This is a genomic window from Rhodoferax sp. RT5P35 (assembly GCF_056521385.1).
In genome coordinates this window covers 111,903-167,335 of record NZ_JBWMAX010000004.1, presented here as the reverse complement: position 1 = coordinate 167,335, position 55,433 = coordinate 111,903, and the positions used below count along the sequence as shown (strand labels likewise).

The window sequence follows — 55,433 nt, the reverse complement described above, 5'->3', positions numbered from 1 at the left end:
CCCCCGCCAGCACGACTATCTGGCCACCATCCACCAGTCGGGCCAGCACCTGCTGGGCCTGGTCAACGACATCCTGGACTTCTCCGAGATCGAGGCGGGCAAGCTCTCCATCGAAAACCGGCCCTTCGCACTGGACCCGCTGCTGCACAACGTGGCCAGCGTGGTGTGGGAGAAAGCTGCCGCCAAGGGCCTGGAGCTGGTCTGCGACGTGGCACCCGAGGTGCCGCAAAGTCTGTGCGGCGATGCGCTGCGGCTGGGCCAGGTACTGATCCACTTGGCCGACAACGCCGTCAAGTTCACCGAGCGCGGCGAAATCAGCATGGCAGTGCGACTCCAGGCTGGGGCGGACGGCCAGGCCTGGCTGCGCTTTGAAGTGCGCGATACCGGCATTGGCCTGACCGGGGCGCAAATGGGCCGCCTATTCCAGAGCTTCAGCCAGGCCGACAGCTCCACCACCCGCAAATTTGGCGGCACCGGCTTGGGCTTGGCCATCAGCAAGGCGCTGGCCGAAGCCATGGGCGGCACGGTGGGGGTGGACAGCACGTTTGGCCAGGGCTCCACTTTCTGGTTCACCGCACGGCTGGTGGAAGACAACCCGCTGAACCCGCAGGCCGTCAGCGCCCCGCACGCCGAGGCCCCCATGGACGGCCTGGGCCGCATCCCCGGCCTGGACGTGGCCCAGGGCCTGCGCCGCACCATGGGCAAGCCGCCGCTGTACCAAAACATGCTGCGCAAGTTTGCCGCCGGGCAGGCCCATGCCATCACCGGGCTGCGGCACAGCCTGGACAGCGGCGACCCGGCCACCGCCGAGCGCATGGCCCATACCCTCAAGGGCGCGGCGGGCAACATCGGTGCCAGCCTGCTGCAGGCCAGCGCTGCCCGCTTGGAGCGCGCCATCCGCCTGCAAGATCCGTTGGCCAGTGTCCACACCCTGGCCGAGCAAACGGCCCAGCTGCTGGACCCGCTGGTGGCCGCCATTCGGCTGCAACTGCCCGCGCCCGTTGCCGATGTGCCGGGCACCGTTACCGCCTTGGATGCCGTCCAGGCAGAGGCCGTTTGCACCCGCCTGGCCGCCCTGCTAGGCGAAGACGATGCCGAATCCATTGAGCTGCTGCACGAACATGCAGCGCTGCTCCAGCGGCTGCTACAAGGCACCTACACCGAGATGGCGGCGGCCGTGGCCCGCTACGACTTTGAAGCTGCGCTGGCGCTGCTGACGCAGGCCCGGTAGACCGGTTCGGCGGCTGCGGATGGTACCCCTGCCCATGTCCATTCACGGTTTAGACTTGCTACTAAATAGATAGCTGTATGTGTAATAAAAATATGCGCTAGATGCCGATTTAACCCATTTTTTTCAGATTAGCTTCCAGAATTCAGCTTGTCATTGCTTCACGTACCCCGTACAACACAATCCACCGCACAAAGGAGACCCCCACCATGTCCGCTTTCCGATCCCATCTCTCTATCGCCCAGCGCCTCAGTGTGGGCTTTGCGCTGATCCTGCTGCTGTTGCTGGTATCCGTCCTGGTGGGTATTTCCAAGCTCAACAGCTCGGCACAAGCCACCCAGTACATCATCAGCGACCCGATCCAGACCGAGCGCCTGGTCAGTGACTGGTACCGCGACATCCACACCAGCGTGCGCCGCACCACCGCCATCGCCAAAAGCAGCGACCCCTCGCTGGCCAGCTACTTCGCGCAGGAAGCGGCCACCTCCAGCGAGCGCTCCAGCAAAGCCCAAAAAACCCTGGAGCCGCTGATGCAGTCGGACGTGGAGAAAGCCTTGTTTGCCGCCATCGGCGAAACCCGCAAAAGCTATATCGCCGCCCGCGATGCTGTGTCGGCGCTGAAGAAGGAGGACAAATCCGACGAGGCCAACCAGATGCTGGAGCAAAAATTCGCTCCTGCGGGCAAGGCCTACCTGGATGCCCTGGAGGCTTTGATGCTGGCCCAGCGCCAAGAAATTGACCAACAGGCCAAAAGCATGGCCGACAGCACCACCCATGGCCGCAACCTGTTGATTGCCGTGGGCACCCTCAGTTTGTTGGTCGGCATGGGTAGCGCGTGGTGGCTGGCAGGCTCCATCACGCGGCCCCTGGCCGAAGCCAACCGGGCGGCCCGCCAAGTGGCCGCAGGCGACCTGACCGGCCGTATTGAAATCCGCAGCAACGACGAGGTGGGCCAATTGCTCACCAGCCTGCAAGACATGCAGGCCAACCTGGTGCGGGTGGTTAGCAGCGTGCGCCAGGGCTCGGAGAGCGTTTCCACCGCCAGCGCCGAAATCGCCGAGGGCAACCACGACCTGAGTTCGCGCACCGAAAACCAGGCTGCCGCACTGCAGGAAACCGCGGCCTCGATGCAGGAGCTGAGCAGTACCGTGCGGCAAAACGCCGACAACGCCCGCCAGGCCAACCAGCTCGCCATGCGCGCCTCTACGGTGGCGGTGGAGGGCGGAACCGTGGTCAGCCAGGTGGTGCAAACCATGAAGGGCATCAACGACAGTTCGCAAAAAATCTCCGACATCATCGGCGTGATCGACGGCATCGCCTTCCAGACCAATATCCTGGCGCTGAATGCCGCCGTGGAAGCCGCCCGCGCCGGCGAGCAGGGCCGGGGCTTTGCGGTGGTGGCCAGTGAAGTGCGCTCCCTGGCCGGGCGCAGCGCCGAGGCCGCCAAGGAGATCAAAGTGCTGATCAGTGCCAGCGTGGAGCGCGTGGCCCAGGGCACCACCCTGGTGGACCAGGCGGGCACCACCATGGCCGAAGTGGTCGGCGCCATCCGCCGCGTCACCGACATCGTGGGCGAGATCAGCGCCGCCAGCACCGAGCAAAGCACCGGTGTCTCGCAAGTGGGCGAGGCCGTCACCCAGATGGACCAGGCCACCCAGCAAAACGCCGCGCTGGTCGAAGAAATGGCCGCCGCCGCTAGCAGCCTGCAAGGCCAGGCCAGCGACCTGGTGCAGGTGGTGGCGCAATTCAAATTGGAGTAGGTACACCCCCAGGCTACACACTGCGTGTTTCCGCCACCCCCCTTGCAGGGGGGCAACAGCAGCGGCCTGGCGGAGCCAGTTCCGCGCTGTTAGCGAGGGGGCTTCGCTGCGCTTGCCCTGGGGCGGGCCGGGGGCCGGGGTGTTTATTTGTGCACTCGCCCTCGTTAGTTACCCGATTTGCTATTGAAAAAAGAGCTTTTTGCGCAGATGGAGTCTGCGCTGGAGGCTTATTTCGTACCTAAATCTATTCCAATCACCCCGCCGCCCAGGCACACCTCGCCGTCGTACACCACGGCCGATTGCCCCGGGGTCACGGCCCACTGCGCTTCCGGAAAGTCCAGGCGGAAGCTGCTTTCTGTTGCTGCCAGCGTGCAGGCGGCATCCGCTTGCCGGTAGCGGCTTTTGGCGGCGTAGGTGCCTGGCGCAGGCGCGTGGCCTGCCACCCAGCTTACGTCGTCGGCCACCAGGGTGTGCGACTGCAGCCAGGGGTGGTCGTGGCCTTGCACCACCCACAGGGTGTTGCGTTCCATGTCTTTGCGGGCCACGAACCAGGGGGCGTGCTCGCCGCCGCCGCGCTGCGCGCCTTTTTCCTTGATGCCGCCGATGCCCAGGCCCTGGCGCTGGCCCAGGGTGTAGAAGCTCAGGCCCACGTGTTGGCCCAGCACCCGGCCTTTTTCGTCCTTGATGGGGCCGGGCTCCTTGGCGATGTAGCGGTTCAGAAAGTCGCGGAAGGGGCGCTCGCCGATGAAGCAAATGCCGGTGGAGTCCTTCTTGGCGGCGTTGGGCAGCGCCATCTCGGACGCGATGCGGCGCACCTCGGTCTTGTGCAGTTCGCCCACCGGGAACAGGGTTTTGCCAAGCTGCGCCTGGTTCAGGCGGTGCAGAAAATAGCTTTGGTCCTTGCTCGGATCCAGGCCTTTGAGCAACTGGAACTGGCCGCCCACCTCCCGCACGCGGGCGTAGTGGCCGGTGGCGATTTTCTCGGCACCCAGGCGGATGGCGTGGTCCAGAAAGGCCTTGAACTTGATCTCGGCGTTGCACAGTATGTCGGGGTTGGGCGTGCGGCCCGCCTGGTATTCGCGCAGAAACTCGGCAAACACCCGGTCTTTGTACTCGGCGGCGAAGTTGACGTGCTCAATCTCGATGCCGATCACGTCGGCCACGGCGGCGGCATCCACGAAGTCGATGTTGCTGGAGCAGTATTCGCTGTCGTCATCGTCCTCCCAGTTTTTCATGAAGATGCCGATGACTTCATAGCCCTGTTGCTTCAGTAGATAGGCGCTGACGGCCGAATCCACCCCGCCGCTCAAGCCGACCACGACCCGTTGTTTGCTGTGTGTTCCCATGGCTTGATTGTAAAAACATGGGCTTGGCCCTGGTTTTATGGGGCTGTGTAGATGAGGTCCATCGGAAACCGCCGCCCGGCCAGGTAGTCCTCCACGCAGCGCAGCAGCAGGGGACTGCGGTGCCGGGGGGTGCTGGCGCGGATCTCTGCGGGGGTCATCCACAGGGTGCGTTGGATGCCGTGGTCCAGTCTGCGCTCGGGGTGGAATTCGCCCAGCGTGCCGCAAAAGGCAAAGCGCAAGTAGGTGGTGTCGCCCAGCGCCGCTTGGTACACGCCGACCAGCGCAGTGGGGGTGAAGGCATACGCGGCTTCTTCCAGGGTTTCGCGGGTGCAGGCCTGAGCCAGGGATTCGCCGGGCTCCAGGTGCCCGGCCGGGTTGTTCAGCCGCAGGCCCTCGGGCGTGTGTTCTTCGACCAGCAGGAACCGGCCTTCGTGCTCTACCACGGCGGCCACCGTGACGCTGGGTTTCCATCGATGCTTCATCTGCACATTATGGATACACCGTGTCGCCCAGGCGTGCGCAGGCGGCAGTGGCTTGGATAAAGTCAGTTAAGCTTGCAAGGCAAAGATGCCGACTTTTGCTGCAAATCAAGCCAAAAGCCGCACATTTTCAAGAATATTTAAAACCACTGAGGAGACCTCATGCTGATTGGTGTGCCGCTAGAGACGGCGACCGGTGAAACCCGCGTCGCAGTCACCCCCGAAACCGCCAAAAAGCTGGCTGCCCAGGGCCATACGGTCCGCGTGCAGTCGGGTGCGGGCATTGCCGCCAGCGTGACCGACGCGGCCTACACGGCAGCCGGTGCCGAAATCACCGATGCCGCAGGCGCACTGGGTTGCGACCTGGTGCTCAAGGTGCGCAGCCCGTCCGATACGGAGGCCGCGCAGATGCGCCCCGGCACCACCCTGGTGGGCATGCTCAACCCCTTCGATGCCGAGGGCCTGCAACGCTTGGCCACGGCGGGCCTGACCAGTTTTGCACTGGAAGCCGCCCCGCGCACCAGCCGCGCCCAGAGCATGGACGTGCTCTCTAGCCAGGCCAACATCGCCGGGTACAAGGCCGTGATGATGGCCGCCGACAAGTACCAGCGCTTCTTCCCCATGCTGATGACTGCCGCCGGTACCGTCAAGGCCGCCCGCGTGGTGATTCTGGGAGTGGGTGTGGCCGGCCTGCAGGCCATTGCCACCGCCAAGCGCTTGGGCGCGGTGATCGAGGCATCCGACGTGCGCCCCAGCGTGAAGGAACAGGTCGAATCGCTGGGCGGCAAGTTCATCGAAGTGTCTTACGACACGCCCGAAGAAAAAGAAGCGGCTGTGGGCGTGGGCGGCTACGCCAAACCCATGCCGCCCAGCTGGCTGGCGCGCCAGCAGGTCGAAGTGGCCAAGCGCGTGGCCCAGGCTGATGTGGTGATCTCCACCGCACTGATTCCTGGCCGCGCTGCGCCCACGCTGATTTCTGAGGACATGGTGAAAAGCATGAAGCCCGGCTCGGTGATCGTGGACATCGCCGCAGGCAAGGGTTTGAGCGGTGGTGGCAACTGCCCACTGTCCGAGGCCGACAAGACGGTCGTCAAGCATGGCGTAACGCTGATCGGTGAAACCAACCTGCCCGCGCTGGTGGCCGCAGATGCGTCCGCCCTGTACGCCCGCAACATCCTCGACTTTTTGAAGCTGGTGCTGACCAAAGAAGGCACGCTGAACGTGGACCTGGCCGACGACATCGTGGCCGCCTGCCTCGTCACCCAGGCCGGTGCCGTCACGCGTAAATAAGGAGCACACACCATGGACATTCTTTCCCCCACGGTCACCAACCTGATCATCTTTGTGCTGGCCATCTACGTGGGTTACCACGTGGTCTGGACCGTCACGCCCGCACTGCATACGCCGCTGATGGCCGTCACCAACGCCATCTCGGCCATCGTCATCATCGGGGCCATGTTGGCCGCCGCTTTAACCGAAACCAGCCTGGGTAAAACCATGGGCGTGCTGGCCGTGGCGCTGGCCGCGGTGAATGTGTTCGGTGGCTTCATGGTCACCCGGCGCATGCTGGAGATGTTCAAGAAGAAAGAGAAAAAGACCCCCGCCAAGGAGGCCCTGAAATGAGTTTGAATTTAGTCACCCTGTTGTATTTGTTCGCCAGCGTCTGCTTCATCCAGGCGCTCAAGGGCTTGTCGCACCCCACCACCTCAATCCGAGGTAACTTTTTCGGCATGCTGGGTATGGGCGTGGCGGTGGTCACCACCATTGCGCTGATCTTTAAGCTGGCGGGCCAGATGGGGCAGAACGGCATGGAGGGCATGGCCTGGGTGCTGGGCGCGTTGCTGGTCGGCGGCAGTGTCGGCACGCTGATGGCCAAGCGGGTCGAGATGACCAAGATGCCCGAGCTGGTGGCCTTCATGCACAGCATGATCGGCTTGGCCGCGGTGTTCATCGCCGTGGCGGCTGTGGCAGAACCCTGGGCGTTTGCGATTGCCGCCAAGGGCAATTTGATCCCCGGTGGCAATCGCATTGAGTTGGCGCTGGGAGCCTTTATCGGCGCGGTCACGTTCAGCGGCTCGGTGATTGCGTTTGGCAAGCTCAGCGGCAAGTACAAGTTCCGCCTGTTCCAGGGCACGCCGGTGAGCTTTCCCGGCCAGCACAAGCTGAACCTGGTGCTGGGCCTGGCGGCGGTGTTCTTTGTGTTTGGCTTCTGGCATTCGCAAAGCTGGATGGACATGTGCCTGGTGATCGCCCTGGGTTTTGCCCTGGGTGTGCTGCTGATCATCCCGATTGGTGGGGCGGATATGCCGGTGGTGGTGTCCATGCTGAACAGCTATTCCGGCTGGGCGGCGGCGGGCATTGGCTTCAGCCTGAACAACAGCATGCTGATCATCGCCGGGTCGCTGGTGGGCTCTAGCGGTGCCATCCTGAGCTACATCATGTGCAAGGCCATGAACCGCTCGTTCTTCAACGTGATCGGCGGCGGTTTTGGGGGTGATGCCACGGCCGCAGCGGCGGGTTCTGCCGTGCAGCGCGCGGTCAAGAGCGGCAGCGCCGACGACGCAGCCTTCGTGCTGGGCAATGCCGAAACCGTGGTCATCGTGCCCGGCTACGGCCTGGCCGTGGCGCGGGCCCAGCACGCGGTGAAAGAGCTGGCGCAAAAGCTCACCGACAAGGGCATCATTGTCAAATACGCCATCCACCCGGTGGCCGGGCGCATGCCGGGCCACATGAACGTGCTGCTGGCCGAGGCCGAGGTGCCCTACGACCAGGTATTTGAAATGGAAGATATCAATGGCGAATTCGGCCAGGTCGATGTGGCCATCATCCTGGGCGCGAACGACGTGGTGAACCCCGCCGCGCACGTCAAGGGCAGCCCCATCTACGGCATGCCGATCCTAGAGGCCTACAAGGCCAAGACCATCATCGTCAACAAACGCAGCATGGCCGCCGGTTATGCTGGGCTGGACAACGAGCTGTTCTACATGGACAAGACCATGATGGTGTTCGGCGATGCCAAGAAAGTGGTTGAGGACATGGGAAAGGCCATTGAATGACCGAGCGCATCTGGCTCAGCAGCTACCCCCCGGGCGTGCCCGCCGACATTGACCCGACCCGCTACGCATCGCTACAGGCCTTGATCGAAGAGGCCTTTCAGAAGTATGCCGACCGCACCGCCTACAGTTTCATGGGCAAGGACCTGACTTATGGTGAAACCGACACCCTGAGCCGCCAGTTTGCCGCCTACCTGCAAAGCCTGGGCCTGGCCAAGGGCGACCGCGTGGCGGTGATGATGCCCAACGTGCCGCAGTACCCGGTTGCCGTGGCCGCCTTGCTGCGTGCCGGGCTGGTGCTGGTCAACGTGAACCCGCTGTACACCCCGCGCGAGCTGGAGCACCAGTTGAAAGACTCGGGGGCCAAGGCCATCGTGATTCTGGAGAACTTTGCCGCCACACTGCAGCAATGCCTGGGCAGTACCCCCATCAAACACGTCGTTCTGTGTGCCATGGGCGACCAGCTTGGGCTGCTCAAGGGCGCGCTGGTCAACTACGTGGTGCGCAAGGCCAAGAAGCTGGTGCCGCCCTTCCAGCTGCCCGGCGCGGTGCGCTTCAACACCGCGCTGGCGCAGGGCCGGCGCGGTGTGTTCACGCCAGTGCCGGTGCAGCCAGACGACATCGCCGTGCTGCAGTACACCGGCGGCACCACCGGCGTGTCCAAAGGGGCCGTGCTGCTACACCGCAACGTGATCGCCAACGTGCTGCAGTCCGAGGCCTGGAACCAACCGGTGATGGACAAGGTGCCCCAAGGAGAGCAGCCCACCAGCGTCTGCGCGCTGCCGCTGTACCACATCTTCGCGTTCACCGTGGGCATGATGCTGTGCATGCGCACCGGCGGCAAGCTGATCCTGATCCCCAATCCACGTGACCTGAAGGCGGTGCTCAAAGAGCTCTCAAAACACCGCATCCACAGCCTGCCTGCGGTCAACACCTTGTTTAACGGCCTGGCCAACCACCCCGACTTTAAAACCGTGGACTGGAGCCATCTGAAGGTGTCCATCGGCGGTGGCATGGCGGTACAGGCCGCCGTGGCCAAGCTGTGGCTGGAGAAGACCGGCTGCCCGATTTGCGAGGGTTACGGCCTGAGCGAAACCTCGCCTACCGCCAGCTGCAACCCGCCCACACGCAGCGACTACACCGGCACCATCGGCGTGCCGCTGCCCAGCACCTATTTCAAGCTGCTGGACGACGCGGGTGCCGAGGTGCCCATGGGCCAGCCTGGCGAAATTGCCATCAAGGGCCCGCAGGTGATGGCGGGCTACTGGCTGCGCCCGGATGAGACGGCCCAGGCCATGACAGCCGACGGCTATTTCAAAACCGGCGACATCGGCACCATGGACGCGCTGGGCTATTTCAAGATCGTGGACCGCAAGAAAGACATGGTGCTGGTCAGCGGCTTCAACGTCTACCCAAACGAGATCGAAGACGTGGTGGCCGCGATGGACGGGGTGTTGGAGTGCGCCTGTGTGGGCGTGCCTGACGAGAAAACTGGCGAAGCGGTGAAGTTAGTGATCGTCAAGAAAAACCCGGCCCTGACCGAAGAGCAGGTGCGCGCCTACTGCAAGGCCAACCTCACCGGCTACAAACAGCCCCGCGTGGTTGAATTTCGTGCCGAGCTGCCCAAAACCCCGGTGGGCAAAATCCTGCGCCGAGAGCTGCGCACTAAAGCATGACCCTGGCGATCTTGAGTGCCCTGGCCGAAGAGCAACAGGGCATCTTCGAGCAACTGGAGCAGCCCCGGCGCTTGCAGCACGCCGGGCGCAGCTTCGGCCTGGGCCTGTGGCACGGCCAGTCGGTGGTGCTGGCGCTGTCGCGTATTGGCAAGGTGGCGGCAGCCACTACGGCCACGGCCTTGATTGAGAAGTTTGGGGCTAGCCGCATCGTGTTCACCGGCGTGGCCGGTGGGCTGGGCGAGGGGGTGCAAGTGGGCGACGTGGTGGTGGCAGCCGACTTCCTGCAGCACGACATGAACGCCGCGCCGCTGTTCCCGTCGTATGAGGTGCCCTTGTACGGCCAGACACGCTTTCGCTGCGATGAAAAGCTGACTACTACACTTTTGATAGCTACTCGCGCAAGTGAAATATGCGCGGGAGGCCGATTTGGCTTAAATCCTGAGCCGCCCCGCATCCACCATGGCTTGGTCGCCAGCGGCGACCGTTTTGTGTCTGCCGCCAGCGAAGTGCAGGCATTGCGAACCGCCTTGCGTGCCCATGGCCATGAGGCTTTGGCCGTGGAAATGGAGGGTGCCGCCGTGGCCCAGGTGTGCCATGACTACGGCGTACCCTTCGCCGCCATGCGCAGCATCTCCGACCGGGCCGACGACACCGCGCACGTTGATTTCCCCGAGTTCATCCGCACCGTGGCCAGCCGCTACGCGCAGACGATTCTGGCGGAATTCATGCAGCGCCTGGGCTAAGTCAACCAGCCCCGTTTGTAGAAGTACCACATTGGTACTAAAGCGCTGGCCACCATCACGCTGACGGTGTATGGGTAGCCAAAGCCGCCCAGAAACTCCAGCTCGGGGAATTTCAGGTTCATGCCGTAGACGCTGGCCACCAGGGTGGGTGGCAGCAAGGCCACGCTGGCCACCGAGAAGATCTTGATGATCTTGTTCTGGTTGATGTTGATGAAACCTACGGTCGCGTCCATCAAAAAGTTGATCTTGTCGAACAAAAACGCCGTGTGCGAGTCCAGCGAATCGATGTCGCGGTGGATCTGCCGGGCTTCTTCGAACTGCTCGGCGTTGAGCATCTTGCTGCGCATCATGAAACTCAGGGCGCGGCGGGTGTCCATCATGTTGCGGCGGATGCGGCCGTTCAAATCCTCGTGGCGGGCGATGGAGCCCAGCACTTCTCCGGCCAGCGCGTCGGTCATGTTGCCCGCCAGCACCCGGCGGCTGACTTTTTCCAGGTCCACGTAGATGTCCTCCAGCGTGTCGGCGGAGTATTCGGCATCGGCATCGAAAAGTTTGAGTAAAACTTCCTTGGCATCTTCGATCAGCCCCGGTGCCCGGCGCGCGCGCATGCGCAGCAGGCGGAACACCGGCACGTCTTCGTCGTGGATGGAGAACAGCACGCCCCGGCTTTTGAGTTCGGCGTTGTGCTGGTTCAAGATGAAGGCGACGCGCACGGTGCGCGGGTCGGACTCGTCGGCCACCAAAAAGTCGCTGCGAATGTGCAACTCGCCGTTGTCCTCTTCGTAAAAACGGGCGGATTCTTCGATGTCTTCGTCCATCGCGTCTTCGGGGATGGACAGGCCGTAATACTGTTTGATCCAGCGCTTTTCTTCCAGCGTGGGGGATTCCAGATCCACCCAGATCGGCTGGAAGCGGGACAGCTCTTCCAGCGACTCGATCTCCTCTTGGAACAACCGGCCGTTGGCGAGCGAAAAAATATTGAGCATGGGGCACTCCCTGGAAAAAATGGGCTGGGACGGGGGCTGGGGCTAGGCTTTCAGCCCCCGTGCGGCGCAGGGAGGTGAAAGCTAGCGACTAGGGGCGCTTTCCATGGAGGTTTCTCGGATGTAACAGACGTACGAATTATGGCACCCCCGCTCCCGATCTATACAGGTGGGGCTCAGGGGTTTGACCGTTAGTTACATGGGGTAACACCCAGTCTAAATGCCCGCCAAAGGGTTGCGCTCAGGGCGTATCGGGCGCATAGTTAAATTGCTTTCAACGGTGAAAGTAATGCCTTAGGAGGAACTACATGAACTTGACGATCAGCGGACACCATCTGGATGTGACCCCCGCCTTGCGTACCTATGTGACCACCAAACTGGACCGAATAACCCGCCATTTCGACCAGTTGGTAGACGTCAAGGTGCTACTGACGATTGAAAAGCAAAAGGAAAAGCAAGGCCGACAACGCGCCGAATGCAACATCCATGTCAAAGGCAATGACCTGTTCGCCGAAAGTTCCCACGCAGACCTGTACGCTGCCGTAGACGAGCTAGTTGACAAGCTGGACCGCCAGGTGGTCCGCCACAAAGACCGGGTGCAAGACCACCACCATGAAGCGCCCAAGCGCCTGATGTAAGCCCCGCGCTACAGCGCCGACTGCAAAAGCCGCCTGCACTACCGGGCGGCTTTTTTGTTGGGGTAAGCCTACAGCCTAGCGCACGTGCATAATTCGCCTCTCTATGAACCGCCTCGCCTCCATCCTGCCCTCCGCTCAAGTGCTCGTGAGCGTCGATGCGTCCAGCAAAAAACGTGCTTTTGAAGAAGCCGGTTTGCTGTTTGAAAACCTGCATGGCCTGAGCCGGGCCCTCATTACCGACAGCCTGTTCGCCCGCGAACGCCTGGGCTCTACCGGCCTGGGGCACGGGGTGGCGATTCCGCATGGCCGCATCAAGGGCCTGAAAGCGCCCATGGCCGCGGTCGTGCAATTGGCCCAGCCGATCGGCTTTGATGCGCCGGATGAGCTGGCCGTGAGCCTGCTGATCTTTTTGCTGGTGCCCGAGGCGGCGACCCAAAAGCACCTGGAAATCTTGTCGGAAATAGCCGAACTGCTCAGCGACGCACCGTTGCGCGAAAAAATCAAAACAGCGGCCGATGCCGAGGCCTTGCACGGCCTGATCTGCGGCTGGCAGTCGGCGCAAGCTGCCTGATTCTTCAGAGTCCAGGCCGTTTTGAAACCCACCGTCGTCAGTGCCGACGTTCTGTTTGAGGCCTTCCGCTCCCTGCTGCGCTGGGAGTGGGTAGCAGGCCTGGGCGCCTCCGAGCGGCGTTTTGACGAAGTAGCGGTGCGGGCCGCCCGCTCGGGTGCCGACCTGGTCGGTTACCTCAATTACATCCACCCCTACCGTGTGCAGATCATGGGTGAGCGCGAAATCGCCTACCTGACCAGTGCCACTGCCGAAGACTGCGCCCGCCGCATCGCCCGCATCGTTACGCTGGAGCCGCCGGTGCTGATCATGGCCGACGGCCAGACGGCCCCTGACGCGCTGTTGTCGATGTGCGAACGGGCGCAGATCCCGATGTTTGCCACGCAGGATTCGTCGGCCTTTGTGATCGATGTGCTGCGCGCCTACCTGTCCAAGCATTTTGCCGACCGCACCTCGATGCACGGCGTGTTCATGGATATTTTGGGCCTGGGCGTGATGATTACCGGCGAATCCGGCCTGGGCAAAAGCGAGCTGGGCCTGGAGTTGATCTCGCGTGGCAACGGCCTGGTAGCCGACGACGCGGTGGACCTGTACCGCATCAACCAGACCACCATCGAAGGCCGCTGCCCCGAGCTGCTGCAAAACCTGCTGGAAGTGCGTGGCATCGGCCTGCTGGACATCCGCGGCATCTTTGGCGAAACCGCCGTGCGGCGCAAGATGCGCTTGAAGCTCATCGTGCACCTGGTGCGCAAGGAAACCATGGAGCGCGAGTACGAGCGCCTGCCCTACGAGCCGCTGACCCAGGACGTGCTGGGCGTGGCGGTGCGCAAAGTGATCATCCAGGTGGTGGCCGGCCGCAACATCGCCGTGCTGGTCGAAGCTGCCGTGCGCAACACGATTCTGCAATTGCGCGGCATCGACACCTACCAAGAATTTGTCGAACGCCACCGCAAGGCCATGGAAGCCGCTGAATAGGGCACACCCCCAGGCTGCAGTGCTTCGCATCTTTCGCCAACACCCTTGCAGGGGGCGATACCAGTGGCCCGGCGGAGCCGGTTCCACGGTATCCCTGGAAGCTGTTTTTTTACGCTGGGGTTAAGCTATTTAGGCTGTCGGCGCTTATTCCATCTGCGTTGGAAGCTATCTAATGAATAGCGCCCTGCGGAGTACTTATTTTGCGGTGCAGTCAGCGCACAGCCCGTAGAGAGACATCGCGTGGTCGTGCACCGTCCAGCCCATGTGCTTGGCGACGATCTGCTGGCGCTGCTCGATCTCGGCATCAAAGAACTCTTCCACCTTGCCGCAGGAGGTGCAGACAAAGTGGTCGTGGTGGCGGCCTTCGTTCAGCTCGTACACCGACTTGCCCGATTCAAAATGGCTGCGCGACAAAATGCCCGCCTGCTCAAACTGTGTCAGCACCCGGTATACCGTTGCCAGGCCGATGTCAGAGTGCTCCAGCAGCAGTACCCGGAACACGTCTTCCGCCGTCATGTGGCGCAGTTCGCCGGTCTGGAAAATCTCCAGGATTTTCAGGCGGGGCAGGGTGGCTTTCAGGCCGGTATTTTTGAGTTCGTCGATATTGGCCATGGCGGCAGGTCTTTCAGGTACAGGCGGATGGCTAGCAGGGCTGCTAAGGGCTGCCGCTACAATTGTGGGATCATATCGCTTGAGTCTCCACCTATGTTTGAACCCTCTTTGCGCGGCACTCTGACCGCCCTGGCCCTGGTGGCCTGCGCGGCTCTTGGGGCCTGCAGCAGCATTGACAACCGCACGCGCAATTTCATGGGTTCGCTGGCCCCGTACAAGATGGAAGTGGTGCAAGGCAACTTCGTCTCCAAAGAGCAGGTGGACGCACTCAAGCCCGGCATGGCCCGCGAGCAAGTGAAGGACATTCTGGGCACGTCGCTGCTGCAAGACGTGTTCCACGCCGACCGTTGGGACTACGTTTTCACCATGCGCCGCCAGGGCACCGAGCCGCAAGCGCGCAAGTTCACCGTGTACTTCAAAGCTGACGTGATGGACCGCGTTGAAGGCGACACCATGCCCAGCGAAAGCGAATTCGTCGGCCTGCTGGCCAAGTCCCACCCCGTCAAATCCGTGCCCCTGCTGGAAGCCAGCGAAGACCGCATGAAGTCGTTTGCCGCCCCAGTGGCCCCGGCTGCCACAGCAGCGGCCGCTGCGGCAGTGCCAGTGGCTGCGTATCCCCCGCTTGAAGCCCCGTCGACCCCCTAAGTGACGGCGATGACAAATACCTCTTCTCCTCTGCCGCACGCGGTTGCCGTAGCCGGTGCATCGGGCCGCATGGGCCACATGCTGATCGAAGCTATCCGCAGTGCCGACGACTGCGTGCTGGCCGGTGCGCTGGACATTGCCAGCAGCCCGCAGATCGGTGCCGATGCTGCCGCCTTCCTGGGCCACAACACCGGGGTCGCCATCACCGCCGATTTGCACGAGGGCCTTCAAGCCGCCCGCGTGCTGATCGACTTCACCCGCCCCGAAGGCACGCTGGCGCACCTGCGCATGTGCCGGAGCCTGGGTGTGAACGCGGTGGTCGGCACGACCGGCTTCAGCGATGACCAGAAGACCGAGATCGCCGAAATCGCCCAACACATCGCCATCATGATGGCCCCCAACATGAGCGTGGGCGTGAACGTCACCCTCAAGCTGCTGGAGATGGCCGCCAAAGCCCTGTCCACCGGTTACGACATCGAAATTGTCGAAGCCCACCACCGCCACAAGATCGACGCGCCCTCGGGCACCGCGCTGAAAATGGGCGAAGTGATCGCCGAGGCCATGGGCCGCGACCTGAAGGAATGCGCTGTCTACGAGCGCTACGGCATCACCGGTGAACGCGACCCGTCCAGCATTGGCTTTGCCACCATCCGCGGTGGCGACATCGTGGGCGACCACACGGTGCTGTTCGCAGGCACCGGCGAGCGCATCGAGATCAGCCACAAATCGTCCAGTCGCGCCACTTATGCCCAGGGCAGCCTGCGCGCCGTGCGCTTTCTGGCCAACAAACGCACAGGTCTGTTCGATATGTTCGACGTTCTCGGGCTCAAGTAGTCCATGGACCTGCAGCAGGTGCTGACCCAGGGCGACTTCGTCAGCCGTGCGGTGGCGCTGGTGTTGCTGGCCATGTCGGTGGGCAGCTGGGCGGTGATTGTCTGGAAGGGCTGGATGCTGCGCCGCGCCCGCACCGACGTGGCCCGCAGCGTGGCCGCTTTCTGGCAGGCGTCTACGGTGGCCGAAGCGCAACAGCGTTTGGTGTCTTTTGACCCTCTGGCGCTTGTTTTACCTTTGGTTTTAGCTACAAAAATAGAAGCAACCGGCACCTTGGCTGCGGCGGGCAACCGTTCCCAGCAGCTCACCCGTATGCTGCGCAACGCCTTGCACGCCGTGCTGCACAAGCTGCAGTTTGGCCAAGTGCTGCTGGCTACCGTCGGCTCCACCGCGCCATTTGTGGGTTTGTTGGGCACCGTATGGGGCATCTACCACGCGCTGGGCGCGATTGCGCTGGCGGGCCAGATGAGCATCGACAAAGTGGCTGGCCCGGTGGGCGAGTCGCTGGTGATGACCGCCGCAGGCCTGGCCGTGGCCATCCCCGCCGTGCTGGCCTACAACGTCTATGGCCGCCTGATCGGCAGCATCGAAGCCGACCTGGAAGGCTTTGCCCGCGACCTGCGCGAACTGTTGTCGGTTCATTAGCATGGCCTTCGGTCGCCTCGAACGCACCAAGGCTTCCGAGCCCATGAGCGATATCAATATGACCCCGCTGGTCGATGTCATGCTGGTGCTGGTGGTGATCTTCATCCTGACCGCGCCGCTCCTGTCCAGCTCCATCCAGCTGGATCTGCCCAAGACCGATGCCGCTAAGTCCCAAAGCGCACCGCAGTTCGTCACCCTGGTGGTGGACAAAGCCGGGCACACCTTCCTGAACGACCAACCGGTGACGGCGGCCGAACTGGCCACCCAGCTCGCCCTGGCCGCCGACCAAAACCCCGACACCGAGGTGCAATTGCGCGCCGACACCACCGTGCCCTATGGCCGCGTGGTCGAGGTGATGGGCGTGGCGCAGAAGGCCGGGCTGAACAAGATCGGCTTTGTGGCCCAGCCGACTACGTTACCTTAAAACGGTATTTTTTGGATATACTTGTAATTATGTATATCCATCCGGAGATCTGCCATGCAAGTCGCAAAATGGGGCAATAGCCTGGGTGTACGTTTGCCCGTGGCGCTGGTGCAGGAGCTAGGTATCAGCGACGGCGACGAGGTGCAGTTGCGTGCGGCAACCCCAGCAGGTAGCGGCTCGCCCACCGTGGCTGTGCAGCGCCAACCCAGCAAACTCGAACGCCTGCAATCCATGCGCCGCCATCGCGCGCCCTGGCCTGCCAACTTTGTGTTTGATCGCGATGAGGCCAATACCCGGTGATGGCGTTTCTCGATACCAACGTGTTGATTTACTGGGTGGATGCCGGGCCGCGCGCCGACACGGTAGAGCAACTGCTGGCCGCAGACTGCGCCATCAGCGTGCAGGTGTTGAACGAATTTGCCAACGTGCTCCTGAAAAAACGCAAGATGCCGTTGGCAGATGTGCAGGAACTGAGCGACACCCTGGTGGACGTTTGCACGGTATTTGATCTGGGCTTGCGCACCCACCAGGCCGCTTTGGCGCTGATGGGCCGCTACAGCCTGTCGCTTTATGATGCCAATATCGTTGCGGCGGCTGGGCTGTCTGGCAGTGCTGTGCTGTACAGCGAAGACATGCAAGACGGCCTCAATGTCAAAATGCCTTCCATGGCCGGGGGCGCGACGCTCTCCATCCGCAACCCTTTCCGCAACGCCTAAGGCGTGCATTCGAATTGTCCCATGCTCGAAAAATACAACCATCTCGAAATCGAAGCCGCCGCCCAAACCCATTGGACCGCCGCCGATGCCTACCGCGTCACCGAAAACTCGCGTGACGCGCGGGGTAACCTGAAGAAGAAGTTCTACGCCTGCTCCATGCTGCCCTACCCCAGCGGCAAGCTGCACATGGGCCACGTGCGCAACTACACCATCAACGACATGCTGGCGCGCCAGTTGCGCATGCAGGGCTACAACGTGCTGATGCCCATGGGCTGGGATGCGTTTGGCCTGCCCGCAGAAAATGCCGCTTTAAAAAACGGCGTGCCACCCGCGCAGTGGACCTTCGACAACATCGCTTACATGAAGCAGCAGATGCAGGCCATGGGCCTGGCCATCGACTGGAGCCGTGAAGTCGCCACCTGCACGCCCGAATACTACAAGTGGAATCAGTGGCTGTTTTTAAAGATGCTGGACAAGGGCATCGCTTACCGCAAGACCCAGGTCGTCAACTGGGACCCGGTGGACATGACCGTGCTGGCCAACGAGCAGGTGATCGACGGCAAGGGTTGGCGCACCGGCGCGGTGGTCGAAAAGCGCGAAATCCCCGGCTATTACCTGAAGATCACCGACTACGCCGAAGAGCTGTTGGGCCAGGTGAAAGATGACTTGCCGGGCTGGCCCGAGCGCGTCAAGCTGATGCAGGAGAACTGGATCGGCAAGAGCGAGGGCGTGCGCTTTGCGTTCCCGCACACCATCAAAAATGCCCAGGGCCAGCTGATTGATGGCGGCAAGATGTATGTCTTCACCACCCGTGCCGACACCATCATGGGCGTGACCTTTTGCGCCGTGGCCCCCGAGCACCCGCTGGCCACGCATGCCGCACAAACCAACCCCCAACTGGCCTCCTTTATAGAAGCCTGCAAACAGGGCGGCACCACCGAGGCCGAGCTGGCGGTGCGCGAAAAAGAAGGCATGCCCACCGGCCTGCAGGTCATCCACCCGCTGAACGGCCACAAGATCGACGTGTGGGTGGGCAACTACGTGCTGATGGGCTATGGCGACGGCGCGGTGATGGGCGTACCGGCCCACGACGAGCGCGACTTTGCCTTCGCCCTGAAATACGACATGCCCATTGTGCAGGTGGTGCATGTAGACCACCTGCACTACGACTACCACCACTGGAACGACTGGTACGGCGACAAACAGCGTGGCGTGACCATCAATTCCGACAGCTTCAGCGGCCTGGCTTTTCAGGAGGCGGTGAACGCAGTGGCCCACGCGCTGCAGGTCAAGGGCCTGGGCGAGAAAAAGACCACCTGGCGCCTGCGCGACTGGGGCGTGAGCCGCCAGCGCTACTGGGGCACGCCCATCCCCATCATCCACTGCGAAGAGCATGGCGCAGTGCCGGTGCCCGAGAAGGATTTGCCCGTGGTGCTGCCGCAAGACTGCATCCCCGACGGCTCGGGCAACCCGCTGCACAAGCACGAAGGCTTCCACGCCGCGAGTCCTGGAAGCGACAAGCGTGTCGCCTGCCCGGTCTGCGGCAAGCCCGCCCGGCGCGAAACCGACACCATGGACACTTTTGTCGATTCCAGCTGGTACTTCATGCGCTACTGCGACCCGCACAAGACCGACGGTATGGTGGGCGAGGGCGCAAATTACTGGATGCCGATGGACCAGTACATCGGCGGCATCGAACACGCCATCCTGCACCTGCTGTACGCCCGCTTCTGGACCAAGGTGATGCGTGACCTGGACCTGGTGCAATGCGACGAGCCGTTCAGTAAGCTGCTGACCCAGGGCATGGTGCTCAACGGCGCGTTCTCGCACAAGCCTGCGGGCGGCGGCGTGCAGTACCACTGGGAAAGCGAAGTCGATGTGGCCCGTAACGAGCGCGACCAGATCGTCGGCGGCACCCTCAAGACCGACGGCACGGTGCTGAACTACGAGCTCACGACCATGAGCAAGAGCAAGAGCAACGGTGTCGATCCGCAAGATTTGATCGAAAAATACGGTGCCGACACCGCCCGCCTGTACACCATGTTCACCGCGCCGCCCGAGGCCACGCTGGAGTGGAACGACGCGTCGGTCGAAGGCAGCTACCGCTTCCTGCGCCGGGTGTGGAATTTTGGTGTCAAGCTGGCTGCTACAGATTTCGCAGCTGCCCATGCAAGCGCTATAAGCGCTAGCAGCCTAAAAGATGTTGAATTTGGCAAAGAGGCCAAGGCCTTGCGCCATGAAGTCCACACCGTGCTCAAACAGGTGGACTACGACTACCAGCGCATGCAGTACAACACCGTGGTGTCCGGCGGCATGAAGCTGTTGAATGCATTGGAAGACTTCAAGGCGCTGGACACGCCGGGCGCGCAAGTGGCGCTGATCGAAAGTTTTGGCATCCTGCTGCGCTGCCTGTACCCGGCCACGCCGCACATCACCCACGCGCTGTGGACCGAGCTGGGCTACGCCGACCGCTTTGGCGACCTGCTGGACGCGCCCTGGCCGGTGGTCGACCCGCTGGCCTTGGTGCAGGACGAGATCGAACTGATGCTGCAAGTCAACGGCAAGCTGCGTGGCTCCATTCGGGTGCCCGCTGCCGCCAGCAAGGCCGACATTGAAGCTGCTGCATTGGCCTGCGATGCCTTTACCAAAGCTGCTGCGGGCGCTGCCCCTAAAAAGATCATTGTGGTGCCTGGGCGCCTGGTGAACCTGGTTCTGTGATGTTGCGCCGCACTTTCCTCCTCTGCGTGCCCACCGCATCCGCCCTGGGCTTGAGCGCCTGCGGTTTTGCCTTGCGCCAGGCCCCTACTTACCCGTTCTCTACCATCTTCGTGCGCGTGGCCGAAGCCTCGTCGCTGGGCAACGAGCTCAAGCGCAACCTGGCAGCAGGCGGCAAGCTGGAGGTGGTGACCGATCCTAAACGCCTGGACAGCGTCGAAGTGGTGCTGGAAATCATCACCGACCAGCGTGAAAAAAGCGTGGCCTCGCTCACTTCAGCAGGCCAGGTGCGCGAATTCCAACTGCGCTCGCGGGTCAGATTCCGCCTGCGCACGCCGCAGGGCAAAGAGCTGATTGCCGACACCGAAATTCTGCAGCAGCGCGACATCAGCTACACCGAAACCCAGGCCCTGTCCAAAGAAGCCGAAGAGCAACTGCTGTACCGCAACATGCAGACCGACATCGTGCAGCAAATCATGCGGCGCATCGCGTCGGTTCAAGAACTGTAGATGCAACTCGCCCCCGGTCAGCTCGCCGCGCAGCTCTTCAAAGGCCTGCGCTCGCTCTACACCTTGCACGGCGACGAGCCGCTGCTGGTACAGGAGGCGCTGGATGCCATCCGCGCTACCGCCCGCGGCCAGGGTTTTACCGAGCGCACGGTGCACGTGGCGGCGGGGGCGCATTTCGACTGGAGTGAGGTGCTGGCGGCCGGCGGCTCGCTCAGCCTGTTTGCCGACAAGCAAATTCTGGAAGTGCGCATCCCCTCCGGCAAGCCCGGCAAAGACGGCAGCACGGCTTTGCAGCACCTGGCCCAGCAGGCCGAAGGCAATACCGACACACTGACCCTGGTGGTACTGCCCCGGCTTGACAAGGTGGCCAAATCCGCCGCCTGGTTTGTGGCGCTGGAAAAGTTTGGCACCACTGTCCAGGTCGAACCAGTGGAGCGCGGCGTGCTGCCGCAGTGGATCGCCCAGCGCCTGCAAGCCCAGGGCCAACGGGTGCAGGCCGGGGTCGAGGGCCAGCAAACCCTGCAATTTTTTGCCGACCGGGTCGAAGGCAACCTGCTGGCCGCGCACCAGGAGATCCAGAAGCTGGCCCTGCTGTACCCGGTGGGCGAGCTGCAGTGGGCGCAGGTCGAATCCGCCGTGCTGAATGTGGCCCGCTACGACGTTTTCAAGCTGTCCGAGGCCGTGCTGGGCGGCCAGCGCCTGCGGGTGCAGCGCATGCTTGACGGGCTGCAGGCCGAGGGCGAGGCCGAGGTGCTGGTGCATTGGGCGCTGGCCGAAGACATCCGCGCCCTGCAGCGCGTCAAAACCGCCATGGATGCCGGCAAGCCCTTGCCCATGGCGCTGCGCGAAAACCGCGTCTGGGGGGCCAAGGAGCGTCTGTTTGAACGCGTGCTGCCCCGCATGCCCAGCCCGTTGATCGCCCAACTGCTGCAGTCGGCCCACTTGGTGGACGGCATCGTCAAAGGTTTGAAGCAACCCGACTGGCCCGCCGACCCCTGGCAGGCCCTGCACCGGCTGGCGGGCATGTTGTGTGCGGCGTGTGTTGTGCCGGTGTCTCGTTAAACCGTTTTAGAAAAGTCCACGCCTTTGTACAGCTCGCGCACCGGAATGCTGAGCTCCAGGCAGTCCAGCACCAGGGTGTCGTCCTCCCCCAGCACGGTCAGACCCCAGTGGCGCAGGTTGACGCGTTTATAGACTTCGATCACAGGCTTGTCCTGGGCCAGCAGCAGGTATTCGCGCAGGCTGGGCAGCTTTTGGTAGGCCTGCCATTTCTCGCGCCGGTCGGTGAGCTGGGTGCTGGGCGACAGCACTTCGGCTACCAGGCAGGGGCTGGTTTTGACGTAGTCGTCGTTGTCGCGCGGGTCGCAGACCAGCATCACGTCAGGGTAGTAAAAAAGGTTGCCGCCGTCGAGGCGCAGCTTCATGTCGCTGATAAACGGCTGGCAGTCTGCAGTTTGGGCGTCAAGCATGCGGGCGTACAGACCACCGGCGATACGGTTGTGGTTAGCGCTGCCACCCGCCATGGCATAAATCGCGCCGTGCAAAAACTCGTGCCGCACTGTGGCCTGCAGCTCGGCAGCCAGATATTCGTCTTCTGTCAGAGGTTTGAGCAGAGCGTGTGACATAGACGGACTATAAGCCGTCACAGTGTCAGTGTGGCGTGTTCATGTCCCATGTCCGTCCCGTGTCGCCCCCTTGTCGTGCCGCTGGCGTGGTTTTTTCCAACAAGGTGGGCCACAGTCGCTCCACCGTCGTCATAGGATTTTTCACATGTTGATTCAGAAGCTTCGTCTCCAGCACGGATGGTCGCAGGAACAACTGGCGCAGGCCAGTGGATTGAGTGCGCGCACCATCCAGCGCATCGAGTCAGGTAGTGTGCCCAGCACGGAGTCGCTCAAGTCCTTGGCGGTGGTCTTCAACGTAGATTTTTTAACCCTCAAACCGGAGCCCGCTATGCCCGACACCCCTTTCCCTCCCGTCAACACGGCCGAACGCCAAGAGGCCGAGGCATTTCGTTACGTACGCAAGCTCGCGGGTTTTTACCGCCACCTGCTGACGTACGTACTGGTGCTGGCACTGCTGGTGGGGGTAAATTTAGTGGCCTCGCCGACCCGGCTCTGGGTGCACTGGGTGGCCCTCGGCTGGGGATTGGGTGTGCTGAGCCATGCGGGGCGGATTTTCTGGCCGAACGCGTTTTTGGGTGCGCGATGGGAAAAGGCCCAGGTGGAAAAACGGCTGGGCAGACCGCTCTAGGAGTCTGGGCCGCTATGCGAAAATCCGACGCATGACCGCCCTGAACATTTTCGAATACACCCAGTCGCTAGGTTTACAAGCAAAAGCGGCCTCTGCGCTCATGGCGCGTGCGCCAGCAGCTATTAAAAACAGAGCATTGCGGACGCTGGCCCGTTTGCTGCGCGAAAGCACTGCCGCACTGCAGACCGAGAATGCCAAAGACCTGGACCGCGCCCGCGCCGCCGGGCTGGCTGCGCCTCTGGTGGACCGGCTCAAGCTCAGCCCGCAGACGCTGGAAACCTGCGCCCAGGGCTGCGAACAACTGGCCGCCATGGCCGATTCGATTGGCGAGATCATGGGCCTGCAGCAGCAGCCCAGCGGCATCCGCGTGGGCCAGATGCGCGTGCCGATTGGCGTGTTCGGCATGGTTTTCGAGAGCCGGCCCAACGTGACCATCGAGGCCGCCAGCCTGTCGATCAAGAGCGGAAATGCCTGCATCCTGCGTGGCGGCTCCGAGGCGATTGACTCCAACAAGGCGCTGGCGCTGCTGGTGCAGCAGGCGCTGACCGAGGCCGGTTTGCCGGCCGATGCGGTGCAACTGGTGCAAACCACCGACCGTGAAGTCGTCGGCCAGCTGATCACCATGCCGCAGTATGTGGATGTGATCATTCCCCGCGGCGGCAAGAGCCTGATCGAGCGCATCAGCCGCGACGCCAAGGTGCCGGTGATCAAGCACCTGGACGGCAACTGCCATGTGTACGTGGACGACCCCTGCGACATCGCCATGGCCGTCAAAGTGGCCGACAACGCCAAGACCAGCAAGTACAGCCCCTGCAACGCCCTTGAGAGCCTGCTAGTGGCGCGCGGCGTGGCGGCCGAGTTCTTGCCTTTGATCGGTGAAATTTATGCAAAAAAGGGCGTCGAAATGCGCTGCGATCCGGCTGCAGCCCAGATATTGCTTGCGCATGATGCTATCAAAATAAATTCAAAAATCATAGCGGCCACCGAGCAAGACTGGTACGAGGAATACCTGGCGCCGGTCATCAGCATCAAGATCGTCGAAGGTGTGGACGAGGCCATCGCCCACATCAACAAATATTCATCCCACCACACCGATGCCATCCTCACCCGCGACCATATGCATGCGCAGCAGTTTTTGCGCGAAGTGGATTCGGCCAGTGTGATGGTGAATGCCAGCACCCGCTTTGCCGATGGCTTCGAGTATGGCCTGGGTGCCGAAATCGGCATCAGCACCGACAAGTTCCACGCCCGAGGCCCGGTCGGCTTAGCCGGCCTGACCTCGCTGAAATACGTGGTCCTGGGCCAGGGCGAGGTACGCAGTTAATTCAAGTCGCCGACCTTGTCGCTGGGGTACTTGAACATGTCTTTCAGCATGTGTTGCATAGGCAGCGCCAGGTTGATGCCCTTGGGTGGAATGGGCTGCTGGAACCACTTGGCGTACAGCGGGTAAATCTCGCCGCTGAGGATGGTGCGGCGCATTTCTTGGTCCACCACCTTCTTGAAAGCTGGGTCGTCTTTCGGCAGCATGATGGCGTAGGGCTCGATGGTCAGTGGCTTGCCGATGATGGTGAAGTCTTCTGGCTTGGTGGCATTTGCCCGCAGCCCGAACAGCAGTACGTCGTCCATCGCAAAGGCATCGGCCTGGGCCGATGCCACCATCGCAAACGCCTGCGCGTGGTCTGGCGCTTCGATGATCTTCATCTTCAGTGCGCCGTCGTCGTTGGCGCGGCGCAGCCGTACCAGCGGAGTTGTGCCCTTGGTGGAGACCACGGTGCGTCCAGCCAGCTGGGCCATGCTGTCTACATGCGCGTCGCTGCGTACCAGCAGCCGGGCCATGGACACGAAATGCGGAATCGTGAAGTCCACCACCTTGCGCCGCTCGGCATTGTTGGTGGTGGAGCCACATTCCAGGGAGGCCTGGCCTTCGGAGATGGCGCTGAGCCGCTTGTCGGGCGCGACCATCAGGTATTTCACCGCCAACTGGCCCAGTTTGAGTTCGCGCTTGATGGCGTCGGCAATCTTCAGGCACAGGTCGATCGCATAGCCCATGGGTTTGCCATCGGCATCCAGGTAAGAGAACGGGATGGAGGCGTTGCGGTGCGCCAACGTGATCTCGCCGCTGGCGCGGATTTTGTCCAGCTCGCCTGCCGTGGCCATGTGCGCCATAGCCAGGGCCAGCAAGATACCGGTGGTTGGTTGCAGTCGTTTGGGTTGCATGGTGGGCGCCGTGGAAAGTGTAGATAAGCAAGACCGTGGCAGACAGGCAGATTCCATGCCATTTCAGTGTACGAATAGTGTGTGCAGAACACTTTGGGCTGTATTGTCCTGTAAGTCGTGCATGTTGGGTTTGCATGAACCGCTGCAGGAGCGCTTTGGCCAGTCTCTACAATCGAGGCTTAAACCCTCTTGAGCACCCCATGGTTCCCCATCTCATCACTGCGCTCACTGGCCCGATCAACGAACTGGAACAGCGCATCCTCGACTCCATGCCCGCCATCGAACGCTGGTTCCGGCTGGAGTGGATGGAGCACACGCCGCCGTTTTACAGCGCGGTAGACATCCGCAACGCGGGCTTCAAGCTGGCCCCGGTGGACACCAATCTGTTCCCCCGCGGCTGGAACAACCTGACCCCGCAAATGCTGCCACTGGCCGTGCAATCTGCCATGGCCGCGATTGAGAAGATCTGCCCCGAAGCCAAAAACCTGCTGTTGATCCCCGAGAACGACACCCGCAGCACCTTCTACCTGTCGAACGTGGCGCAGCTGCAGCGCATCTTCCACATGGCCGGGCTGAATGTGCGGGTGGGCTCAATCAACCCCGACATCAAGGAAACCACGGTCATCAACCTGCCCAACGGCGAACAGGTGACGCTGGAGCCGGTGATCCGTACCAAACGCCGCCTGGGGCTGAAAGACTTCGACCCCTGCACCATCCTGCTCAACAACGACCTGACTGCGGGCCCGCCTGGCATCCTGGAAGAGCTGCACGAGCAGTACCTGCTGCCGCCGCTGCACGCCGGAGGGTCGGTGCGACGCAAAAGCAAGCATTTCCGCAGCTACGAAGAGCTGGCCAAGCGACTGGGCAAGCTGCTGGGCATCGACCCCTGGCTGATCAACCCGATGTTCAACCAGTGCGGCGCGGTCGATATGGCGCAGGGCCAGGGCATGGACTGCCTGACTACCAATGTGGATGCGCTTTTGGGCAAGATCCGCCGCAAGTACAAGGAATACGGCATCAACGAAAAGCCGTTTGTGATTGTCAAGTCTGACAGTGGTGCACCCGGCATGGGCATCATGACGGTGCGCGACGTGAAAGACCTGGCGGTGCTGCACCACCGGGCCAAAACCACGTCGGGCAAGGGAGCACCCCAGGTGGTGGATGCCATCATCCAGGAAGGCGTGTTGACCAACGAGCGCATCAACGACGCGGTGGCCGAGCCGGTGGTCTACATGATGGACCGCTACGTGGTGGGCGGCTTCTACCGCATCCACGCCGAGCGCGGGGTGGACGAGAACCTCAATGCCCCCGGCTCCAGCTACGTGCCACTGGCTTTTGCCGACAACGCGCATTTGCCGCAGGTGGGCATGCGCCCCGGTGCTAGCGCGCCGAACCGCTTCTATATGTATGGTGTAGTGGGCCGATTGGCCATGGCGGCCGCGAGTTACGAGCTGGAAGCGACCGATCCGGATGCCGAGATTTATGAGTAATTAACACAGTTTGAGTTAGTTGCTGCACCGCAACATAAATCGGTTCTAGGGGCTCAACCCCGCTTGCACCCGGGATTCTGGAGCGCAAAATACGCTTCCCAAAGTTTATGGAACCCCGCCGACCCTTCTGGGGTTATTCAGACGGGGCCTCATTAGTGCAAAGTTCAAAATCTTCGCTGTCGGCGCTCACCCTGGGCGCGCTAGGTGTGGTTTACGGCGATATCGGCACCTCTGCCCTTTACGCGTTCAAAGAAGTCTTCGCCCATGGCCATGTGCAGGTCATTGAGGCCAATGTGTTGGGTGTGTTGTCGCTCTTTTTCTGGGCGCTGATGGTGGTGGTGTCGCTCAAATACGTGGTGCTCATCATGCGCGCCGACAACGAGGGCGAGGGTGGCTTGATGGCGCTGCTGGCGCTGGCTGCCGAGTCGGTCAAGGACAGCCCCCGCTTGCGCCGCGGCTTGCTGATGCTGGGCGTGTTTGGCCTGGCGCTGTTTTTTGGTGACGGGGTCATTACCCCCGCCATTTCCGTGCTGTCGGCGGTTGAGGGTATGGAAATCATCACTCCTGGCGCGGCCCCGTATGTGAAACCCATCGCGCTGGTGGTACTGGTGCTGCTGTTTATGGTGCAGCGCCGTGGCACGGGCGATATCGGCAAGTTCTTCGGCCCCATCACCCTGTTGTGGTTTGCGGTACTGGCCATCGCGGGCATCCACCAGATTGTGCGCAACCCGGTGGTGCTGTGGGCACTGTCGCCGATGTATGCGCTGCAGTTTGGTTATGCCCATCTGCACATCGCGTTCATCACGCTGGGGGCGGTGTTCTTGTGCCTGACCGGAGCCGAGGCCTTGTATGCCGACATGGGCCACTTTGGCAAGAACCCCATCCGCCTGGCCTGGTTTGCGGTGGTCATGCCGGCCCTGGTGCTGAACTATTTCGGCCAGGGTGCCTTGGTGTTGCTGGACCCGACCGCAGCCGAAAACCCGTTCTTTTTGATGTTCCCTGACTGGGCGTTGATCCCCACCGTGGTGCTGGCCACCGCCGCCACCGTGATTGCCTCGCAGGCGCTGATTTCCGGGGCCTTCTCTGCCACCAAGCAAACCATCCAGATGGGCTACCTGCCCCGCCTGACCATCCTGCACACCTCCGTGCGCGACACCGGGCAAATCTACGTGCCCGCCGTCAACTGGCTGCTGCTGGCCGGGGTGATTGCCGCCGTATTGATGTTTGGTTCTTCGGACGCATTGGCCGCCGCCTACGGCATCTCGGTCAGCCTGCTGATGGTCATCACCACGGTGCTGACCTTTTATGTGGTGCGCTATGGCTGGGGCTACTCGCTGCCCCTGTGCATTGCGGCTACCGGCTTCTTTTTGCTGGTGGACATGGTGTTCCTGGCTTCCAACTCGCTCAAAATTATGCAGGGCGGCTGGTTCCCTCTGGCGATGGCGCTGATTTTGTACGTGGTGATGTCCACCTGGAAAGACGGCCGCCGTCTGCTGGCCGATAAGCAGCGTGAAAGCGCCATGGACCTGAAGGGCTTTTTGGATTCGGTCTTCATCAGTCCGCCGGTGCGCGTGGAGGGTACGGCCGTATTTTTGACCGCCGAAGCCTCTACTGTGCCCAACGCCTTGCTGCACAACCTCAAACACAACAAGGTGCTGCACGAGCACAACCTGTTTGTGACCGTCAACAACCATCCCATCCCCTGGATCGGCATGGGCAAGCGCATCGAAGTCGAGGCCCTGGGCCACAAATGTTGGCAGGTCACCATCCACTACGGCTTCAAAAACACGCCCGATATCCCCAAGGCGCTGCAGCACATCCGGGGCCGGGGCTGCGAGCTGGAGGTCATGACCACCAGCTATTTTCTGTCGCGCGATACCGTTATCCCCACTCTGGGTGGTGGCATGGCCCCATGGCGTGAAAAACTGTTTGCCCAAATGCACCACAACGCCAGCGCTGCCGCCGACTTTTTGCGGCTGCCCAATAACGCGGTAGTAGAACTGGGCTCCAAGATCGAGATTTAAACCATGGGCAAACATGCCCGTGACACCATCTTTAGCACTGCTGCTGTTGTTGGGTTTGCAGTGATGCGCAAGGTCGCAGCTTTTGGGTGAAAGGCCTTTCGTTGGACGGTATGTCTAATGCCGGAACGGATGTAATATTTTGTGTGTAAAAATGTGTAAAGCGTTACCAGCTGCTACCCATCCCACAAGATGGTTGTTACGACTGTTGACATAGACCCTTGCTTTCAGTCAACCGGTAAAGCCCATGAACTACCTAGCCAATTTGAAGATTTCTACGCGTTTGGCCGCCGTGCTGGGCTTGCTGGTGGCTATGTTATTGCTGATGAGCGCCGCGGCCATGGTGGAAATGGCGGCTATGCGTACAGCTAATTCCGACATCACTACCAATTGGTTGCCCAGCGTTGAGCTGGTGAACAAAATGAACACCAATACTGCGGATTTTCGGGTCACCGAGTTCCAGCATGTATTGAACACTGACGACAACGCCATGGCCAGTGTCGAGAAAAATATGGCTGCGACGTTGGCAGCCTTTGAGAAAAGCCGCCGAGACTATGTTTTGCTCATCAGTAGCCCTGAAGAGCGCAAGCTGTACGAATCTTTCGATGCCGACTGGAAGCAATATATGCGGGTCCATGATCAGGCCATCCCCTTGTCGCGCAAAAACGAAAACGACAAAGCCCGTGCTTTGCTCGAGGGCGATAGCAAGAAGTTTTACGACAGCGCCAGCGACACTCTCGACAAACTGATTGACTTGAACCGCGCAGGCGCAGGCGCTGCCGCCCAAAATAGTGACAACGCCTACACCGCGGCGCGCAACACCATGCTGGCGGTTGCACTGTCGGCAAGCTTACTGGCCCTGGTCGCGGCCTTGTGGTTGATCCGCTCCATCACGCTGCCGCTGGGCCGGGCCATCCGCGCGGCAGACAGCGTGGCTGCGGGAGACTTGGCCAGCCGTATCGAGGTGGATAGCCGGGATGAAATCGGCCAGTTGTTGGGTGCTTTGCAGCGCATGCAGCACAGCCTGGCGCAGACCGTCAGCAGCGTGCGCAGCAATGCCGATGGCGTGGCAGCGGCGAGTACCCAGATTGCCCAGGGCAACCACGACCTGTCGGGTCGTACCGAATCCCAAGCTTCGGCGCTGGAAGAAACTGCAGCCTCCATGGAGCAGTTGAGTTCGGCGGTCAAACAGAACGCCGACAACGCCCGCCAAGCCAATCAATTGGCCCAGAGTGCCAGCAGCGTAGCCATCCAAGGTGGCGAAGTGGTCGGCCAGGTGGTGGAAACCATGAAGGGCATCAACGACAGTTCCAAAAAGATTGCCGACATCATTGGCGTGATCGACGGCATTGCCTTCCAAACCAACATCCTGGCGTTGAATGCGGCTGTGGAAGCCGCCCGTGCCGGTGAGCAGGGCCGGGGCTTTGCCGTGGTGGCCAGCGAGGTGCGCTCCTTGGCCGGTCGCTCGGCAGATGCCGCCAAAGAAATCAAACTGCTGATTTCCGCCAGTGTGGCGCGCGTGGAGCAGGGCACGGTGCTGGTCGACAAAGCCGGTGTCACCATGACCGAGGTGGTCGGCTCCATCCGCCGTGTCACGGATATCATGGGCGAGATCAGCGCCGCCAGCGGCGAGCAATCGTTGGGCGTGGCCCAGATCGGCGAGGCCGTGACCCAGATGGACCAGGCCACCCAGCAAAATGCGGCCTTGGTGGAGGAAATGGCCGCCGCTGCCAGCAGCCTGAAAAACCAGGCCGCGGAATTGGTGCAGGCCATGGCCATCTTCAAGCTGGCGCAAGCTGCTCAGAGCCCCGCCACCTCCGCGTTGGCGCGCCCAGCGCCGCCGGTGCGCGCACCGGTACCCCGCGCACCGGCACCCGCAGCCATCAGCGCCCGGTCCAATTTGAGAGCTGCCGCTTCCCAAAAGGCCTTGTCCGCCACTGGCAAGCTGCCTGCTCCGCAACCAAAAGCTGGCGCGGACGACTGGGAATCTTTTTAGGCTTGCTGGGCATTGCCTCGGCCTCAGCGGCCAGCACCTGCGTCGCAAACGCAATGCGACAATCTCCAAGATATGCGTTTCTGCCAAGGCTGTGCACCTGCTGCCGCGCCGCTGACACGCTGACCTACAGATAACGGCCCACCTTGATCTCACCTGCTGCCCCCTCCCTGGATTTTGATGTTTTGATTGTGGGCAGCGGCTTGGCAGGCCTCAGCGCCGCGCTGTTGCTGGCCCCCACCCACCGCGTCGCGGTGCTCACCAAACGCGGCATGGCCGACGGTGCCAGCGCCTGGGCCCAGGGCGGCATTGCCGCTGTGCTGGGCGAGGGCGACAGCTTCGCATCGCATGTGGACGACACCCTGGTCGCCGGGGGCGGCCTGTGCGATGTTGAGGCCACCCGCTTGGTGGTCGAGCACGCGCCCGAATGCATTGCTTGGCTGCAGTCGCTGGGCGTGCCTTTTTCTACCGAAGACGGTGCGCTGCACCTGACCCGCGAAGGCGGCCACAGCCACCGCCGCATCGTCCACGCTACCGATGCCACCGGCGCTGCCGTGCAGGCCACCATGGTGGCCCAGGTGCGCAGCCACCCGAAAATCACCCTGTTCGAAAACCACACCCTGGTGGATCTCATCATTGGCAGCAAGCTCGGCCTGCCCCAGCAGGGCTGCGTGGGCCTGTACGCACTGGATGCCGACACCGACCAGGTGCTTACTTTCAGTGCCCCCAACACCATCCTGGCCACCGGCGGCGCTGGCAAGGTCTACCTCTACACCACCAATCCGGATACCGCCACGGGCGACGGCATTGCCGCCGCCTGGCGCGCCGGTTGCCGGGTGGCGAACATGGAATTCATCCAGTTCCATCCCACCTGCCTGTACCACCCGCACGCCAAGTCGTTTTTGATCTCGGAAGCCGTGCGCGGCGAAGGTGGCCGCCTGCTGCGCCCCGACGGCAGCCGCTTCATGCCCAAGCATGACGTGCGCGCCGAACTGGCTCCGCGCGACGTGGTGGCCCGCGCCATCGACTTCGAGATGAAAAAGGGCGGCTTCGACTGCGTATACCTCGACATCTCGCACCAGCCCAAGGCTTTTTTGCTGGAGCATTTCCCGAACATCTATGCCCGCTGCCTGGAGCTCGGCATCGACATCGCCCGCCAGCCCATCCCCGTCGTGCCCGCCGCCCACTACACCTGCGGCGGCGTGCTGACCGACCTGGCGGGCCGTACCGATGTGCCCGGCCTGTACGCCCTCGGCGAGGCCGCCTGCACCGGCCTGCACGGTGCCAACCGGCTGGCCAGCAACTCGCTGCTGGAATGCATGGTGTTTGCCCGTGCCGCCGCCCAGGCCATGGCTGCCGCAGACCGCGCCCCCGCGCCCCAGCTCCCCGCCTGGGACGACAGCCAGGTGATCGACAGCGACGAGCTGGTGGTCATCTCGCACAACTGGGACGAGCTGCGCCGCTTCATGTGGGACTACGTGGGCATCGTGCGTACCAACAAACGCCTGGAACGCGCCGCCCACCGCATCGCCTTGCTGCAAAGCGAGATCGACGAGTTCTACGCCCGCCACCACGTGACCCGCGACCTGCTGGAGCTGCGCAACCTGGTCCAGGTGGCCGATTTGATCGTCCGCAGCGCCCGCGCCCGGCAGGAAAGCCGGGGCCTGCACTTTAGCCGCGACTACCCGGAGCTGGCGGCCACGGCGCAAGCTACCGTGCTGGTGCCGGAGAATTTATAAGAAATAGGCCGCTAGCGCATATTCCACCTGCGCTAGTAGCTATTAAAACGATAGTTATGTGTCCACATCCGCCGCCAACCAGCCGCGCAGGCTGTTAACGAAAGCCCATGCTTCTACCCGCGGCAGGTCGGCCACCCGCACCACCGCTTCCACCAAACGCCCTGCCTGCAGGGCCTTGTCACGTCCAATGCCGCCCAGCAGCCCGCAGGCCAGCGGCGGGGTGACCCAGCGGCCGTCCAAAAGCAGGGCGATGTTGCCGCGTGTGCATTCCGTGATTTCACCGACAGCGTTCCACAGCAAGGTGTCGAATACGCCGGGCTGGGTGGGCGTGAATGCATCGTAGTGGGCGCGGCGGGTGGTTTTGAAGCGGACAAATTCGCTGTGCGCCTCGGCCAGCGGGCGGTCGGCGAGTTGCAGGCGTACCCGGGCCGGGCTGGCTTCCAGCGAGTAGGCCTCTGCCGTGGCCTGGCCTTGCGCATCCAGCAGCAGGCGCACGCGCCATGCGCCTTGGGGGCGGAGGATGGTTTGCAGCGCCTGGTGCACATGGTCGGCATTCCATGGCGTGCCGAAATGCGCTGCCGCCGCCTGCATGCGGGCCAGGTGGGCGTCGCGGTGGCGCAGGTGGCCGTCTACCATGGCAATGGTCTCCAGCAGCGCAAACGGCGCACTGGCACGCTGCACAAAGGCCTGCTTGGCGGCCCATTCTTGCCATTCACCCTCGGCTTGCGCGTCCGACGTGATGCCGCTACCGATGCCGCAGCGGGCTTGCTCGCCACGCAAGGTGACGGTGCGGATGGGCACGTTAAAGGTGGTGGCTCCACCGGGCTGCACCACCCCGATGGCTCCGCAGTACACCCCGCGTGGAGCAGCTTCCAGGCGGTGGACCATGCGCATGGCCTGTACCTTGGGTGCGCCGGTGACCGAGCCGCAGGGGAACAGAGCGGTAAACACCTCTGCCAGGGTGCAGCCGGGCCGGGTGCGGGCGGTCACGTCAGAGGTCATCTGCCACACCGTGGGCAGCGCCTCGGTGTGGAACAGGCGGGGCACCTGCACGCTGAAGGGCTCTGCGATGCGCGAGATGTCGTTGCGCAGCAAATCGACCACCATCACGTTTTCGGCGCGCTCCTTGGGCGATGTGCGCAGCGACGCGGCCAGCGCTGCGTCCTCCTGCGCATCCGCACCGCGGCGTGCCGTGCCTTTCATGGGGCGGGCCAGGATGTGGCCACCCCGCCAGTCGAAAAACAGCTCTGGCGAGACGGACAGAATCTGCGCATCACCCGTATCCAGCAGCGCCGCATAGCCCTCCGGCTGGGCGCGCTGCAGGGCGGCGAACAGGGCTTGCGGGTCGCCCTGGAATGTGCCCGCCATCTGCGCTGTGAGATTGACTTGGTACAGCTCGCCTGCGCGGATGGCCTGGTGCAGCGCATCCATGGCTGCGTCGAAATCGGGGCGGGTAATGAAGCTGTTCCACTCGATTTGCGCGCTGGTGGGGGCGGGCGCGGGCCAGGGCAGGGGGGTGTCAAACACCGCGAACCAGGCGAGAGGGCCATCGGCAGGATGGACCTCCAGGGCGGAATCGAATGCAGGCGCGGCTTCAAAGCGCACATAGCCCACACACCACAAACCCTGTGCCGACGCAGCCTGCACGGCATCCAGCAGCGGCTTGACCTGGTCCAGCGTGTGCGCCACCAGCGTCTGCTGCGGCGTGCCAAACGCATGGCGCACACGGGGGCCTCCGTGCGGGTCGGCAAAGTCGATCAGCGCGGTGGTGTTTGCCATCAGGCCGCGCCGATGTTCGGCACCAGCCCGGTGGTGGCTTGGCCGTTTTTGAGGGCTGCGGTGAAGGCCAGCATGCGGTCGATGGGCAGGCGGGCGCGCAAGCCCAGGGCGGGGTTGATGTGGACCTCGTTGCGGCCATGTTCCAGCCCCTGCTCCAATACTTTGGCCAAGCCCGCCAGGCCGTTCATCGCCATCCACGGGCAGTGCGCGCAGCTCTTGCAGGTGGCGCTGTTGCCGGCAGTGGGCGCTTCGATGAACAGCTTGGTGGGGTTTTGCGTACGCAGCTTGTGCAGCATGCCGTTGTCGGTGGCGACGATGAAGGTGCTGGCATCCAGGGTGCGCGCCGCTGCCAGGATGGCCGAGGTGGAACCCACGGCATCGGCCAGCGCGATCACGTCGGCGGGCGACTCGGGGTGCACCAGCACTTTGGCTTCGGGGTGTTCGGCCTTCAAGGCCTCCAGCTCAAAGGCCTTGAACTCGTCGTGCACGATGCAGGCTCCGTTCCAGAACACCATGTCGGCCCCTGTTTCCTTCTGGATGTAGGCCCCCAGGTGCTTGTCGGGGGCCCACAGGATTTTGTGGCCCTGGTCTTTCAGGGCGCGCACCACGTCCAGCGCGCAGCCGGAGGTGACCAGCCAGTCGGCGCGGGCTTTCACCTCGGCGCTGGTGTTGGCGTAGACCACCACGGTGCGGTCCGGGTGGGCATCGCAAAAGGCGTTGAACTCGGCGCTGGGGCAGCCCAGGTCCAGCGAGCAGGTGGCCTCCAGATCCGGCATGAGAATGCGCTTTTCGGGCGACAAAATCTTGGCGGTTTCGCCCATGAAGCGTACGCCGGACACCACCAGGGTCTGCGCCGCGTGGTCGCGGCCAAAGCGGGCCATCTCCAGCGAGTCGCTGACCAGGCCGCCGGTTTCTTCGGCCAGGTCTTGCAGGTCGGGGTGCACGTAGTAGTGCGACACCATCACCGCGTTGCGCTCTTGGAGCAGGCGGCGGATGCGGTCTTTCAGCGCCAGGCGCTCAGCGGGGCTGGGCTCTTGCGGTACGCGGGCCCAGGCGTGGCGGGGCGCGCAGCTAGCGCCATCTACGGGCTGCTCGTATTCAACTTCCAGCATCAAAGTGGTCATGTCACAGATCCTGGAAACGCATGGAGTAATCGGTGGCCTTTACGTCCTTGGTCAGGCCGCCGATGGAGATCCGGTCTACGCCGGTTTCGGCCAGCGTGCGCAGGCCTTGCAGGGTTACGCCGCCGGAGATTTCCAGCACCGCTTTTTTGTCACCGCGCGCAGTGTTGCGGCGCACCGCCTCGTGCAGCGTGGGCAGGTCCATGTTGTCCAGCAGCACCATGCGGGCACCGGCATCCAGCGCCTCGTCGAGCTGGGCCAGGGTTTCGACCTCGATCTCGATGAAGTTCGCCTGCCGGGCCAGAGCCTGGGCGCGTTGCAGCACGGCGGTCACGCCCCCGGCGGCGGCGATGTGGTTTTCCTTGATCAGTACCGCGTCATACAGGCCGATGCGGTGGTTGGTGCCGCCGCCGATGCGCACCGCGTACTTTTGCGCCAGGCGCAGGCCGGGCAGGGTCTTGCGGGTGTCCACGATGTGGGTGCCGGTGCCTGCCACCGCCTGCACGTGCAGCGCCGTGCGGCTGGCCACAGCACTCAGCAGTTGCAGAAAGTTGAGGGCGGTGCGCTCGGCCGTTAGCAGGGCCTGGGCCGGGCCTTCCAGCTCAAGTACCACCTGGTCGGCGGAACAGGTTTCGCCCTCTTGCACCCGCCATTGCCAGGTGGCGGTGGGGGCGATTTGGCGCAACGTAGCCTCCACCCAGGGCGCGCCGCACAGCACCGCCGCTTCGCGGGCCAGGATGCGGGCGCCGGTGTGGCGGGCGGGGTCCACCAGCGCGGCGGTCAGGTCGCCGGGGCCAACATCTTCGGCCAGGGCGCGGGTCACATCGGCCGCGGCCAAGGTGGCGATGCTGGCGGGGGAAAAGTCAAAAAACGGGGGCATGGTTTTGTGTGTCTCAGGCGGGGGCTCGAAGTGTGTCACATTCGTGGCAGGGTATTTTCCCCGCAGCCGGGGCGTACTGGCACCATGGGGGTTATGCAAACCTCTGAATCCGACCTTCCCCGCTTGCTGGCCCTGCAACGCCAGGTCCATGCCACCGACCCCGCGCCCCGCGAGGCCACCCGCCGGGACCGCCTGCAGCGCCTGGGCGCACTGCTGGACAAGCATGCCGAAGCCTTCACCGCCCAGATCAGCCAGGACTTCGGCAGCCGCGCTGCCGCCGAGATCACCCTGACCGAACTGGTGCCGGTGCGCAGCGCCCTGCGCCATGCGCGCCAGCACCTGCGGGCGTGGATGCGGCCCCGGCGCGCGGCCACCGGCTGGCTGTTTCTGCCGGGCCGCAGCCTGATGCTGCGCCAGCCGCTGGGCGTGGTGGGCATCGTCAGCCCCTGGAACTACCCGCTGCTGCTGGCCTTGTCGCCGCTGGTGGATGTGCTGGCGGCGGGCAACCGGGCGCTGCTGAAGCCGTCGGAGCTCACGCCGTGTTTTTCGGAGGGGCTGCGGCTGGCGGTGGCCGAGTTTTTCGCCCCCGACGAGGTGGCGGTGCTGACCGGCGATGCCGCGCTGGGCGAGGTCTTTTGCGCCCAGCCGTTTGACCATCTGGTGTTTACCGGCTCCACCGCCGTGGGCCGCCTTGTGGCCCAAGCCGCAGCCAAAAATCTGACCCCGGTGACGCTGGAGTTGGGTGGCAAGTCGCCTGTGATCGTGGACACATCCTGCGACCTGGGCAAGACGCTGGACCGGCTGGCCTGGGGCAAGCTGATCAACGCGGGCCAGACCTGTATCGCCCCCGACTACGCCCTGGTGCCGCGCCCCATGGTTACCGCCTTCGTGCAAGCCCTGCGCACCAGCATGCAGCGGCTGTACCCGGCCTTCCAGGGCAACCCCGACTACACCAGCATCGCCAGTGACCGGCACTTGGCGCGCCTGCAGGCCCTGGTGGCCGATGCGCAGGCGCAGGGCGCGACAGTGGTGGAACTGGAGCCTTCGAACGGTGACCGCCTCCATCGGCAATGGCCCCCGGTGCTGTTGCTGGGCGTGCACGCTGGCATGCGCGCGCTGCAAGAGGAAATCTTCGGCCCGGTGCTGCCCATCGTGCCTTACGACACGCTGGAGGAAGCGATTGCGTTTGTGAACGCCCGCGACAAGCCGCTGGCCTTGTACTGGTTTGGCACTAATACCGCACACCGCGACCAGGTGCTGGCCCACACCCAGTCGGGAGGGGTCAGCACCAACGACACCCTGGTGCATCTGGCGCAAGACGGTCTGCCGTTTGGCGGCGTGGGGCCGTCCGGCCAGGGCCATTACCACGGCGAGTGGGGCTTTCGCCGGTTCAGCCATGAAAAGCCGGTGTTCCTGCAGTCGCGCTGGTCGGGCGGCGGGCTGGTGTACCCGCCGTACACGCCGCGCATCCAGCAGCTGCTGCGCTGGCTGGGTCGTTAACAGCGGTAGATGCTGTTGCTATGTAATTAGTAGCTTTGGAAGTATGCGGAATATGGGCTACGGCGTGTAGGGTGCTTGCACGGTGCGCTGTGAGAGCCACCAGATGTTGCCATGCGGGTCGCGCACGCCGCCCTGGCGGTCGCCGTAGGGCATGTCGGCTACGGCCATCTCCAGCGTGGCACCGTGCTGCAGCGCCTGAGCCTGGGCCGCGTCGGCATCTTCCACATACAGGTAGTACGCGGCCGCCATCGCAGGGTAGGCGGGGCTGGCTTCACTGGCCATCACGGTAGACGTGCCCAGCCGCACCTGCACATTGGCCACCAGGCCGTCGGGGCGCAGGCTGCGGCAGGTTTCGGTACCGCCCAGCCCGGCCACCAAAAATTGCACAAACGCATTGGTATCGGTCACGAAGAAGTAGGGCGTGACGGTGTTGAATCCAGGGGGGATGTACATGGCGTGCCTGTCAGTTAAATACCAATCTTCAGCGTGTAGACCAGTGCGATGGCCAGCGCGGCCAGGGCCAGGCTCAGCCAGCGCAGCCGCACCCGGTTGGCTTCGACCCGCTGTACCAGCTCGGTGTTTTGCGTGGCCAGTGCCTGGATCAGCTCGCTGGATGCGCGCATCTGCGTGTGCAACTCGGCGCTGGTGGCTTCCAGCGCGAGGATGCGGGTTTGCAACTGGGCGACCACCAGGTCGTTGGTGGGCAGTACCGGCGCCGCAGGCGGCGCGGGCACGGCAGGCGATTTTTTGGCCACGCTGTCCCAAAGCTTTTTAGCCCCTTGGGCGACCAGCGGCGCGGTGGCGATCACCTCGGTCCAGGGAACGGTCTTGAGCAGAGAAAACCAGCCTAAAGCCATGGCGGGGCCTTTCAAAATGGATACGATGGCAAGCACCTTTTGCTATTATTTATGTAGCTATAGGTGTATGTGGAATATGCGCCAGAAGCCCAATTTCTATAAAAATGCGTCCGAGCGCTGACCACAGCTTACATGGGCGCTGGCGTGGCGGATGCAAGTGCTGGCGTAGAGTAGTGCTGATGCAAACCCCCCACACCCTTCCCCCCGCGTTGGCGGCTTTTGACCTGACCGGGCGCACTGCGCTGGTCACCGGTTCCAGCAGCGGCATCGGCTTTGCGCTGGCCTGCGGCCTGGCGTCGGCCGGAGCCCACCTGTTGTTGAATGGCCGCGATGCCACCCGGCTGGCCGAGGCCGCGCAGAAGCTGCAGGCGCTGGGCTTTGCCGCGACGACGCTGCCGTTTGACGTGACCGACGCTGCTGCTGCCGTCCTGGCTATCGACGGCTGGGAGCGCGACCACGGCCCCATCGACATTCTGGTCAATAACGCGGGCATACAGCGCCGCGCGCCGCTGGAGACCTTCCCGCTGGCGCACTGGGCCGAGCTGATGCGGACCAATGTGGATAGCGTGTTTTTTGTGTCCCAGCCCGTCGCCCGCCACATGATTGCGCGCGGGCGCGGCAAGATCATCAACGTCTGCTCGGTGCAAAGCGAGCTGGGCCGCCCCCACATCGCTCCCTACACTGCCACCAAAGGTGCAGTAAAGATGCTCACCAAGGGCATGGCCATCGACTGGGGCCCGCACGGCCTGCAAGTCAACGGCCTAGGCCCCGGCTACTTCAAAACCCCGCTGAACCAGGCCCTGGTAGACGACCCCGCCTTCAGCGCCTGGCTGCTGAACCGCACCCCCTCGCGCCGCTGGGGTGATGTGGAAGACCTGGTCGGCGCAGCCATCTTCCTGGCCAGCGATGCCTCGCGGTTTGTGAACGGGCAAATCCTGTACGTGGATGGCGGCGTGACGGCTGCGCTATAGATTAAGTAGCTGCTGGCGTAAGTAAAACCTGCGTTACCCCGGGTTTTTCCATGCAGCCGTTACGACACCACCCCCAACTTTCAGCCAGAACGCAAACCCCTCAAGGCATCCGTGGAACTGGCTTTGCCAGGCCACTGGATGCGCCCCCTGCAAGGGGGTTGGCGAAAGATGCGCAGCACTGCAGCCTGGGGGTGTACACAGTCACCGCAGGATCAGCACCGGCGTATGTGAATGCGTCAGCACGTGCTGGGTTTCGCTGCCCAGCAGCAGGCGGCTGATGCCCTTGCGGCCATGCGAGGCCATGACGATCAGGTCGGCGTCGTACTTGGTGGCGGCGGAGATGATGCCCTCGGCCACCAGGTCAGACTGCACCACCACGGTCTCGGCGGTCACCCCCTTGTCCAGCGCAGCAGCCTTATAGGCATTCACCACCAGCTGGCCGTCGTCGATCCACTGCTGTTCGATGCGGGCCGAGTCGTCCATGCTGACTGGGATGGAGCCTTCAAAATAGGTGCGGGCGTAGCGTGGCACCACCTTGACGATGACCAACTTGGCCCCCGTGAGCGCGGCCAGGTCGATACCGCTGGTGACGGCCTTGTGGGACAGTTCGGACCCGTCGGTGGCGACAAGAATGCTGGTGTACATGGTGATCTCCTGGAGTTGGTCCTTTCAGATTAGTCCGATTTATAGGCTTTGGCGTTGATCTGCGTCAAACGCGGCGCTGTCCTACAGCGCTAGGCTTGGCCTATGTCTGCCGTGCTTTCGCTTCCCCGCCCAATGGCCCCTGTCTGGCTGGACGATCCCACGGAATGGGCTGCCTTCACCCAGCCATCGGCGCAGTGGCCCGACTACCAGGAGTCGCAGCTGCTGATCGACGGCATGCACTGCGCGGCCTGTGCGCTGTCGGTGGAGCAGGCCTTGCGCGCCGTGCCGGGCGTGCGGCTGGCCGAGGTGGGTGCGGCATCGCACCGCGCGCGGGTGGTCTGGTCGGCGGCGCACACCCAGCCCTCGGCCTGGCTGGCGGCGGTGGAGCGCGCCGGTTACCACGCCATTCCCGCGCTGGATGCCCCTGAGCTGGCGCGCCGCCAGGCAGAGCAGCGCCGGGCCCTGTGGCGCTGGCTGGTGGCGGGCTTTTGCATGCTGCAGGTGATGATGTACGCCATGCCCGCCTACGTGGCCGGGCCGGGCGAAATGACGGCCGACATGGCGCAGCTGATGCGCTGGGCCTCGTGGGTGCTGACGCTGCCGGTGCTGGTGTTTTCCTGCGGGCCGTTCTTTGCCAACGCCTGGCGCGACGTGCGCCAGCGCCGCGTCAGCATGGACCTGCCCGCCGCCCTGGGGATGGCCGTGACCTTTGCCGTCAGCAGCGCAGCCACCTTCGACCCGCAGGGCGTGCTGGGGCACGAGGTCTACTTCGACTCGCTGACCATGTTCGTGTTCTTTTTACTCACCGGCCGCTGGCTGGAGCTGCGCCTGCGCGACCGCACGGCGGGCGCTTTGGAGGCCTTGATCAGCCGCCTGCCCGACAGTGTCGAACGCTGGAACGGCAACGCCTTTGTTCGCATAGCCGTGCGGCGCTTGCAGGTAGGCGACCACCTGCGCGTGCTGCCCGGCGAGGCCTTTCCCGCCGACGGCACCCTGCTGCAAGGCCGCACCCAGGTGGACGAGGCGCTGCTGACCGGCGAATCCACCCCGATTAGCCGCGCGGTGGGCGAGCCGGTGCTGGCCGGCAGCTACAACCTCACGGCCCCGGTGGAGCTGCACGTGGACCGCCTGGGCGACAGCACCCGCTTCGCCCAGATCGTGGCGCTGATGGCCCAGGCCGCCAGCCAGAAGCCCCGGCTGGCGCAGCTGGCCGACCGGGTGGCGCGGCCCTTTCTGGTCGGCGTGCTGCTGGCGGCTGCGCTGGCGGGCGTGCTGTGGTGGCCGTCTGGCCCCGGCCACGCGCTGATGGTGGTGGTGGCGGTACTGGTGGTGACCTGCCCCTGCGCGCTGTCGCTGGCCACCCCGGCAGCGCTGCTGGCTGCGGCGGGGCGGCTGGCCCAATCGGGTGTGCTGGTGCGCCGCCTGCAGGCCCTGGAAAACCTGGCGCAGGTGGACACCGTGGTTTTCGACAAAACCGGCACGCTGACCCAGGGCGGCATGGCGGTGGTCGCCATCCGCACCCGGGGCAACATGCCGCCCGCCGTGGCGCTGGGGCTGGCCGCCGGGCTGGCCGCGCAGTCGCTGCACCCGGCATCGCGCGCCATCGTGGCCGCCGCCCAGGCCCAAGGGGTGGTGGCAGAGCCGCTGCGCCGGGTGGAAGAAGTGGCCGGGCAGGGCATGCGCGGGATGGACGCCCTGGGGCGGGTGTACTTGGGGTCTGCCGCATGGTGCAGCGTGCCCGCAGGCTTCGATGTCATTGATACCGTACGGCAGGTTTACCTGGGCGACGGGCTGGGCTGGCTGGCCACCTTTGACCTGTCCGAGGACGTGCGGCCCGACGCGCTGCAGGCCATCCAGGCGCTGCAGGCCGCTGGCGTGCGGGTGGAGCTGCTGTCGGGCGACCAGGCCAGCGCCGCGCTGCGGGTGGCGGCCCAGGTCGGCATCACCGTAGCGCGCGGCGGCTGCACGCCCCAAGACAAGCTGCTACACCTGCAGGCCTTGCAGCGCCAGGGCCGCCATGTAGCGATGGTCGGCGATGGCCTCAACGACGGCCCGGTGCTGGCCGCCGCCCACGTCTCCTTCGCCTTCGGCCAGGCCGTGCCCCTGGCGCAGCGGCAGGCGGACCTGGTGGTGACCGGCGACCAATTGGGCCGGGTGCCGCAAACATTGTGGATGGCCAGGCGCACGCTGCGGGTGGTGCGTCAAAACCTGGTGTGGGCTGCGGGCTACAACGCCGTGTGTGTGCCGCTGGCGCTGGCCGGTTGGCTGCCCGCTTGGCTGGCCGGGCTGGGCATGGCGTTGAGTTCTTTGCTGGTGGTGCTGAACGCCGCCAGATTGTCGCGGGATTAAATTTATATGAAATATGCCTCTAGCGCATGTTCTACCTACGCAAGTAGCTGCGAAAAATATAGCAATTGCTTGAAGGCTTACTAATGGACATCCTGTACCTGCTGATCCCCTTGTCGGTTGTCTTGGTCTTGCTGATCCTGGGCGGCCTGTGGTGGGCCGTTTTTCAGGGCCAATTCGAATCAGTTGAGCAAGAAGGAGAGCGAATTCTGCACAACGATTAAGGTATTTGCTCACCCCCAGGCTGCAGTGCTTCGCATCTTTCGCCAACCCCCTTGCAGGGGGCAACACCGGCAGCCTGGCAAAGCCAGTTCTGCGGTGTTCTTGAAGCAAGCAGGGGCCGCTTATCGCGAGCAGCCTAAATGACGTTGGCTTGACTTGAATCAAAGTCTTTTTGGCCCATCGCTCCGACACTGCCATGAACACAACCGAGGTGACCATGGCTTACACACATACCCAAACCGATCCCCCTGAGGTCTACAGCGACACGGTGGTGCGGCAGTTCTCCCTGATGGCCGTGGTGTGGGGCGTGGTGGGCATGCTGGTGGGGGTGGTCATTGCCTCTCAACTGGCCTGGCCAGAGCTCAACTTTGGCATTCCCTGGCTCAGCTACGGCCGCCTGCGCCCCCTGCACACCAATGCGGTGATTTTTGCGTTTGGCGGCTGCGCGCTGATGGCTACCAGCTTCTTTGTGGTGCAGCGCACCTGCCAGGTCCGGCTGTTCTGCCCGCGCCTGGCCTCTTTCGTGTTCTGGGGGTGGCAGGCAGTGATTGTGGCCGCCGCCATTAGCCTGCCTATGGGCTACACCACCGGCAAGGAATACGCCGAGCTGGAATGGCCCATCGACATCCTGATCACACTGGTGTGGGTGTCGTATGCCATCGTGTTCTTTGGCACGATCGGTCGCCGACGCGTGAAACATATCTACGTGGCTAATTGGTTCTACGGGGCCTTCATCATCGCCGTGGCTTTGTTGCACGTGGTGAACAGCGCCGAGGTGCCCGCAGGCTGGATGAAGTCCTACTCGGCCTATGCCGGGGTGCAGGACGCGATGGTCGAGTGGTGGTACGGCCACAACGCCGTGGGCTTCTTTTTGACCGCCGGATTTTTGGGAATGATGTACTACTTCATCCCCAAGCAGGCCGAGCGGCCGGTGTACTCGTACCGCCTGTCCATCGTGCACTTCTGGGCGCTGATCTTCACCTATATGTGGGCTGGCCCGCACCACCTGCACTACACCGCGCTGCCCGACTGGACGCAGTCGCTGGGTATGGTGTTTTCGCTGATTTTGCTGGCCCCCAGCTGGGGCGGCATGATCAACGGCGTGATGACGCTCTCGGGTGCCTGGCACAAGCTGCGCGACGACCCGATCCTGCGCTTCCTGATCGTTTCGCTGTCCTTCTACGGCATGAGCACGTTTGAGGGTCCGATGATGGCCATCAAGACTGTCAATGCACTCAGCCATTACACCGACTGGACCATTGGCCACGTGCATTCCGGCGCTTTAGGCTGGGTCGGGTTCATCACCATGGGGTCGCTCTACCACCTGATTCCGCGCATGTTTGGCGGCAAGAAAATGCACAGCGTGCCCGCCATCGAGCTGCACTTCTGGATGGCTACCGTCGGCGTTGTGCTCTACATCGCCGCCATGTGGATTGCCGGTGTGATGCAGGGCCTGATGTGGGGCGCGGTGAACACCGACGGCACACTGACCTACACCTTTGTGGAAAGCGTCAAGGCCACCTATCCGTTCTATGTGGTCCGCGTGATGGGCGGCCTGCTGTACTTCAGCGGCATGCTGGTGATGGCCTGGAACGTGTGGATGACGGTCACCCGGGGTCGTTCAGTGCTGGTACCTGTGCCCACTTTTCAAATGGCCCACGCCTGAAAGAACCCCATGGCTGACAAAAAGAAACCCATTGCGTTTTTCTCGCACGAAAAGATCGAGACCAACAACTTTTTGATGATCGTGCTGATCCTGCTGGTAGTCGCCGTGGGCGGGCTGGTGGAGATCGTGCCGCTGTTCTTCCAGAAGTCCACCACCGCGCCGGTCACCGGCCTCAAGCCCTACACCGCGCTGCAGCTGATGGGGCGCGACGTGTACCTGCGCGAAGGCTGCTACGGCTGCCATTCGCAGATGATCCGCCCGTTCCGCGCCGAGACCCTGCGCTACGGCCACTACTCGGTCGCCGGTGAATTTGTCTACGACCACCCGTTCCAGTGGGGCAGCAAGCGCACCGGGCCCGACCTGCAGCGCGTGGGCGGCAAGTACAGCGACGAATGGCACCGCATCCACCTGCACAACCCGCGCGACGTGGTGCCCGAATCCAACATGCCCAGCTACGCCTGGCTGGAAACCGCCCTGGTCGACCCCACCGATGTTGCACCGCGCATGCGGGCCCTGCGCACCGTGGGTGTGCCCTACACCGACGCCGACATTGCCGGTGGTGCGGCTGCGGTGAAGGACAAGACCGAGCAGGACGCGCTCATCGCCTATCTGCAGGTGCTGGGCCGGGCCCTGACCGACCAGCTGGCGGCCAAAGCCGCCGAGAACGTGCCTCCCGCACCCCCTGCTCCAGCCCCCTGAACCTGAAAGCCCCCATGGACGTCACCACCTTGCGCATCGCCGCCACCGTTTGCAGCTTCATCACCTTTATCGGGATCATGGTGTGGGCGTTTTCGCGCCACAACAAGGCGCAGTTTGACGACGCAGCGCAGTTGCCCTTTTTGCAAGACTGATCCCGGAAGGAATTCCCATGAGCGATTTCACGAGCAACTTCTGGTCGGTTTTTATCAGCGCCGTTTCTGTTGTCAGCATCGCCGCCTGCCTGCTTCTGCTGTGGGTTACGGCCCGCAAGAAGGTGCCGTTCCAGAGCGACAACACCACCGGCCATGTGTGGGACGGCGATTTGCGCGAGATGAACAACCCGCTGCCGCTGTGGTGGGTGGGCTTGTTCATCCTGACGGTGCTGTTTGGCGTGGGCTACCTGGTGGCCTACCCCGGCCTGGGCAGCTATGCGGGCACGCTGGGCTGGACCCAGGTGGGCGAGTACAACGCCGAAGTGGCGCAGGCCAACCGCGAGCTGGAGCCGTTGTATGCCAAATTCACAGCCCTCCCGCCGGAGAAGCTGGCCGGCAACGCCCAGGCCATGGCGGTGGGCGAGCGCCTGTTCATGAACAACTGCGCCCAGTGCCACGGCTCGGACGCCCGTGGCAGCAAGGGCTTTCCCAACCTGACCGACGGCGATTGGCTGCACGGTGGCACGCCCGACAAAATCCTGGAAACCATCACCCATGGCCGCATCGGTGTAATGCCGCCCATGGCCGCTGCCGTGGGCACGCCCGACGATGTGAAGAACGTGGCCAACTACGTGCTCAGCCTGTCGGGCAGCCCCAACGATTCGCTGCGTGCCGCTCTGGGCAAGTCCAAATTCTCGGTCTGCGCGGCCTGCCACGGCGTGGGCGGCAAGGGCAACCAGGCCATCGGCGCACCCAATCTGTCGGACGACATCTGGCTGCACGGCTGGGGCGAGGCGGCCATCATCGCCATGGTCAACAACGGCAAAACCAACCAGATGCCCGCCCAAGAGACCAAGCTGACCGAGGCGCAAATCCACGTACTGGCCAGCTACGTGTGGGGCCTATCGAACAAGCCGACACCGTAGGCCATGCGCAAAACCATCCCCATCACCCCGATAGCCGCCGAAGGCGAGGAACTGGTGTCGCTGTACGCGGCCCAGCCCAAGATCTATCCGCGCTCGGTGCAGGGCCTGTTTGCCCGCTGGCGCTGGGGCATGGTGTTGCTGACGCAACTGGTGTTCTACGGCCTGCCGTGGCTGCAGTACGGCGAGCGCCAGGCGGTGCTGCTGGACCTGGCGGCGCGGCGGTTTTATCTGTTTGGCCTGGTGCTGTACCCGCAGGATTTCATCTACCTTACGGGCCTGCTGGTGGTGTCGGCCCTGTCGCTGTTTTTGTTCACCGCCGTGGCCGGGCGGCTGTGGTGCGGCTTTACCTGCCCGCAAACGGTGTACAGCGAGATCTTCATGTGGATAGAGCGCCGCATCGAGGGCGATCGGGGTGCCCGCATGCGCCTGGACGGCGGCCCCCTGTCTGCCCACAAGATCGGCAAGAAGTGGGCCAAGCATGCAGTGTGGATGCTGCTGTCACTGTGGACCGGCTTCACCTTTGTGTCGTATTTCACCCCCACCCAAGACCTGCTGCAGGAGTCGCTGCAGCTGAACTTCGGCTCGTGGGAGGTCTTTTGGGGCCTGTTTTACAGCGCGGCTACCTACGGCAATGCGGGCTTCATGCGCGAGCAGGTATGCAAGTACATGTGCCCCTACGCCCGCTTTCAGAGCGCCATGTTCGACAAGGACACGCTCATCGTCAGCTATGACGCCAACCGGGGTGAGCCGCGCGGTGCCCGTTCCCGCAAAGCCGACCCTGCGGCGCTGGGCCTGGGGTCGTGCGTGGACTGCACCCTGTGCGTGCAGGTCTGCCCCACCGGCATCGACATCCGCCAGGGCCTGCAGTACGAGTGCATCAACTGCGCGGCCTGTGTGGACGTGTGCGATGGGGTGATGGACAAAATGGGCTATGCCCGCGGCCTGATCCGCTTTGCCACCGAGAACGGCATGGCCGGGGGCTGGACGGCCCGCCAGATCCTGCGCAGGGTGCTGCGGCCCCGGGTGCTGGTTTACACCGCGCTGCTATGGACCCTGATGCTGTGCCTGGGCATCAGCCTGGCACTGCGCACCCCGCTGAAGGTGGACGTGGTGCGCGACCGCGCCGCCCTGTCGCGCATTGTGGCCGGGGGCCAGCTAGAGAACGTTTACCGCCTGCAGGTGATGAACGCCACCGAATCGCCCCAGCGCTACACGCTATCGGCCCACGGGCTGGACGGGCTGGCCGGATTGGAAGTTGCATCGGAAACCGAGGTGGAGGTGGGTGCCGTGCAGTCGCGCTGGGTGGCGGTGCGCCTGCACATCCCCTATGGCTCGGCCACGCCGGGTTCGCACCCGGTGGTGTTTGACATCGCCAGTGCCGACGGCAAAGACCGCGTATCCGAGAAATCCACGTTTATCGTGCCCCGCTAATTACTCACCCCCAGGCTGCAGTGCTTCGCATCTTTCGCCAACCCCCCTCGAACCGGTTTACCAAAACCGATTCGACACGCAGGGGGCAACACCAGCAGCCGGGCATTGCCAGTTCTGCGGTGTTTCTGGAAAGTGTGCGTTCTGCCCGCATGCTGGGTGGGGAATAGCTAGATGCCTTGTTCACATTAAGGAGAAAGTCCATGTCTGAAAAAACTTCGCAACCCTGGTGGAAATACGGCCACGTGTGGCTGGTCATCTCCGGCCCGCTGATCGTGGTGGTAGCCGCTCTTGTTACGGCCTGGCTGGCCTTCACCCGGCAAGATCCGGTGCTGGCGCAGGACTATTACCGCCAGGGCCTGGAGATCAACAAGACGCTGGCCCTGCAGGGCACCCTGGCCCCAGCCGAGCAAGCGCGCAACCACGCCGCCACGCCCCCCGGCGCGGTGCGGCAGAAGTAGGCGGGCAGCATGGCAGTACAACGCATCACCAGTGTGCTGTGGTCGGGATTTTTGGGCGCTTGTTTGCTGGAGGGTCTGGTGTTTGCGGTGGTGGACCCTAGCAGCTTGCACTGGCTGGGCCAGCCGCTGGACCTGTCACGCCAGGGCGTGTACAGCCTGTCTTTCTTTGCCTTCTGGGCCGTGGCGGCAATGATCAGCAGCCTGACCCTGCTGGTAGGCTAGCCGGTAGGCGCTGCAACTATAAACAGGGCTGAAGATTAACGATGCGCTTCAAGGCCTCGGCATCGAGGATGCGGATGTGGCGCTGTTTGACCTCCACCATCCCGTCCTCGGCAAACTTGGAGAAGGTGCGGCTCACCGTTTCCAGCTTCAGGCCCAGGTAGCTGCCGATCTCTTCGCGCGTCATGCGCAGCACCAACTCCAGCGGTGAGAAGCCGCGCGCATGCAGGCGCTGCACCAGGTTCAGCAAAAAAGCCGCCAGCCGCTCCTCTGCCCGCATGCTGCCCAGCAGCAGCATCACGCCGTGCTCGCGCACGATTTCGCGGCTCATGATCTTGTGCACATGGCGCTGCAGGGCGTTGACCTCGCGCGACAGTTCTTCGATGCGGTCAAACGGCATCTCGCAGACCTCGGCATCCTCCAGCGCCACCGCGTCGCAGGTGTGCTGGTCGTTGACGATGCCGTCCAGCCCGATGATCTCACCCGCCATCTGAAAACCCGTGACCTGGTCGCGCCCGTCCTCGGTGGTGATGGAGGTTTTGAAAAACCCGGTGCGGATAGCGTACAGCGCGGTAAACGCCTCGCCATTGCGGAACAGCGTGGCCCCGCGTTTGACCTTGCGGCGCACGGCCACCAGATCGTCTATACGGTTTAACTCGTCTTGGTTCAGGCCCAGTGGCATGCACAGCTCACGCAGATTGCAGTTCGAGCAGGCAACTTTGATGGCGATAGGGGTCATGCGCGCAGTAGGGGCTTTTGTAAACAACCATTCTCGCCACAAGCATCTGCAGGCGGCTTGATCTAGGTCAAGTAAGGCGTGCGTCCTTCGCGGCACAGTGCATAGATGCAACCAAAGCGCTTTTTATGACCTGTGTTTCGACTGAACTTTTAAAGCGCTTTGACGTGCCGGGGCCGCGCTACACCTCCTACCCCACCGCCGACCGCTTCGTGGAAGCCTTCCGCGGCGAGGACTACGCCCGCGCCCTGCGCCTGCGCCGGGACACCGCCACCGCTCTGCCGCTGTCGCTCTACGTGCACATCCCGTTTTGCGAATCGCTGTGCTACTACTGCGCCTGCAACAAGATCATCACCAAGCGCCACGAACGCGGCGCGGCCTACCTGCAGTACCTGGAGCGCGAAATGGCCCTGCACACCGCCCAGCTCGGCACGGGCCGGGTGGTCAGCCAGTTGCACCTGGGCGGCGGCAGCCCCACGTTTTTGAGCGATGACGAACTGGCCCAGCTGATGGCCCTGCTGCGCCGCCACTTCAGCCTGGCCCCGGGCGGCGAATACGCCATCGAGGTCGATCCGCGCACCGTGGATGCCACACGGCTGGCGGCCCTGGCGGCGCTGGGCTTCAACCGCCTGAGCTTTGGCGTGCAGGATTTCGATGCCGACGTACAAAAGGCCGTGCACCGCGTGCAGCCCGCCGAGCAGGTGTTTGGGCTGGTGGCCGAAGCCCGCCGCTTAGGCTTCGAATCCATCAACACCGACCTGATCTACGGCCTGCCGCGCCAAACACCCACCTCGTTTGCCCACACGCTGGAGCAGATCGTGGCGCTGCGCCCCGACCGTATCGCCCTGTACGCCTACGCCCACCTGCCCGAGCGCTTCAAGCCGCAGCGCCGCATCCTCAACGCCGAGCTGCCCAGCGGCGCGGCCAAGCTGGCCATGCTGTCGCAGGCGCTGGACGCGCTCATCGGCGCGGGCTACGTTTACGTGGGCATGGACCATTTCGCCCTGCCCAACGACGCGCTGGCCGTGGCCAAGCGCCAGGGGCGGCTGCACCGCAACTTCCAGGGCTACAGCACCCAGCCCGACTGCGACCTGGTCGGCCTGGGCGTGTCGGCCATTGGCCGCATCGGCCCCACCTACAGCCAGAATGCCAAGACCCTGGAGGCCTACTGCGACATGATCGACCAGGGCCAGCTGCCGGTGGTGCGCGGCCTGGCCCTGAACCGCGACGACGTGGTGCGCCGCGCCATCATCATGGCCATTATGTGCCAGGGCATGGTGCAGTTTGAATCCATTGAACTGGCCTACCTGGTGGACTTCAAAGCCACGTTTGCCGCCGAGCTGCAGGCCCTGCAGCCCCTGGTGCAGGCCGGCATGGCCACGGTGGATGCCACCAGCATCCAGGTCACCGCCACCGGCTGGTTCTTTGTGCGCGCCGTGGCCATGGTGTTCGACCGCTACCTGCAAGCCGACCAGAACCGCGCCCGTTTCTCACGGATCATTTAGCACACCCCCAGGCTGCAGTGCTTCGCATCTTTCTCCAACCCCCTTGCAGGGGGCAACACCAGCAGCCTGGCAAAGCCAGTTCTGCGGTGTTTCTGGTGGGCGTGCGTTCTGGCTCCATGCGAGAGGGTAAGTAATGACGATGCAGAACTCCCTGGCCTGGACCGCCCTTCTCATGGGCCTGGCCGGTGGCCCGCATTGCGCGGGCATGTGCGGTGCGGCCTGCGCGGGCGTGGTGCGGGTCGCCGGGGCCCGCCAGGGCATGCTGCAACTGCAGGCCGGGCGCTTGCTGGGCTACACGCTGGCGGGTGCGCTGGCCGCCGCTACCGTCAACACGCTCGCCTGGCTGACGGCACCTGCCGCCGCGCTGCGCCCGGTGTGGACGCTGTTCCACGTGGCGGTGCTGGTCTGGGGCGGCATGCTGCTGGTGCTGGCGCGGCAACCGGTGTGGGTCGATGGCCTGGGACGCAACTTATGGTCGCGGTTGCGGCCCCGGTTGGCAGGCCGGGCCTGGGTGTTCGTGGCCGGGGCCGCCTGGGCGCTCATGCCCTGCGGCCTGCTGTACTCGGCCCTGTTGGTCGCATCCCTCAGCGGCGGCCCGCTGGAGGGCGCGCTGTGCATGGCTTTGTTTGCTCTGGGCAGCAGCATCACCCTGGTGGTCGGACCCTGGCTGTGGGTGCGCCTGCAGGTTTGGCGCAGCCCCCAGCGTAAGGAATGGGGCATGCGGGTGGCGGGTGCGTCACTGGCGGGCGTGGCCGTATGGGCCTTGCTGCACGACATGGACCCGCGGGTTTTGGCGTTCTGCCAAAGTCTTCTGTAAATCAAGGTTGTAGAGAAAACCGCAGCATCCGCTCCCGGTCGAGCCAAAAATCCCGCGTCACCTGGGTCCGCTCTGTGTCTTCATCGGCTATGGGGGCGATGCCCGTCGCACAGTGTGGGAATCAATACGACGCATTCCACCAGATGCCTCATGTGTATTTACCCTACAAAAATATCCTATCCAGGGGGATAGGATAATATGTAGGCATGACCATCCATACCTCACACCCGGACATCATCAAACGACTCAAACGGGCCGAAGGCCATCTCAAAAGCATCATCACTATGATGGAAGAAGGCCGCGCCTGTCTGGACCTTGCCCAGCAGCTCCAGGCTGTAGAAAGTGCTGTCGGCAACGCCAAAAAGGCCTTGGTACATGACCACATTGACCATTGCCTGGAACACGCGATCCGCGATGGCATGCAAAACCCGGATGACACCATCCGCGAATTTAAAGCCATCACCAAATACCTGTAAGACAAAAAATGACGAATTTTTCTACTTTGCTGCAGCAAGGCAACGCGTGGTTGTTTATTCCCAGTGCCATCTTGTTAGGTGCACTCCATGGTCTGGAACCAGGCCACTCCAAGACGATGATGGCGGCCTTCATCATCGCGGTTCGCGGCACAGTGGGACAAGCGGTGTTGCTGGGCCTGGCGGCCACGCTGTCCCACACGGCCATCGTTTGGGCCATTGCGTTGGGCGGCATGTATTTCAGCCAGCAATGGAGCGCAGAAACCAGTGAACCCTATTTGCAAGTTGGTTCTGCTGTGCTCATCATCGGCACGGCCCTGTGGATGTTGTGGCGCACGTGGCGGGAGCAAAAACTTGCCCGCCAAAGCGATGACCATGACCATAACCATGACCATGGCCACGATGAAACCAAGCGAATCGATACCGGCCACGGGGTGGTGCGCCTGGAGGTTTTTGAAGACGGTGTACCACCACGCTTCCGCCTATTTCGCGATGGATCGCACGGCCATGTATGGGCAGCTGACCAGGTACGGGTCGAAACGGAACGTTCGGACGGAACGCGCCACGCCTTTGCTTTTGTGCAACGTGACGGTTTCGTGGAGTCTGTGGAAGAGATTCCTGAACCACATGAATTCATGGCCCGTCTACGCCTGGGCCATGGGCAGCACAGCCATGACTACGACGTAGAGTACTTTGAGCACCATCACCACCACGCGATCAAAGACCTGGAGGGGCTGGATGTAGCGGCACCAGGCTACCAGGACCCCCACGAGCTGGCGCACGCCAACGACATCCGTCGCCGCTTCACCAACCAAAACGTCACTACGGGACAGATCGTGATGTTCGGACTAACGGGTGGGCTGATTCCATGCCCGGCATCCATTACCGTGCTGCTGCTCTGCCTGCAACTGAAGAAGGTCACACTGGGTGCGACCCTGGTGTTGTCTTTCAGTATTGGCTTGGCAGTCACGATGGTCATGGCGGGTGCCGTGGCAGCCTTGAGCGTGAAGCATGCATCGAAGCGGTGGAGTGGGTTTGGCGAGTTCGCCCGTAAGGTGCCTTATTTCTCCAGTGCTTTGATTATGGTGGTCGGCTTCTATGTCGGCTACCAGGGGTTGCACGCCTTGCTTTGATGGTGTTCGGTCAAGACAGGGCCAGTCCTATGCCACGCTTCACACCTTCAGCGGCCAATGGGGAACTTCACCCTGGTAGTGCCAGCACCAGGTAAGAATTTGCTGCCGAATGGTGCTTGCCTCCTAAAATCCCGGGCATGCACACTCCACCTCGCTTCTGGGCCGACCTCACCACCCGCGACTTCGCGCAGCTTGACCCGGCCCGCACCGTGGCCGTGCTGCCCGTGGCCGCCACCGAGCAACACGGCCCGCACCTGCCGCTGAGTGTGGACACCATCCTGGTCGATGGCGTGGTGGCTGCCGCGCTGCCGCTGCTGCCGGTGGATGCCTCGGTGCTGGTGCTGCCCACCCAGCAAGTGGGCTTCAGCCCCGAGCATGTGCGCTTTCCGGGCACGCTCACCTTGTCGAGTGAAACCCTCATCCGCGTCTGGACCGAACTGGGGGCCTGCGTGGCCCGCAGCGGGGTCAAAAAGCTGCTGATCTTCAACGCCCACGGCGGCCAGGTCAGCCTGATGGACATCGTGGCTCGCACCCTGCGCACCGAGCACGGTTTGCTGGTCTACAGCGCCAGCTGGTTCAACCTGCCGCTGGGCGATGCGAACAGCCTGTTCAGCGCCGAAGAACACCGCTTCGGCATCCACGCGGGCGACACAGAAACCTCGATGATGCTGGCCCTGCGCCCCCACACCGTGCGCATGGCGCTGGCCCGCAACTTCACATCCACCTCGCAAGACCGCGCCGCGAAGTACCCCATCCTGGGCAACGGCAAAAGCGCCAAGCTGGGCTGGCAGATGCAGGACTACAACCCCACTGGCGCAGCAGGCAACGCCGCCGCCGCCACGGCAGAAAAAGGCCAGGCGCTGGTGGATGCATCGGGCCAGCAGCTGGCGCTGCTGCTGCAAGAGATCGCGGACTTGCCGCTGTCCACATTGGTGGAGCATCCCGACCTGGGTTAAGTATTTCTGGGCTGTTTTTAAGGCATTAAAACAGCTTCTGGCGCATATTTAACCTACGCTAATTGCTCCTATTTTTGACATCAAAAACTGGAGCATTTGTTTACAGCAAACCATAGGCCAGCATGCCTGCCGTGCCCCACATCATCAAGGCCACCAGCCCGTCCAGTGCGCGCCACAGGGCGGGGGACTGCAGGCGCTGGCCCAGAAACAGCGCGCTCAGCCCCAAGCCCACAAACCACAGCGCTGACCCGCTGGCCGCACCTAGCCCAAAAAACGCATTGCCCGGCGTGCCCCAGGCCAGCGAAGCCGTGCCGATCAGCACCAGCGTCTCCACCAGCGCGTGCGGATTCAGCCAAGCCACAGCCAGCGCCGCGCCCACCGCCTGCTGGCGGCTCATGGCCGCCACCGGCTCGCCCACGGCCTGGTGCGCCGCCGACCCGGCGCGAAAGCGGCCCCAGGCCTTCCAGCCGTAGACCAGCAAAAACACCACGCCCCCGCACACCATCACCGCCTGCACCCAGCGCGGCAGGCCACCCAGCTGCGACAGCCCCAACACCCCCAGCGCGATCAGCCCCACGTCCGACGCAATGCTCACAGCCACCGTCAAGCCTACATGCTGGCCACGCAGCCCCATGCGTAGCACATGGGCGTTCTGCGGGCCGATGGCCACGATTAGCGACAGGCTGAGCAGCAAACCTGCAGAAAACGCGGGCAAAAGGAAGAAACTGGACATGGCGGGCTCTCAAAAAGGAATGTCCAAAGTGTCCAAGCTTTGCATAAATTGTTAAAGTTAACTAAATTAAACTTGCATTGCACAAGAAATTTTTAACTATGCTCGATGCCCGTCAATTGGAAGCCCTGGCAGCCGTACTCGAACACGGTGGATTCGGCCCTGCCGCCCAGGCGCTCAACTTGACCCTGGCTGCCATCTCCCTGCGCATCAAGGGCCTGGAAGCCGCAATGGGCCAGCGCCTGCTGGTGCGCGGCAAAACCGTGCGCGCCACCCCGGCTGGGCAGGCGCTACTGGCCCACATCAAACAGCTGCGGATGATGGAGGCCGACCTGTTGGGCAATGTGCCCCGCACCAAAGGGGCGGCCAGCGCCTGGCAAACCCTGGGCGTGGCCGTCAACGCCGACTCGCTGGCCAGCTGGCTGCTGCCCGGTGTGGCCGCCAGCCTGGCCCGCCACCGCCTGCTACTGGATGTGGTGATCGACGACCAGGACCACACCCACGAGGCCTTAAAGAACGGCGACGTGGTCGGCTGCGTCAGCACCCTGGCCCAGCCCATGCGCGGCTGCCTGGCCGAGCCCCTGGGTGTCATGCGCTACCGCTGCGTGGCCGCGCCCGCCCTGGTGCAGCAGTGCCGCACCAAAACCGGTGCCGTGTCGGTACACCGCCTGCTGGCCACCCCCGCCATCATCTTCAACCGCAAAGACGGCCTGCAAGACGCCTTCCTGGCCCAGCACTTCGCCCTCAGCGCGCCACAATACCCCCGGCATTTCGTGCCCGCGGTAGATGCGTATGACAGCGCCCTGGCGCATGGCATGGGCTGGGGCATGGTGCCCGATCAGTTTTTGGCAAACCGCGAGGGGCGTTTGCCGCTGGAGGAGTTGTTGCCGGGGAGTGCGGTGGAGGTGGCGCTGTATTGGCACCATTGGGAGCGGGAGCCGGTGGTGGCGCA

The 55,433-nt window shown here is 63.3% G+C and carries 56 protein-coding genes (2 of these 56 cut by a window edge); 42 read left to right on the top strand and 14 right to left on the bottom strand.

Going from position 1 to position 55,433, the window contains the following annotated elements:
- Positions 1–1,231 carry the 3' portion of an Hpt domain-containing protein gene (locus AC097L_RS07435; protein ID WP_479585627.1) on the top strand. 404 nt of this gene lie to the left of the window's left edge, so only the last 1,231 of its 1,635 coding nucleotides appear in the window; its start codon lies off the left edge, out of view; it ends in the stop codon at positions 1,229–1,231.
- A 206-nt stretch (positions 1,232–1,437) separates the two neighbouring features.
- Complete coding sequence (locus AC097L_RS07430) at positions 1,438–2,988, top strand: methyl-accepting chemotaxis protein (RefSeq protein WP_479585626.1); 1,551 nt, start codon at positions 1,438–1,440, stop codon at positions 2,986–2,988.
- Between the two features lie 227 nt (positions 2,989–3,215).
- Here AC097L_RS07430 and mnmA read toward each other — a convergent pair whose 3' ends face one another.
- Both mnmA and AC097L_RS07420 read right to left on the bottom strand, forming a co-directional pair.
- Positions 3,216–4,334 (bottom strand): tRNA 2-thiouridine(34) synthase MnmA, encoded by a 1,119-nt coding sequence (gene mnmA, locus AC097L_RS07425; RefSeq protein WP_479585625.1) that lies wholly within the window; start codon positions 4,332–4,334, stop codon positions 3,216–3,218.
- A 35-nt stretch (positions 4,335–4,369) separates the two neighbouring features.
- Entirely contained in the window at positions 4,370–4,816 is a 447-nt protein-coding gene (locus tag AC097L_RS07420; protein ID WP_479585624.1) for an NUDIX hydrolase, read from the bottom strand.
- A 159-nt stretch (positions 4,817–4,975) separates the two neighbouring features.
- Here AC097L_RS07420 and AC097L_RS07415 point away from each other — a divergent pair, with 159 nt between their 5' ends.
- The 5 genes from AC097L_RS07415 to AC097L_RS07395 are packed head-to-tail and all read left to right on the top strand — an operon-like array spanning position 4,976 to position 10,285.
- Positions 4,976–6,103: a Re/Si-specific NAD(P)(+) transhydrogenase subunit alpha gene (locus tag AC097L_RS07415; RefSeq protein ID WP_479585623.1), complete on the top strand. Its 1,128-nt coding sequence runs from the start codon at positions 4,976–4,978 to the stop codon at positions 6,101–6,103.
- 12 nt (positions 6,104–6,115) lie between these two features.
- Complete coding sequence (locus tag AC097L_RS07410; protein WP_479585622.1) at positions 6,116–6,436, top strand: NAD(P) transhydrogenase subunit alpha part 2; 321 nt, start codon at positions 6,116–6,118, stop codon at positions 6,434–6,436.
- Positions 6,433–7,869, top strand: coding sequence for an NAD(P)(+) transhydrogenase (Re/Si-specific) subunit beta (locus AC097L_RS07405; RefSeq protein WP_479585621.1), 1,437 nt, complete (start codon positions 6,433–6,435; stop codon positions 7,867–7,869). The genes AC097L_RS07410 and AC097L_RS07405 overlap by 4 nt, the downstream gene beginning before the upstream one ends.
- Complete coding sequence (locus AC097L_RS07400; protein ID WP_479585620.1) at positions 7,866–9,542, top strand: long-chain-fatty-acid--CoA ligase; 1,677 nt, start codon at positions 7,866–7,868, stop codon at positions 9,540–9,542. The genes AC097L_RS07405 and AC097L_RS07400 overlap by 4 nt, the downstream gene beginning before the upstream one ends.
- Positions 9,539–10,285: a 5'-methylthioadenosine/adenosylhomocysteine nucleosidase gene (locus AC097L_RS07395; protein ID WP_479585619.1), complete on the top strand. Its 747-nt coding sequence runs from the start codon at positions 9,539–9,541 to the stop codon at positions 10,283–10,285. Before AC097L_RS07400 ends, AC097L_RS07395 begins: the two co-directional genes overlap by 4 nt.
- On the opposite strand, the gene corA is transcribed toward AC097L_RS07395, so the two are convergent.
- Complete coding sequence (gene corA, locus AC097L_RS07390) at positions 10,282–11,271, bottom strand: magnesium/cobalt transporter CorA (protein WP_295959168.1); 990 nt, start codon at positions 11,269–11,271, stop codon at positions 10,282–10,284. The genes AC097L_RS07395 and corA overlap by 4 nt on opposite strands.
- A gap of 305 nt (positions 11,272–11,576) precedes the next feature.
- Here corA and hpf point away from each other — a divergent pair, with 305 nt between their 5' ends.
- The 3 genes from hpf to hprK all read left to right on the top strand — a co-directional run bounded on the left by hpf (position 11,577) and on the right by hprK (position 13,449).
- Positions 11,577–11,906, top strand: a complete 330-nt coding sequence (gene hpf / locus AC097L_RS07385) for a ribosome hibernation-promoting factor, HPF/YfiA family (protein WP_479585618.1) — start codon at positions 11,577–11,579, stop codon at positions 11,904–11,906.
- A gap of 103 nt (positions 11,907–12,009) precedes the next feature.
- Positions 12,010–12,477: a PTS sugar transporter subunit IIA gene (locus AC097L_RS07380; RefSeq protein WP_479585617.1), complete on the top strand. Its 468-nt coding sequence runs from the start codon at positions 12,010–12,012 to the stop codon at positions 12,475–12,477.
- A gap of 21 nt (positions 12,478–12,498) precedes the next feature.
- The gene (gene hprK / locus AC097L_RS07375) at positions 12,499–13,449 is read left to right on the top strand and encodes an HPr(Ser) kinase/phosphatase (RefSeq protein WP_479585616.1); all 951 of its coding nucleotides are present in this window, start codon (positions 12,499–12,501) and stop codon (positions 13,447–13,449) included.
- Between the two features lie 195 nt (positions 13,450–13,644).
- Here the strand turns inward: hprK and fur are convergent, their stop codons facing one another.
- Positions 13,645–14,061: a ferric iron uptake transcriptional regulator gene (gene fur, locus AC097L_RS07370; protein ID WP_479585615.1), complete on the bottom strand. Its 417-nt coding sequence runs from the start codon at positions 14,059–14,061 to the stop codon at positions 13,645–13,647.
- Positions 14,062–14,154: 93 nt separating this feature from the next.
- On the opposite strand from fur, the gene AC097L_RS07365 reads away from it, so the two are divergent.
- Genes AC097L_RS07365 through holA form a run of 9 tightly spaced genes read left to right on the top strand, consistent with a single transcriptional unit; the run spans position 14,155 to position 21,608 of the window.
- Positions 14,155–14,706, top strand: coding sequence for an outer membrane protein assembly factor BamE (locus AC097L_RS07365; RefSeq protein ID WP_479585614.1), 552 nt, complete (start codon positions 14,155–14,157; stop codon positions 14,704–14,706).
- 9 nt (positions 14,707–14,715) lie between these two features.
- The gene (gene dapB, locus AC097L_RS07360) at positions 14,716–15,540 is read left to right on the top strand and encodes a 4-hydroxy-tetrahydrodipicolinate reductase (RefSeq protein WP_479585613.1); all 825 of its coding nucleotides are present in this window, start codon (positions 14,716–14,718) and stop codon (positions 15,538–15,540) included.
- A 3-nt stretch (positions 15,541–15,543) separates the two neighbouring features.
- A complete protein-coding gene (locus tag AC097L_RS07355; protein ID WP_479585612.1) occupies positions 15,544–16,182 on the top strand; it encodes a MotA/TolQ/ExbB proton channel family protein in 639 nt (212 codons plus the stop codon).
- A 1-nt stretch (position 16,183) separates the two neighbouring features.
- The gene (locus tag AC097L_RS07350; protein WP_479585611.1) at positions 16,184–16,606 is read left to right on the top strand and encodes an ExbD/TolR family protein; all 423 of its coding nucleotides are present in this window, start codon (positions 16,184–16,186) and stop codon (positions 16,604–16,606) included.
- A gap of 54 nt (positions 16,607–16,660) precedes the next feature.
- Positions 16,661–16,906: an AbrB/MazE/SpoVT family DNA-binding domain-containing protein gene (locus AC097L_RS07345; RefSeq protein ID WP_479585610.1), complete on the top strand. Its 246-nt coding sequence runs from the start codon at positions 16,661–16,663 to the stop codon at positions 16,904–16,906.
- The gene (locus AC097L_RS07340; RefSeq protein WP_479585609.1) at positions 16,906–17,322 is read left to right on the top strand and encodes a PIN domain-containing protein; all 417 of its coding nucleotides are present in this window, start codon (positions 16,906–16,908) and stop codon (positions 17,320–17,322) included. Before AC097L_RS07345 ends, AC097L_RS07340 begins: the two co-directional genes overlap by 1 nt.
- 21 nt (positions 17,323–17,343) lie before the next feature.
- Entirely contained in the window at positions 17,344–20,040 is a 2,697-nt protein-coding gene (gene leuS / locus AC097L_RS07335) for a leucine--tRNA ligase (protein ID WP_479585608.1), read from the top strand.
- Complete coding sequence (locus AC097L_RS07330) at positions 20,040–20,546, top strand: LPS-assembly lipoprotein LptE (protein ID WP_479585607.1); 507 nt, start codon at positions 20,040–20,042, stop codon at positions 20,544–20,546. The genes leuS and AC097L_RS07330 overlap by 1 nt, the downstream gene beginning before the upstream one ends.
- Positions 20,547–21,608 (top strand): DNA polymerase III subunit delta, encoded by a 1,062-nt coding sequence (holA, locus tag AC097L_RS07325; RefSeq protein ID WP_479585606.1) that lies wholly within the window; start codon positions 20,547–20,549, stop codon positions 21,606–21,608. It abuts the gene before it with no gap.
- Here holA and AC097L_RS07320 read toward each other — a convergent pair.
- Positions 21,605–22,171, bottom strand: a complete 567-nt coding sequence (locus tag AC097L_RS07320) for a Uma2 family endonuclease (protein ID WP_479585605.1) — start codon at positions 22,169–22,171, stop codon at positions 21,605–21,607. The genes holA and AC097L_RS07320 overlap by 4 nt on opposite strands.
- A 145-nt stretch (positions 22,172–22,316) precedes the next feature.
- Here AC097L_RS07320 and AC097L_RS07315 point away from each other — a divergent pair, with 145 nt between their 5' ends.
- Positions 22,317–22,799, top strand: coding sequence for a 2TM domain-containing protein (locus AC097L_RS07315; protein WP_479585604.1), 483 nt, complete (start codon positions 22,317–22,319; stop codon positions 22,797–22,799).
- Positions 22,800–22,803: 4 nt separating this feature from the next.
- Positions 22,804–24,123, top strand: coding sequence for a glutamate-5-semialdehyde dehydrogenase (locus AC097L_RS07310; RefSeq protein ID WP_479585900.1), 1,320 nt, complete (start codon positions 22,804–22,806; stop codon positions 24,121–24,123).
- On the opposite strand, the gene AC097L_RS07305 is transcribed toward AC097L_RS07310, so the two are convergent.
- A complete protein-coding gene (locus AC097L_RS07305) occupies positions 24,120–25,016 on the bottom strand; it encodes an amino acid ABC transporter substrate-binding protein (RefSeq protein WP_479585603.1) in 897 nt (298 codons plus the stop codon). The genes AC097L_RS07310 and AC097L_RS07305 overlap by 4 nt on opposite strands.
- Before the next feature lie 200 nt (positions 25,017–25,216).
- Here AC097L_RS07305 and gshA point away from each other — a divergent pair, with 200 nt between their 5' ends.
- The 4 genes from gshA (at position 25,217) to nadB (ending at position 32,259) form a co-directional block, all read left to right on the top strand.
- Complete coding sequence (gene gshA / locus AC097L_RS07300; protein ID WP_479585602.1) at positions 25,217–26,506, top strand: glutamate--cysteine ligase; 1,290 nt, start codon at positions 25,217–25,219, stop codon at positions 26,504–26,506.
- Between the two features lie 155 nt (positions 26,507–26,661).
- On the top strand, positions 26,662–28,530 hold the full coding sequence (locus AC097L_RS07295) for a potassium transporter Kup (RefSeq protein ID WP_479585601.1): 1,869 nt from the start codon (positions 26,662–26,664) through the stop codon (positions 28,528–28,530).
- Between the two features lie 244 nt (positions 28,531–28,774).
- On the top strand, positions 28,775–30,523 hold the full coding sequence (locus AC097L_RS07290; protein WP_479585600.1) for a methyl-accepting chemotaxis protein: 1,749 nt from the start codon (positions 28,775–28,777) through the stop codon (positions 30,521–30,523).
- Between the two features lie 143 nt (positions 30,524–30,666).
- Complete coding sequence (nadB, locus tag AC097L_RS07285; RefSeq protein ID WP_479585599.1) at positions 30,667–32,259, top strand: L-aspartate oxidase; 1,593 nt, start codon at positions 30,667–30,669, stop codon at positions 32,257–32,259.
- A 54-nt stretch (positions 32,260–32,313) separates the two neighbouring features.
- Here nadB and pabB read toward each other — a convergent pair whose 3' ends face one another.
- From pabB to nadC, 3 genes are read right to left on the bottom strand one after another with little or no spacing between them, the layout of a single operon-like run.
- Entirely contained in the window at positions 32,314–34,038 is a 1,725-nt protein-coding gene (pabB, locus tag AC097L_RS07280; RefSeq protein WP_479585598.1) for an aminodeoxychorismate synthase component I, read from the bottom strand.
- A complete protein-coding gene (gene nadA / locus AC097L_RS07275) occupies positions 34,038–35,162 on the bottom strand; it encodes a quinolinate synthase NadA (protein ID WP_479585597.1) in 1,125 nt (374 codons plus the stop codon). Before nadA ends, pabB begins: the two co-directional genes overlap by 1 nt.
- 1 nt (position 35,163) lies before the next feature.
- The gene (gene nadC, locus AC097L_RS07270; protein ID WP_479585596.1) at positions 35,164–36,039 is read right to left on the bottom strand and encodes a carboxylating nicotinate-nucleotide diphosphorylase; all 876 of its coding nucleotides are present in this window, start codon (positions 36,037–36,039) and stop codon (positions 35,164–35,166) included.
- 93 nt (positions 36,040–36,132) lie between these two features.
- Between nadC and AC097L_RS07265 the strand changes: the two genes are divergently transcribed.
- Positions 36,133–37,539 carry a coniferyl aldehyde dehydrogenase gene (locus AC097L_RS07265; RefSeq protein ID WP_479585595.1) on the top strand — a complete coding sequence of 469 codons (1,407 nt, stop codon included), beginning with the start codon at positions 36,133–36,135 and terminating at the stop codon, positions 37,537–37,539.
- A 57-nt stretch (positions 37,540–37,596) separates the two neighbouring features.
- Here the strand turns inward: AC097L_RS07265 and AC097L_RS07260 are convergent, their stop codons facing one another.
- On the bottom strand, positions 37,597–37,992 hold the full coding sequence (locus AC097L_RS07260; protein ID WP_479585594.1) for a VOC family protein: 396 nt from the start codon (positions 37,990–37,992) through the stop codon (positions 37,597–37,599).
- A gap of 14 nt (positions 37,993–38,006) precedes the next feature.
- A complete protein-coding gene (locus AC097L_RS07255) occupies positions 38,007–38,396 on the bottom strand; it encodes a hypothetical protein (protein WP_479585593.1) in 390 nt (129 codons plus the stop codon).
- A gap of 179 nt (positions 38,397–38,575) precedes the next feature.
- On the opposite strand from AC097L_RS07255, the gene AC097L_RS07250 reads away from it, so the two are divergent.
- Positions 38,576–39,367: an SDR family oxidoreductase gene (locus AC097L_RS07250; RefSeq protein WP_479585592.1), complete on the top strand. Its 792-nt coding sequence runs from the start codon at positions 38,576–38,578 to the stop codon at positions 39,365–39,367.
- Between the two features lie 201 nt (positions 39,368–39,568).
- Here the strand turns inward: AC097L_RS07250 and AC097L_RS07245 are convergent, their stop codons facing one another.
- The gene (locus AC097L_RS07245; protein WP_479585591.1) at positions 39,569–40,012 is read right to left on the bottom strand and encodes a universal stress protein; all 444 of its coding nucleotides are present in this window, start codon (positions 40,010–40,012) and stop codon (positions 39,569–39,571) included.
- Between the two features lie 132 nt (positions 40,013–40,144).
- Between AC097L_RS07245 and AC097L_RS07240 the strand changes: the two genes are divergently transcribed.
- From AC097L_RS07240 to AC097L_RS07200, 9 genes are all read left to right on the top strand, one after another.
- A complete protein-coding gene (locus AC097L_RS07240; RefSeq protein ID WP_479585590.1) occupies positions 40,145–42,361 on the top strand; it encodes a heavy metal translocating P-type ATPase in 2,217 nt (738 codons plus the stop codon).
- Positions 42,362–42,444: 83 nt separating this feature from the next.
- A complete protein-coding gene (gene ccoS, locus AC097L_RS07235) occupies positions 42,445–42,582 on the top strand; it encodes a cbb3-type cytochrome oxidase assembly protein CcoS (RefSeq protein ID WP_295957483.1) in 138 nt (45 codons plus the stop codon).
- A gap of 194 nt (positions 42,583–42,776) precedes the next feature.
- Positions 42,777–44,246: a cytochrome-c oxidase, cbb3-type subunit I gene (ccoN, locus tag AC097L_RS07230; RefSeq protein WP_479585589.1), complete on the top strand. Its 1,470-nt coding sequence runs from the start codon at positions 42,777–42,779 to the stop codon at positions 44,244–44,246.
- Between the two features lie 9 nt (positions 44,247–44,255).
- Complete coding sequence (ccoO, locus tag AC097L_RS07225; RefSeq protein ID WP_479585588.1) at positions 44,256–44,945, top strand: cytochrome-c oxidase, cbb3-type subunit II; 690 nt, start codon at positions 44,256–44,258, stop codon at positions 44,943–44,945.
- A 14-nt stretch (positions 44,946–44,959) separates the two neighbouring features.
- Entirely contained in the window at positions 44,960–45,097 is a 138-nt protein-coding gene (locus AC097L_RS07220; protein ID WP_295957486.1) for a cbb3-type cytochrome oxidase subunit 3, read from the top strand.
- 17 nt (positions 45,098–45,114) lie between these two features.
- Positions 45,115–46,023 carry a cytochrome-c oxidase, cbb3-type subunit III gene (gene ccoP, locus AC097L_RS07215; RefSeq protein ID WP_479585587.1) on the top strand — a complete coding sequence of 303 codons (909 nt, stop codon included), beginning with the start codon at positions 45,115–45,117 and terminating at the stop codon, positions 46,021–46,023.
- A gap of 3 nt (positions 46,024–46,026) precedes the next feature.
- Positions 46,027–47,454, top strand: a complete 1,428-nt coding sequence (gene ccoG, locus AC097L_RS07210; protein WP_479585586.1) for a cytochrome c oxidase accessory protein CcoG — start codon at positions 46,027–46,029, stop codon at positions 47,452–47,454.
- A 200-nt stretch (positions 47,455–47,654) separates the two neighbouring features.
- Positions 47,655–47,912 (top strand): FixH family protein, encoded by a 258-nt coding sequence (locus tag AC097L_RS07205; protein WP_479585585.1) that lies wholly within the window; start codon positions 47,655–47,657, stop codon positions 47,910–47,912.
- Between the two features lie 9 nt (positions 47,913–47,921).
- Positions 47,922–48,134, top strand: coding sequence for a hypothetical protein (locus AC097L_RS07200; RefSeq protein ID WP_479585584.1), 213 nt, complete (start codon positions 47,922–47,924; stop codon positions 48,132–48,134).
- Between the two features lie 16 nt (positions 48,135–48,150).
- On the opposite strand, the gene fnr is transcribed toward AC097L_RS07200, so the two are convergent.
- Complete coding sequence (gene fnr, locus AC097L_RS07195) at positions 48,151–48,870, bottom strand: fumarate/nitrate reduction transcriptional regulator Fnr (RefSeq protein WP_479585583.1); 720 nt, start codon at positions 48,868–48,870, stop codon at positions 48,151–48,153.
- 125 nt (positions 48,871–48,995) lie between these two features.
- On the opposite strand from fnr, the gene hemN reads away from it, so the two are divergent.
- The 5 genes from hemN to AC097L_RS07170 all read left to right on the top strand — a co-directional run bounded on the left by hemN (position 48,996) and on the right by AC097L_RS07170 (position 53,751).
- Positions 48,996–50,372 (top strand): oxygen-independent coproporphyrinogen III oxidase, encoded by a 1,377-nt coding sequence (hemN, locus tag AC097L_RS07190; RefSeq protein WP_479585582.1) that lies wholly within the window; start codon positions 48,996–48,998, stop codon positions 50,370–50,372.
- 133 nt (positions 50,373–50,505) lie between these two features.
- On the top strand, positions 50,506–51,189 hold the full coding sequence (locus AC097L_RS07185) for a sulfite exporter TauE/SafE family protein (RefSeq protein WP_479585581.1): 684 nt from the start codon (positions 50,506–50,508) through the stop codon (positions 51,187–51,189).
- A gap of 206 nt (positions 51,190–51,395) precedes the next feature.
- Complete coding sequence (locus tag AC097L_RS07180; protein WP_479585580.1) at positions 51,396–51,665, top strand: metal-sensing transcriptional repressor; 270 nt, start codon at positions 51,396–51,398, stop codon at positions 51,663–51,665.
- An 8-nt stretch (positions 51,666–51,673) separates the two neighbouring features.
- Positions 51,674–52,795, top strand: coding sequence for a nickel/cobalt efflux protein RcnA (locus AC097L_RS07175; RefSeq protein ID WP_479585579.1), 1,122 nt, complete (start codon positions 51,674–51,676; stop codon positions 52,793–52,795).
- A gap of 137 nt (positions 52,796–52,932) precedes the next feature.
- Positions 52,933–53,751 (top strand): creatininase family protein, encoded by an 819-nt coding sequence (locus AC097L_RS07170; RefSeq protein WP_479585578.1) that lies wholly within the window; start codon positions 52,933–52,935, stop codon positions 53,749–53,751.
- A gap of 100 nt (positions 53,752–53,851) precedes the next feature.
- On the opposite strand, the gene AC097L_RS07165 is transcribed toward AC097L_RS07170, so the two are convergent.
- Positions 53,852–54,484, bottom strand: coding sequence for a LysE/ArgO family amino acid transporter (locus tag AC097L_RS07165; protein ID WP_479585577.1), 633 nt, complete (start codon positions 54,482–54,484; stop codon positions 53,852–53,854).
- A gap of 98 nt (positions 54,485–54,582) precedes the next feature.
- Here AC097L_RS07165 and AC097L_RS07160 point away from each other — a divergent pair, with 98 nt between their 5' ends.
- Positions 54,583–55,433 carry the 5' portion of an HTH-type transcriptional regulator ArgP gene (locus tag AC097L_RS07160; protein WP_479585576.1) on the top strand. Its footprint extends 94 nt past the window's final position, so the window shows 851 of its 945 coding nt (coding positions 1–851); the start codon lies at positions 54,583–54,585; the stop codon falls past the right edge of the window.

What these genes read in the sequence shown, in the direction of transcription:
- AC097L_RS07350 (WP_479585611.1), top strand. Translation starts at nt 16,184, where the DNA reads ATGGCCTTCGGTCGCCTCGAACGCACCAAGGCTTCCGAGCCCATGAGC.
- AC097L_RS07380 (WP_479585617.1), top strand. Translation starts at nt 12,010, where the DNA reads ATGAACCGCCTCGCCTCCATCCTGCCCTCCGCTCAAGTGCTCGTGAGC.
- ccoG (WP_479585586.1), top strand. Translation starts at nt 46,027, where the DNA reads ATGCGCAAAACCATCCCCATCACCCCGATAGCCGCCGAAGGCGAGGAA.
- AC097L_RS07200 (WP_479585584.1), top strand. Translation starts at nt 47,922, where the DNA reads ATGGCAGTACAACGCATCACCAGTGTGCTGTGGTCGGGATTTTTGGGC.
- AC097L_RS07395 (WP_479585619.1), top strand. Translation starts at nt 9,539, where the DNA reads ATGACCCTGGCGATCTTGAGTGCCCTGGCCGAAGAGCAACAGGGCATC.
- AC097L_RS07245 (WP_479585591.1), bottom strand. Translation starts at nt 40,012, where the DNA reads ATGTACACCAGCATTCTTGTCGCCACCGACGGGTCCGAACTGTCCCAC.
- AC097L_RS07340 (WP_479585609.1), top strand. Translation starts at nt 16,906, where the DNA reads ATGGCGTTTCTCGATACCAACGTGTTGATTTACTGGGTGGATGCCGGG.
- AC097L_RS07420 (WP_479585624.1), bottom strand. Translation starts at nt 4,816, where the DNA reads ATGAAGCATCGATGGAAACCCAGCGTCACGGTGGCCGCCGTGGTAGAG.
- AC097L_RS07345 (WP_479585610.1), top strand. Translation starts at nt 16,661, where the DNA reads ATGCAAGTCGCAAAATGGGGCAATAGCCTGGGTGTACGTTTGCCCGTG.
- AC097L_RS07250 (WP_479585592.1), top strand. Translation starts at nt 38,576, where the DNA reads ATGCAAACCCCCCACACCCTTCCCCCCGCGTTGGCGGCTTTTGACCTG.
- AC097L_RS07305 (WP_479585603.1), bottom strand. Translation starts at nt 25,016, where the DNA reads ATGCAACCCAAACGACTGCAACCAACCACCGGTATCTTGCTGGCCCTG.
- AC097L_RS07175 (WP_479585579.1), top strand. Translation starts at nt 51,674, where the DNA reads ATGACGAATTTTTCTACTTTGCTGCAGCAAGGCAACGCGTGGTTGTTT.
- AC097L_RS07170 (WP_479585578.1), top strand. Translation starts at nt 52,933, where the DNA reads ATGCACACTCCACCTCGCTTCTGGGCCGACCTCACCACCCGCGACTTC.
- AC097L_RS07290 (WP_479585600.1), top strand. Translation starts at nt 28,775, where the DNA reads ATGAACTACCTAGCCAATTTGAAGATTTCTACGCGTTTGGCCGCCGTG.
- AC097L_RS07185 (WP_479585581.1), top strand. Translation starts at nt 50,506, where the DNA reads ATGACGATGCAGAACTCCCTGGCCTGGACCGCCCTTCTCATGGGCCTG.
- AC097L_RS07400 (WP_479585620.1), top strand. Translation starts at nt 7,866, where the DNA reads ATGACCGAGCGCATCTGGCTCAGCAGCTACCCCCCGGGCGTGCCCGCC.
- AC097L_RS07405 (WP_479585621.1), top strand. Translation starts at nt 6,433, where the DNA reads ATGAGTTTGAATTTAGTCACCCTGTTGTATTTGTTCGCCAGCGTCTGC.
- dapB (WP_479585613.1), top strand. Translation starts at nt 14,716, where the DNA reads ATGACAAATACCTCTTCTCCTCTGCCGCACGCGGTTGCCGTAGCCGGT.
- pabB (WP_479585598.1), bottom strand. Translation starts at nt 34,038, where the DNA reads ATGGCAAACACCACCGCGCTGATCGACTTTGCCGACCCGCACGGAGGC.
- leuS (WP_479585608.1), top strand. Translation starts at nt 17,344, where the DNA reads ATGCTCGAAAAATACAACCATCTCGAAATCGAAGCCGCCGCCCAAACC.
- nadA (WP_479585597.1), bottom strand. Translation starts at nt 35,162, where the DNA reads ATGACCACTTTGATGCTGGAAGTTGAATACGAGCAGCCCGTAGATGGC.
- AC097L_RS07320 (WP_479585605.1), bottom strand. Translation starts at nt 22,171, where the DNA reads ATGTCACACGCTCTGCTCAAACCTCTGACAGAAGACGAATATCTGGCT.
- AC097L_RS07165 (WP_479585577.1), bottom strand. Translation starts at nt 54,484, where the DNA reads ATGTCCAGTTTCTTCCTTTTGCCCGCGTTTTCTGCAGGTTTGCTGCTC.
- ccoO (WP_479585588.1), top strand. Translation starts at nt 44,256, where the DNA reads ATGGCTGACAAAAAGAAACCCATTGCGTTTTTCTCGCACGAAAAGATC.
- AC097L_RS07430 (WP_479585626.1), top strand. Translation starts at nt 1,438, where the DNA reads ATGTCCGCTTTCCGATCCCATCTCTCTATCGCCCAGCGCCTCAGTGTG.
- hemN (WP_479585582.1), top strand. Translation starts at nt 48,996, where the DNA reads ATGACCTGTGTTTCGACTGAACTTTTAAAGCGCTTTGACGTGCCGGGG.
- holA (WP_479585606.1), top strand. Translation starts at nt 20,547, where the DNA reads ATGCAACTCGCCCCCGGTCAGCTCGCCGCGCAGCTCTTCAAAGGCCTG.
- AC097L_RS07180 (WP_479585580.1), top strand. Translation starts at nt 51,396, where the DNA reads ATGACCATCCATACCTCACACCCGGACATCATCAAACGACTCAAACGG.
- ccoP (WP_479585587.1), top strand. Translation starts at nt 45,115, where the DNA reads ATGAGCGATTTCACGAGCAACTTCTGGTCGGTTTTTATCAGCGCCGTT.
- AC097L_RS07205 (WP_479585585.1), top strand. Translation starts at nt 47,655, where the DNA reads ATGTCTGAAAAAACTTCGCAACCCTGGTGGAAATACGGCCACGTGTGG.
- corA (WP_295959168.1), bottom strand. Translation starts at nt 11,271, where the DNA reads ATGCTCAATATTTTTTCGCTCGCCAACGGCCGGTTGTTCCAAGAGGAG.
- AC097L_RS07365 (WP_479585614.1), top strand. Translation starts at nt 14,155, where the DNA reads ATGTTTGAACCCTCTTTGCGCGGCACTCTGACCGCCCTGGCCCTGGTG.
- hpf (WP_479585618.1), top strand. Translation starts at nt 11,577, where the DNA reads ATGAACTTGACGATCAGCGGACACCATCTGGATGTGACCCCCGCCTTG.
- gshA (WP_479585602.1), top strand. Translation starts at nt 25,217, where the DNA reads ATGGTTCCCCATCTCATCACTGCGCTCACTGGCCCGATCAACGAACTG.
- fur (WP_479585615.1), bottom strand. Translation starts at nt 14,061, where the DNA reads ATGGCCAATATCGACGAACTCAAAAATACCGGCCTGAAAGCCACCCTG.
- nadC (WP_479585596.1), bottom strand. Translation starts at nt 36,039, where the DNA reads ATGCCCCCGTTTTTTGACTTTTCCCCCGCCAGCATCGCCACCTTGGCC.
- AC097L_RS07240 (WP_479585590.1), top strand. Translation starts at nt 40,145, where the DNA reads ATGGCCCCTGTCTGGCTGGACGATCCCACGGAATGGGCTGCCTTCACC.
- ccoS (WP_295957483.1), top strand. Translation starts at nt 42,445, where the DNA reads ATGGACATCCTGTACCTGCTGATCCCCTTGTCGGTTGTCTTGGTCTTG.
- ccoN (WP_479585589.1), top strand. Translation starts at nt 42,777, where the DNA reads ATGAACACAACCGAGGTGACCATGGCTTACACACATACCCAAACCGAT.
- AC097L_RS07260 (WP_479585594.1), bottom strand. Translation starts at nt 37,992, where the DNA reads ATGTACATCCCCCCTGGATTCAACACCGTCACGCCCTACTTCTTCGTG.
- AC097L_RS07355 (WP_479585612.1), top strand. Translation starts at nt 15,544, where the DNA reads ATGGACCTGCAGCAGGTGCTGACCCAGGGCGACTTCGTCAGCCGTGCG.
- AC097L_RS07265 (WP_479585595.1), top strand. Translation starts at nt 36,133, where the DNA reads ATGCAAACCTCTGAATCCGACCTTCCCCGCTTGCTGGCCCTGCAACGC.
- AC097L_RS07330 (WP_479585607.1), top strand. Translation starts at nt 20,040, where the DNA reads ATGTTGCGCCGCACTTTCCTCCTCTGCGTGCCCACCGCATCCGCCCTG.
- AC097L_RS07255 (WP_479585593.1), bottom strand. Translation starts at nt 38,396, where the DNA reads ATGGCTTTAGGCTGGTTTTCTCTGCTCAAGACCGTTCCCTGGACCGAG.
- mnmA (WP_479585625.1), bottom strand. Translation starts at nt 4,334, where the DNA reads ATGGGAACACACAGCAAACAACGGGTCGTGGTCGGCTTGAGCGGCGGG.
- fnr (WP_479585583.1), bottom strand. Translation starts at nt 48,870, where the DNA reads ATGACCCCTATCGCCATCAAAGTTGCCTGCTCGAACTGCAATCTGCGT.
- AC097L_RS07415 (WP_479585623.1), top strand. Translation starts at nt 4,976, where the DNA reads ATGCTGATTGGTGTGCCGCTAGAGACGGCGACCGGTGAAACCCGCGTC.
- AC097L_RS07220 (WP_295957486.1), top strand. Translation starts at nt 44,960, where the DNA reads ATGGACGTCACCACCTTGCGCATCGCCGCCACCGTTTGCAGCTTCATC.
- AC097L_RS07315 (WP_479585604.1), top strand. Translation starts at nt 22,317, where the DNA reads ATGTTGATTCAGAAGCTTCGTCTCCAGCACGGATGGTCGCAGGAACAA.
- AC097L_RS07410 (WP_479585622.1), top strand. Translation starts at nt 6,116, where the DNA reads ATGGACATTCTTTCCCCCACGGTCACCAACCTGATCATCTTTGTGCTG.